Here is a 57509-nt window from a genome sequence, read left to right on the forward strand (position 1 = left end):
CGCAAAAACGGCCTCAACACCCTGACCGCACTCCGCGACGCCATCACCGGAAACCCCTGGCTACCAACCAACCCCACAACCACCTGACTAGTAACGATTCGGGTTCTAACCCGAATCGCCACTCACGACCCACCCAGCCCAGTCGCAACGGCTGTCTGTCGGAACCCTGGACGCCTGGCATCCGGAAAGACGCCGAGGGCGCATCGGACCCTCGCTCTTCTTCAGTCCTGCGAGCCACAGCCGGGCCGAGGCCGGTCACCCGTGCGGGGTGTCGGGGGCGGCGACTAGCCTGGCCTGCTGTGCGAGACGACGAGCTGACCGGGATGGGGCTGGCCGACGAGGGGCTGACCCGCCGCCTCAAGGCGCTGGCCTGCACCGCGCCCTTGCACGACCTCGACGCGCGCAAGGCGAAGCTGGACTGGGCGGACGCGACGATCTACCAGATGGCCGAGATCGCGCTGCACACGATCGACCAGGTCACCGTGTCGATGGACTTCGACACCGGCGCCGACCACGAACAGGTGATCGTGCGGCTGCTGCCGTTCGTCGCGCTCCAGGCACCCGGCCGGACCCCGGACGAACACGCGAAGGTCGCCCGCTGGGTGCTCGACAACCTGATCAACGTCGGCACCACCGATCGCGGATTTCGCCGCGTCTACGGCTCCATCGGCCCGGGTGGCGGCTATCAGCGGCGCCAGTTCGACTTCAAACTGCTCGTCGAACTGGCCGCGCCCGACGGCGAGGTCTACCTGCGCGCCACCGACGAGGCGATCAACGTCCTCGTCGGCGCGCTGGACACCGACGTCGAATCCGCGCAGATCGCCGCCGAGGTCAAACTGGAGAACCTGATCAACCGCGGCCGCCTCGCGGACGCGAAGCTGGCCGCCGAACAGGCCCGGTACCGCACCGTCCAGTACGGCGAGACGCTGCGCGCCAAACTCGACGCCACCCGGCGCGACGTCCGCGCGGTCGACTGGGAGCGCGAGGTGCCGGAACTGCTGGACCAGGCGCTGTCCCATATCGAGTCCCGCTTCCGCGCCGAGAACGCCATCCTCAAGAACATCACCGCGTCCCGCGACGAGACCGAGGACCCCGACCGCAAACGCCGCGCCGCCGAACTCGTCGACATCGTCAGCGACTGCATCCGCCGCCACACCCGGCTGCAGTCGCGGCTGGCCGACGCCGGGGCGGTGTTCCGCGCCGAACAGGACCGGCAGCAGTTCTCCGGACCGCCGCAGCGCGCGACGATCGACCTGTTCGGCCAGCTCCTGATGCCGACGCTGGGCCTGCCGATCGCCGACGCCGTCGCACCGGCGGAATCGTTCTTCCACGCCGGTGCCGGTATTTCCCCGCCGGCCGTGCCGTCGCTGTCCTCGCTGGTGTCGCTGTTGCTGCGGCCGGCACCGGACCGTGACCAGCTCGTCGGCGAGATCCCCGAACCCGAGCTGATGCCCGCCGAGGTCACCGACAAGTTCGGTGACGAGCAGTGGCGCCTCGCCGATGACCTGCTCGATCTGCCCGAGGTGCCGCGACGGTTGTCCGGGCTGCTGGAAGAGGCGCGCCGGATCGATCCGGGGCTGCCGGCTCTGGTCGCGTTGCGGGCGGTGCACGCCTACAGTCCCGAGGTCGGCGCGGCGCTCCGGCTGGGGGAGCGCCAGGTGCTGCTGGCCGTCGACGACGGCACGCTGCTCGAAGACCCCGAGTTCGGCGGAGCGGATCTGCTGCTTTCGTCGGCGCGGGTGGACCGTGACGACCAGGAAGAGGAGGAGGTCGCGTGACGACATCAGGGGACGTCGAAGCGGCGGCCCGGCTGGTCTCGTTCGGCATGCGCCCGAAGCAACTGCCGTCGCGGGACGTCGTCTACGGCGACCTCGTGCGGCGCTACGGCGAGGACAGCGCGTTCAAACAGCTCACGCACGCGGTCGCGGCCGGGCTCGGGCTGATGGTGCTCGAAGTCAACCTCCAGGCCGGCGCGGTGCTCGCGGCGACCGACGAGTCCGTCTTCGAGATCAAGATGGACAGCTACGCGCGGCAGAGCAAGATCCGGGAGCGCCGTGAGACCGAGAAGGTCCTGCACGGGCTCATCCACCTGGCCACCGCCGCCCTCGGTTATCCGCGCCCCGACGACCTCGCCAACGACACCTACATCGGCCGCGTCAGCGTCGAGCAGGTGGACGCGATGGTGCGGGAGGCCTGCCGGATCCTCGACGAACGCGCGGCCGAGGCCGAGGCGAACAACGATCCGCTGGCCGACGCGCCCGAGCTCGAACAGGCTTGGCGGGCCTACGCCCGGCGTCCCGCGGCGGCGGCGACCAAGGACGGCAGGCTGGCGTCGGACACCACTCGCGGCATGGTCGCGCGTGCGCTGCGTTTCCTCGCGGATCAGGGTTTCCTGGTCCAGGTCAGCGGGGAGCAGGGTGGGACTTACCGGACCACACCGCGTTATCAGGTGCAGGTCCGCGAACTCGCCGCCGACGCGGCCTTCGACGACCTGCTCGCGCTGAACGTGGTCTCGGTCGCCACCGGCGGCGGGACGCTGCGCGCTGCCGCGTCGGACACGCTCTAACGGCTGGTGAGCGGAGCTGTGGCGATGAGCGGAAACCAGCCGATGCGAACCCGCCCGGGCCGGAGGCCCCGCTATCGCGACGGCAGGGCGCCGGAAAGCGCGGCATGGGTGGCGATGGGAACCAGCGCCCTGGCGACGCGATCGCGGACGCGGGTTCTCGGATAAGGGGAGGGGAAGAGATGTACGAGCTTTCGCGGGTTCGCCTGCACTCGGTCGGTCCGGCGGGCGCGCGCTACCAGGACGTCGTGCTGGACTTCAGTGGCGTCGGCGCGGCCATCACCGCGCCCAAACAGGACGCGCTGTTCAGCGCCGGGATCCATCTGGCGGGGGAGGGGCCGCCGCGGCGGCCGTCCCCGGCGAGTGTGCTGTTCCTGGAGAACGGCGGCGGCAAGTCCGTCCTGATCAAGCTGATCTTCTCGGTCATGCTGCCCGGCCGCCGTCAGGTCGTCGGCACGACGAACACCAAGGTGCTGGAGAAGTTCGTCGCCGCCAAAGACGTCTCGCATGTGGTGCTGGAGTGGCTGCAGGTGGAGACCGGCCACCGGGTGATCACCGGCAAGGTGTCGGAATGGCGCGGGCACGTGGTGTCGGCGGATTCGGAGAACCTCGTCGATTCCTGGTATTGCTTCCGTCCCACCCCTTCACTCGACTTGGACTCGCTCCCGCTGACGGCGGACGGCAGGCTGCTGACGATGTCGGGGTTCCACGACCAGCTCGACAAGGTGCACGGCGGGGAGCCGGAACTGGAGCTGTTCTGGACCCGGCGTCACCACGAATGGACGTCCCGGCTGGACGGCCTCGGTCTCGACACCGAGCTTTTCCGGTACCAGCGCGCGATGAACGCCGGTGAAGGCGAGGCGGCGGACGCCTTCGCGTTCAGCACCGACGAGGCGTTCGTCGAGTTCCTGCTGCGCGCGGTGCTGTCGGAGGACGAGCCGAAAGACCTCGCAGAGGTCGTCGCGACCTACGCGCACAACCTCGCGCAGCGCGGGGATCTGTTGTCGGAGCGGGATTTCGTCGCGGGCGCGCTCGAGCTGCTCACGCCGCTGGCGGAGGAGGAGGGCGTCGCCGCCGCGTCGCGGAAGCTCGCCGACGTGGCCCGTGCCGAGATGCGGACGCTGGCCGGCCAGGTCGCGGCTCGCGACAAGCTGGAGAACGAGCGGCTGAGCGGCCTCGAACAGCACGTCGACGAGGTGAAGTCCGCCGAGAAGCTGGCCGAGGGAGACCACCGCCGCCTCACCGCCGGGGTCACCGAACTCCGGCGGCTGGTCGGGAAACTGCGGCTGGACGAGGCGCAGGAGAGCAAAAAGCGGATCGACGGCGAACTCGCCGACGCCAAGACCGCCGCCGAGGCCTGGCGTGAATGCGCCACCGTCCTCAACCATCTCAACGCCGCCCGCAAGGCACGCGATTTCCGGGAACTGGTCGGCAATCGCGAGCAGAAGGCGCAGCCCGCGCTGCAAGCACGCAACACCGCCGCCGCCGCGCTCGCCCGTGGTCTGCTGGCGTTGGCCAAGGACGCGACCGATCAGGCGGCGAAGGCCGAAGCCCATGTCGGCGCCCTGCGTGCCGAAGCGGAGAAGGCACAGGCGGAACGCGACGAGTCGGCGAACCTTGCCGCCTCGCGCCGGGCGGAGGCTCGCGGACTGGGCGCGCGGATCGCCGAGATCCGCGAGGAGATCGCGGAAGCAGTCCGATCCGGCGTACTCAGGGCGGGGGCGGACGTCGCCGAAGCGGCACGGGCGGCCCGAGCCGAAGCCGAGACGACCGCCACCGAGCTCGTCCGCCGCGAACAGGAACTCGAACGGGTCGCCGAGGACCTGCGAGCCGCGCAGACGACCGTCAACGACGCGCACCGGCTCGCGGGATCCACCCAAGACCGGCTGGAGCGCGCCGCCGAAGAACTGGACCGGGCCAACCGGCGTACCGACGCGCTCGCCGTCGAACCCCGGCTGGTCGAACTCCTCGGCGCCGACGACGTCGCGCTGGAAACGGATCTGCCGGTCCTGCTGGAACGTCTTCGCGAGGCAGGGGCGACCGCGGAGAAGGAACAGACGGCGTTGCGAATGGAGGAATCCGTCGACGAACGCGCGCTGAACGCGCTCGGTTCCGGCGGTCTCCTGCCCGCCACCGAAGAGGTCCAGGCCGCATTGGACGCGCTGGAAGCCGCGGGGATGAACGCGTGGTCGGGCTGGCGCTATCTGTCCACTTTGGACAAAAAACGGCGGGCGGCCGTGCTGGCTCGCGCACCTCAGCTGGTTTCGGGGATCTTGCTCAACGAACCGGAGCAGGTCCGGCTCGCCGAAAAGGTGCTGGCGGAGCGGCGCTTGCTGCCCACCACGATCATCCCGGTCGCGACCACCGAGGCCACCACGACCGACCGCCTGCCGGGTGAGTCGGGTATCGAATTCCTCGTTCCGCCCAACCCTGCGATGTACGACGAGGAAGCCGCCGACGCCGAGCGTGAGGCCATCGCGCTCCGGCACGCGGAACGACAAGGTCGCCTGAAAGCGCTGGCGGCTTCGCTGGCCGAAGACGCCGCGCTGTCGTGGAAACTCAAGACCTGGCGGGAGGACTACCCGCCCGGCAGCATCGCGACGCTGGCCGAGCAGCTGCAGAACGCGCGCACGGCGCACGAGACCGCGCAGACCGCGTTGGACCAGGCGGAGAAGGAATTCCAGCGCCTCGGGGAGAAGGTGACCGGGCTGCGGGAGCGGATTCCCGAGCTGCGCACGGCTTCGGCCGAGGCGGGGGAGCGCGCTCGGGGGCTGGAAGCGCTCGCGACGCGCGCCGCGAAGATTCCCGAGTGGACGGACGACGTCGAACGCGCGACCGAGACCGCTGAGCGGGCCGAGTCGACGGCGTCCGAAGCCGCGGCGAAGGCGTCCCGGCTCCGCGAGCAGGCCGGTGAGGAACAGCGCACCGCCGACGGGCACCGCCGCACGGCGACGACGGCGAAGTCGGAACTGGCCGAAGTCCCGGGTTCGAGTGATGTCACCGAAAACGACCCCGCGCCCGCGGAACCGGTGGACGCGTTGCGCCGCACCTTCGCGTCGGCGTCCGAGGCCTACTCGAAGGTCGAGGTCGGCAGCGATCTGCGGGCAGAACTCGAGCAGGCGGAAAGCGTCGAGGCGTCCGCACGGGCGGCCGTCGAGGCGCTGGACGACGCGGTCCGCGAGCGGGCCATGACGTTGCTGGAGACGCCGGACGGTTCCGACGCTTCGGCGCGGGCGGCCGCGCAGGCGCGGGCGAACCGGGCCGTCGCGGTGCTGGAGGAGGAACGCACCGAGATCGTCGGGCTCGTCGCCACCCGCAAGGCGGAACTGAGCCAGCTTCCGGAACAGCCGTCCGCGCTCGCCCTCGACGCCAGGCCGAAGGATATCGAGCACGGCCTGGAGCTGATCGACGAAGCGAGCCTCGAAGTGTCCGCCGCCGCGCGGAAATGGGAGGAACTGCAGGAGCGCCGCGCCGCGGCCGAAGCCACCTTGGATTCCGCGAAGACATCCGCGTCCGGATTCGGCCTCCTCGCCGAGTCGATGGCACATCTTTTGTCCAAAGAGGACAAAGCGGTGGCCTTCGAGGGAGACGTCGAATCCGCGCGGACCAAGCACTCCCGGCTCAACACCGCCCTCACCGAGGCACAGGACGCCGCCGACGCCGGCGACCGCCGGGTGCGCGCCGCGGCCGACCAGCTGGCCCAGTACGCCACCGACAAGCGATTCGAGAAGCTCAGCACCCCGGTGCGACAGCAGGTGATCTCAGTGCGCCGCGATCAGCTGCCCGCGCACGCCGCGGAATGGGCCGAGGCGCTGCGACCGCGGTTGCGCACGCTCACCGACGATCTCGCGCAGATCGACCGCCACCGCGGCGGCATCATCACCCGCCTGCAGGGCATGGTCGACGGCGCATTGCGCACTCTCCGGGCGGCACAACGGGTTTCGCGGCTTCCGGACGGTCTCGGCGACTGGTCGGGTCAGGAGTTCCTGCGGATCCGCTTCACCGAACTCGAAGACAACGTGCTCGCCGAGAAACTGGGCGAGGTCGTCGACGAGGCCGCGGTGGGAAAGACCTCCGACGGCCGGGACGTCAAGCGGGACGGGCTTTCGCTCGTACTGCGCGGCGTGCAGGCCGCCGCTCCCAAGGGTTTCCGCGTGGACATGCTGAAACCGGACTCCGTACTGAGGACCGAACGCCAGCGCGTCTCGGAGATCCGGGACGTGTTCTCCGGCGGGCAGCAGCTGACCGCGGCGATCATCCTGTACTGCACGCTCGCCGCGCTGCGGGCCAACAACCGGGGCAAGGCGCGCAACCGGCACTCCGGCGTGCTGTTCCTCGACAACCCGATCGGCCGCGCGTCGGCCGGATATCTGCTGGAGCTGCAGCGGGCGGTGGCCGAGGCGTTGGGCGTCCAGTTGATCTACACGACCGGTCTGTTCGACGCGGGCGCGTTGAGCGAGTTCCCGCTGATCGTGCGGCTGCGCAACGACGCGGACCTGCGGGCCGGGCGCAAGTACCTGTCCGTGGACGCGACCATCCGGAACGCGACCGACGAACTCGGCGATCCCGACGGCGTCGCGCGGCTCTCGGCGACGCGGCTGTTCACGCGACCGGCGGAAGAGCCGGAACCGGAGGAGGAGACCGCCTAGGTGGCACAGGGTGGCACTTTGGGGCACATGAGCGCTATAGTGCGCTCATGAGCGTTCAACACGAGATCTCCCAGCGTGATCTCCGGAACCGTTCCGGCGAGATCATGGACGCGGTCGAGCACGGTGAAACCTTCACCGTGACCCGTAGTGGTTCGCCCATCGCCCAGCTGGTTCCGCTGTGTCGGCGGCACGCCGTTTCCCGTGACCAGTTCGTCTCCGGTTCGGCGAACGCTCCGCTCATCGACCCGGACAGGTTCCGCGCGGATCTCGACGAGGCCTTCGAAGGGGAGGCGGGCGATCCCTATGGCCGCTGAGGTCCACGGCCTGCTCGACACGAACATCCTCATCCTCCGGCGGAGGATCGATCACGCCCAGCTGCCGGATCTGATGTCGATCAGCGCGATCACGCTCGCAGAACTGTCGGCGGGTCCGCATTACGCCGCCGACCCGGCCGAACGGGCCCGGCGCACGGATCTGTTGCAACGGGTGGAGTCCGAGTTCGACCCGCTGCCCTTCGGTACCGAGGCGGCGCGGATCTTCGGCCGGGTGTCGGCGTCCGTGCTCGCGATGGGCAGGACGCCCCGGCGCCGGGTGGCCGACCTGATGATCGCCAGCGTGGCCATCGCGCACCGGATGCCGTTGTACACCACCAATCCGCAGGATTTCGAAGGCCTGAAGGAACTCCTCGACGTCGTTGCGGTCACTCGGCCGGGAAGCTGACCTGACGCGTTCGCATGACGAAGCGGCGGTGAGACGTCGGTCGGAAAGCCGAGCCGGAACGGAGCTGAGCGGCGGACGGCGGGAAAAACGGCGAACCACGACCGAAGACGCCGCGTTGTCCCTAACATCCCCGTCATGCCTTCGGATCCGCCACAAACCGGCTACGGGTTCCCCGACCTCACCCCGTTCACCCGGACAGCCGTCCGCCTGCATCCCCGAGCGGGGACGCCGACCGCATACGACAGCCACATCGGCGGACCATTGCTGTGGCCCGCGGACGAGCCCTGGCCGCACTGCCCCGACACCGCGCCGAACGCGCCGGCGCCGGGCGTGATCCACACGCCGACGGCCGGGCTGGAAGCGGCGCACGACTGCGAGAAGGTGATGCCGCTGGCGGGCGTGGCACAGTTCTTCCGGCGAGACTTCCCGAATTTGCCCTTCCCCGACGGCACCGATTTGTTGCAGGTGCTGTTCTGCCCGGACCCGCACGACGGCCACGGCTACTGGGGGCCGGGCGTCCAGGTGGTCTGGCGGAATTCCGCCGGGGTGGCCGAGTTGCTCGCGAGCCCGCCCGAGCCGTTCCAGACCGAGGATTACGAGTATTTGCCCGCCCGGCCGTGTTCGTTCGCGCCGTGCGAGGTCGTCGACCATCCACACCCGTCGGAGCTGCCCGCCGAACTCAAGGCGACGCTGGAGTTCCTCGACGAGCGCGGGAACTTCGTCGACGACGACGTCGAAGACGCCTGGCCCTCGCTGACCGTCGGCTCCAAGCTTGGCGGCCTGAACTTCTGGGGGACCTCCAGCTCCCAAGACTTCCCGTTGTTCTGCCCGGACTGCGGCGGCGGGCTCGACCTCCTGCTGTCCTTCGAAAGCTCGGAAAGCCGGGACGACGATTGCCCCTGCGACCAGCCGGACGAGGGGCCAGGCTGGGAGCTGGCCGCCTCGTCGGTCAACGTCCTCGTCTGCGCCGCCGACGCGACGCACGCGATCAGGCCGCACGCGGACTGATCGCGGTGTTTTGTCGGACCCCGGTGATAAAACCGATCCCGTGACCCCCAAGATCGACACCGCGCAGCGCCGTGCCCGCCTCGCGACGCGTCATCGCCTCACCGCGCCCGCGTCGTCGGTGCACGCCGCGGCGGACGCGGTCGTGGCCCTGCACGCCACGGATCCGGCGACGGTCCACCTCTCGGCGTGGGCCCGGGTCAAGGGTGACGGCGTCGCGGAGCTGGAAAACGCGCTCTACGAAGAGCGCACGCTGGTGCGGATCCTCGGCATGCGCCGCACGGTCTTCGTGGCCGGGCTCGAGAACGTGGCGCTGGTCCAGGCGGCCTGTTCGGCCGACATCGCCAAGAAGCAGCGCCGCCTGCTCGAACAGCACCTCGGTCAGCAGGGGTATCCGGAGAACGTGCCCGATCCGGAACGTTGGCTGGCCGAGGTCGAGGACGCGACAGAGCGCGCGCTGAAGGCCCGCGGTTCCGCGACGGCACAGCAGCTGTCCGAGGACGAGCCCCGGCTGAGGCAACAACTCCTGATGTCGAAGGGCAAGCCGTACGAGGCGATCGCCAACGTCACCAGCCGGGTCCTCTTCCAGCTCGCGGTCGACGGCCGCATCGTGCGCGGGCGTCCGCGCGGCAGCTGGCTCAGCAGTCAGTACTACTGGGCCACGATGGCGGACTGGCTTCCCCATGGCCTCGCGGTGTGGGACGCCGACGAGGCCAGAGCCGAACTGGCCCGGAAGTGGCTCTACGCCTACGGCCCGGCCCCGGTCGCGGATCTGCGGTGGTGGACGGGCTGGACGGTCGGGCAGACCAAGAAGGCGCTCGCGGCCGTTCAGCCGATCGAGGTCGATCTCGACGGTGTCCCCGGCGTGCTGCTCACCGACGACCTGGAGCCCGTCCCGGAGCCTGAGCCCTGGGTCGCGCTACTCCCTTCTCTCGACCCGACGTCGATGGGATGGCTTGACCGCGAGTGGTATCTCGGCCCGCATCGGGCGCCGCTGTTCGACGGCACCGGCAACATCGGCCCCACGATCTGGGCCGACGGCCGGATCGTCGGCGGCTGGGCGCAGCGTCCCGACGGCGAGGTGGTCCATCACTTCCTGGAGGACGTCGGCGCGGACGTCGAACGAGCCGTCGAGGCGGAGGCGAACCACCTGGCCGAGTGGTTCGGAGAGGTGCGAGTCACGCCACGGATGCGTACGCCGCTGGAGCGACGGCTAGCACAACAAAGCTGAGAGTTTTCCGCAGAGTTCCTGGTGGCGGTGGTCTTAATCGATTCTTGACCTGACCCACCGAGTGGTGGAAGTCTCGTCAGGGCAAAGAGGGCCGCCCGAGCGCGCACGCTAGGGTTGCGCCCGAGTAACGGACGTCTTTCCGGGGCGATCCCGGACGAGTCTCAAGGGAGTGGCAGCAGTGACGGTTCGCGTAGGTGTCAACGGCTTCGGCCGCATCGGCCGCAACTTCTTCCGGGCCGTGCAGGCCGCCGGTCACGACATCGAGGTGGTCGCGTTCAACGACCTCGGCGACGTCGCCACCATGGCCCACCTGCTGAAGTACGACTCCATCCTCGGCCGTTTCCCGGGCGAGGTCAGCGTCAGCGACGAGGGCATCGTCGTCGACGGCAAGACGATCAAGGCCCTCGCCGAGCGCGACCCGGCCAACCTGCCCTGGGGCGACCTCGGCGTGGACGTCGTCGTCGAGTCGACCGGTTTCTTCACCACCGGTGACGCCGCCAAGGCGCACCTCGCCGGTGGCGCCAAGAAGGTCATCATCTCCGCGCCAGCCAAGGGCGAGGACCTGACCGTGGTGCTGGGCGTCAACGACGACAAGTACGACGGTTCGCAGAACATCATCTCGAACGCGTCCTGCACCACCAACTGCCTCGGCCCGCTGGCCAAGGTGCTGAACGACGCCTTCGGTGTCGAGCAGGGCCTGATGACCACGATCCACGCGTACACGCAGGACCAGAACCTGCAGGACGCTCCGCACAAGGACCTGCGTCGCGCCCGCGCCGCCGCGCTGAGCATGGTCCCGACCTCGACCGGTGCCGCCAAGGCCATCGGCCTGGTCCTGCCGGAGCTCAACGGCAAGCTCGACGGTTACGCGGTCCGCGTCCCGGTCCCGACCGGTTCGGCCACCGACCTCACCGTCACGCTGACCAAGAGCGCGACCCTCGAAGAGATCAACGCCGCGTACAAGGCCGCCGCCGAGGGCCCCCTGGCCGGCATCCTGCGCTACAGCGACGACCCGATCGTTTCGGCCGACATCGTCACCGACCCGGCGTCCTGTATCTACGACGCGCCGCTGACCAAGGTCATCGGCAACCAGGTCAAGGTCGTCGGCTGGTACGACAACGAGTGGGGCTACTCCAACCGCCTCGCGGACCTCGTCAAGCTCGTCGGCAACAAGCTCTCCTGAGCCATGGCGCTGAAGAACCTCGAAGACCTGCTGGGCGAGGACGTCTCAGGTCGTTACGTACTCGTACGTTCCGACCTGAACGTCCCGCTCGACGGGCCCAAGATCACCGACGACGGCCGCGTCCGCGCGGCCCTGCCGACCCTCAAGCGGCTCGCCGAGGCGGGCGCGAAGGTGGTCGTCACGGCACACCTCGGCCGTCCCAAGGGCGAGCCGGACCCGAAGTTCTCACTCGCGCCCGTCGCCGCGAAGCTCACCGAGCTGCTCGGCGTCGACGTCCCGCTGGCCGATGACCTGGTCGGCGAGTCCGCCAAGGCCACCGTCGCCGGCCTGAGCGACGGTCAGGTGGCCCTGCTGGAGAACGTGCGCTTCGACGCGCGCGAAACCAGCAAGGTCGAGACGGAGCGCCAGGAACTGGCCGCCGAGCTGGCCGCGCTGGTCCCGGGCGGCGCGTTCGTCTCCGACGGTTTCGGTGTCGTGCACCGCAAGCAGGCTTCGGTCTACGAGATCGCGCGGGCGCTTCCGGCGTATGCGGGTGGTCTGGTGCTCGCCGAGGTCGACGTCCTCAAGAAGCTGACCGAGGACCTCGCGCGGCCGTACGTCGTCGTTCTCGGCGGCGCGAAGGTGTCGGACAAGCTGGGCGTCATCGCCAACCTGCTGACCAAGGTCGACAGGCTGCTCATCGGCGGCGGCATGGCGTACACCTTCCTCAAGGCCCAGGGCCACGAGGTCGGGAACTCGCTGCTGCAGGAGGACCAGCTGGAGCAGGTCCGCGGTTTCCTCGCCGAGGCGGAGAAACGCGGCGTCGAGCTGATCCTGCCGGTGGACGTCCTCGCCGCGACGGGCTTCGCGGCCGACGCGGAGTTCGAGGTCGTCGACGCCAAGGCCATCCCGGCCGACCGCATGGGTCTCGACATCGGGCCGGAGTCGCGTGAGCTGTTCGCGGGCAAGCTGGCCGACGCGGCGACCGTGTTCTGGAACGGACCGATGGGCGTGTTCGAGTTCGAGTCCTTCGCCGGCGGCACCCGTGCCGTGGCCGAGGCGCTCGTCAAGAGCGACGCCTTCACCGTGGTCGGCGGCGGCGACTCCGCCGCGGCCGTGCGGCAGCTGGGCCTGCCCGAGGACGGTTTCTCGCACATCTCGACCGGCGGCGGCGCGTCGCTGGAGTACCTGGAGGGCAAGGAACTGCCCGGAGTCGCTGTGCTGGGAGAGAACGACTAGTGGCGCGCAAACCGCTCATCGCCGGCAACTGGAAGATGAACCAGAACCACCTCGAAGCCATCGCGCTGGTTCAGAAGATCGCCTTCGCCCTGCCGGAGAAGTACTACGCGAAGGTCGACGTCGCGGTCCTGCCGCCGTTCACCGACATCCGCAGCGTCCAGACGCTGACCGACGGCGACAAGCTGTCGCTCACCTACGGCGCCCAGGACCTGTCGCCGCACGACTCCGGTGCCTACACCGGTGACGTGTCGGGCCCGATGCTGGCGAAGCTGGGTTGCAGCTTCGTCACCGTCGGGCACTCGGAACGGCGTGAGTACCACGGCGAGACCGACGAACTGGTCAACAAGAAGGTCAAGGCCGCGCTCAAGCACGGGATCAAGCCGATCTTGTGCGTGGGGGAGAAGCTCGAGGTCCGCGAGGCGGGCGAGCACATCGCCCACACCACGACCCAGCTGGTCGAGGGTCTGAAGGGGCTCAAGGCCGAGCAGGTCAAGGACGTCGTCGTCGCCTACGAGCCGGTCTGGGCCATCGGGACCGGCAAGGTCGCGACCCCGTCGGACGCCGAGGAGGTGTGCGGAGCCATCCGCGCCACCCTCGCCGAGAAGTACGGTGCCGAGGTCGCGTCCTCGGTCCGTGTGCTCTACGGCGGCTCGGCGAAGGCCAACAACATCAGTGACCTCGTCGCCTGCGAGAACATCGATGGTGCCCTCGTTGGTGGTGCGAGCCTGGATGGTGACGAGTTCACCAAACTCTGCGCACTCGCCGCGGGCGGGCCCCTGCCCTGATCGGGGCACCTACCGGGTAACCTGTGTATCCGGTCCGTCACACAGCAGTGGACGAGTCCAGGAGTACGGTGTGTCCTGACGGTCAAGAGCCGCCAGTACGCACCGTTTTCCTGCATTCTCCAAGAGCGCAGAGGATGACATGAAGCTGTTCCTGCAAATCCTGTTGATCGCCTCCAGCTTTTTCCTGATTGTGGCCGTGTTGCTGCACCGGGGCCGGGGTGGCGGTCTGTCGTCGCTGTTCGGTGGCGGTATGCAGTCGAGCCTGTCCGGTTCCAGCGTGGCCGAGAAGAACCTCGACCGGATCACGGTGCTGCTGGGTTCGGTATGGCTGATCAGCATCATCGGCCTCGGGCTCCTGCTCAAGGTCTGATCGATCCAGGTGTTTCGGCGTGCCTATGGGGGGCGCGCCGCCGATCCCTATAGGTGTGAGGATTCATGGTTGGCGGTAACGCGATTCGAGGCACCCGTGTGGGTGCCGGTCCTTCGGGCGAATCGGAACGGGGTGAGTCGGCGCCGAGGCGCCGCATTTCCTACTGGTGTGCCAACGGGCACGAGGCGCAGCCCTCGTTCTCGATGGACGCCGAGATTCCCGACGAGTGGGACTGCCCGCGCTGCGGGCTCCCCGGTGGGCAGGACGAGAAGAACCCGCCTGCCGCGCCGCGGACCGAGCCTTACAAGACCCACCTGGCTTACGTGAAGGAACGGCGTTCCGACGCCGACGGCGAGGCCATTCTCGCCGAGGCGCTGGAGCGGTTGCGCCAGCGCCGGGAGATCTAGCCGCCGCTGCGGACGCTCACCGGTCGAGCGGGTACCGGGCACGCACCCGGAACCCGCCGTCTTCGGTATCGGCGGTCTCGAAACTCCCACCCAGCAGTCGAGCGCGTTCGGCCAGACCGGTCAGCCCGTGCCCTCCCGAGGGCAGGGCCGCACCGGCGGTCCGGGCGCGCTCATTGCGTATTTCGACCTTGAGCGAGCCGTGCTCACCCTGGATCCGGATGGTCGCGGTGGCGCCCGGTGCGTGCTTGTGCACGTTGGTCAGGCATTCCTGCACGGTGCGGTAGGCCGCCGCGGAAACCTGGCTGGGCAGCAGTTCCGGGATTCGCTCGACGGTCAGGTGCACCGGGACGTCCGAGCCCCGGATGAGCCGGTCGAGTTCGTTGATTCCCGGCCGCGGTCCGTCGTCGTCGGAACCCGAGCGCAGCACGCTCACGAGCGAACGCAGTTCCTCGAGTGTTTTGGTGCTCAGTTTCCGGATGACCTGCGCGGTTTCGAGCGAACGCGGGTCGGTCGTCTGCGCCTGCAGCGCGCCGGCCTGCATCGCGATCAGCGTGATCTGGTGCGAAACGACGTCGTGCATCTCCCGCGCCAGCCTGGCGCGTTCCTCCGCGCGGACGGCGTCGGCGTGGAAGCGGCGCTCGCGATCGCGGCTGGCGGCGAGTTCGGAGAGCTTCTGCGAGATCTCGGTCCGCGCTCCGATGAGCAGCCCGATGGCCACCGGCATCCCGGCGACGATGACGCCGTAGATCCCGTCCAGCACGTGTTCGCGCCAGCTGAGCTCGACGAAGTCCGGCAGCGGCCACTGGACGAACCGGCAGGTGAACACGAGCGCGAACCCGGTCCAGGTCTGCCAGTGCATCTGCTTGCGGGTGGCGAGAAAGCCGAGCGCGATCATCGCCGCGAGCTGGGACCAGCCCGCCAGGAAACCGGGGACGGTGGCGATCACCGCGAGGAACGGCAGCTTGCGGCGCAAGGCGAGGCCGAGGCAAGCGGCACCGGAGAGGTAGATGGAGTAAGGCTGGGCCTTCTCGGGGATGACCAGCCACACGTCGAGCGCGGCCAGGAAGATCGCGAGCGTGTCGACGGCCAGCGCGACCAGCGCCGGACGTTTGATCTTGGCGAACGACATGACCCCGGCGGCACGGCGCATCCGGTCGGCGGCGTCCGCTCCGGAGCCGCTCACCGAGATACCTGGCATCGAGAGACCCTCTGTGCTCATCGCTGGCGACCTCACTCGTCTTGTGGACTTGGATGGTGAGACGTGTTCTTCGCCCGATCGGGACGCGCAGGAACGAACAAATGTGCGGATGCTAACGGGTGGATGTACGAAGGCGGTAAGTTTCCCCCAGTCGGGCTAGCGACTGTCCGGTCACTGTCCGTTCTGCGGACAAGTGCATGAACGTTCGGTCGGTCAAGGCGCGGAGCGGACCACCCGGGCTCGGTGGTCCGTTGATCTTTCCGACGCGCGAACAAGCCCTCTCTGATGCGAACGTCGGTAAGAGTTGACTACGTCACGTTTCGTGTTCGCGCGGTGACCCTGCCGCGCGAAGGTCCGTGAAGGCCTCCTTCACTACCTTCAGCGTAGTGAAGGAGGCCTTCACGGACTATGGCCCACGCGGGTGCCTGCTCGTGTCTGGAAGCGCGTGAAGGCCCCCTTCCCTCGGCTCAACCGAGGGAAGGGGGCCTTCACACGCGATAAAGGTCAGGCCGTCGGAGGCTGATAGACCTTCGTGAGCTTCGAAGCGGCATCCCGGTCCAGCAGCCAGAGCGTGCGACGGTCGCCGCGTGCTCCCGCCACCGGGATCTGGACCTCGCCCGCACCGGCCAACGCCAGTGCGACGGCGTCCGCCTTGGCGTCGCCGCCGGTGACCAGCCAGACGTCCCGCGCGCGACGGATCGCGGGCAGGGTCAGCGAGATCCGGGTCGGCGGCGGCTTCGGGCAGTTGCGCACCGCGACGACCGAACGCTCCTTTTCGTACACCGCCGGACTTTCGGGGAAGATCGAGGCGGTGTGCCCCTCCCCGCCGAGGCCGAGCAGCATGATGTCGAACGACGGCACGTCGCCGTGGTCCTCGGGACGGGCGTCGGCCGCCAGGACCTCCGCGTAAGCGGCGGCCGCGGCGTCGACGTCGTCGCCGAACTCGCCGTCCGAGGGGGCCATGGCGTGCACCCGCTTCGGGTCGATCGGGACGTGGTCGAGCAGAGCCTCGCGGGCCTGCTTCTCGTTGCGCTCGTCCGAGTCCGCCGGGACGAAGCGCTCGTCGCCCCAGTAGACGTCGATACGCGACCAGTCGATGGCGTCACGGGCACTGGACTCGCGCAGTTCCTTCAGGATCGCGATCCCGGTGCCGCCGCCGGTGAGCACCACCGAAGCCGAACCCTTGGCCGCCTGGACGTCCACGATCCGGGTGACCAGCCTGGCCGCCGCGGCGGCGGCCAGGAGGTCCGGGTTCCGGTAGACGACGACCTCGGTCTTGCTCATGATTCGCTCTTCTGCGCGGCGACCGCGGCCTTCTTCTTGGGCGCCGCTGGAGCCTTCTTCGCCGGGACGGCTTTGGCGGCCGTGCCGGAGGAGATCTTCGAGAGCCCGTTCAGCGAAGCCTCGTAGACCTCGTCCGGGTCGAGCCGCCGCAGCTCCTCGATCAGGCAGTCCTTGTTGTTCCGCCGCTGCAGGGCGATCCGCCGCGCCGGCTGGCCCGGCTGGGTCAGCGTGCCGACCCGCCCGTCCGGCCGGTGCAGTTCCACCGGGCCGGAACGCCGGTCCAGCGTCACCGAGATGATGCCCGCGGCGCCGGTGCTCTTGACCCGCTTGACCGGCACCTTCAGGTACTCGGCCAGCCAGCCCGCGAGCAGCTCGGTCGACGGCGAGTCGGCCTCACCGGTCACGGTCGCCCCGGTGACCTTCTCGTGCGGTGGAAGATCCAAGGCGGACACGAGCTGCGCGCGCCAGCTGGTCAGCCGGGTCCACGCCAGGTCCGTGTCACCCTCCACATAGGACTTCGCCCGCGTGGTGAGTGCTCTTATCGGCGCCTTTTCCGCCGCGGAGTCGGTGATCCGGCGCTGGGCCAGTTCGCCGAGCGGGTCCTTGGCCGGGGCCTTGGGACCGGTGCCCGGCCACCAGGTGACGATCGGCGCGTCCGGCAGCAGCAGCGGCACGACCGCGCTCTGCCCCTGCGCCGCCAGCGGGCCGTAGAGCCGCAGGACGATGACTTCGCTCGCCCCGGCGTCGCCGCCGACCCGGATCTGGCCGTCGATCCGCGGTGCCGCGGTCCGGGCGCCCTTGGCCACCACGATCACCCGCGAGGGGTGTTCCCGGCTGGCTTCGTTGGCGGCTTCGATCGCCTCTTCGAGCTTGTCGTCGTCGTCGGCCACGATGACGAGCGTCAGCACCCGGCCGAGCGCCACCTGCCCGCCCTGTTCGCGGATCTCGACGAGTTTCTTGTTCAGCTGCGACGTCGTGGTCGACGGCAGGTCGATGATCACGGACGCCTCCAATTCCGGCCAGTACGCTCCATCATTTCGTCCGCGGACGGCGGGCCCCACGAACCCGGCGGGTACTGCTCGGGCGCGCCCTTCTTGGCCCAGGCGTCGAGGATCGGGTCCAGGATCTCCCAGGACAGCTCGACCTCTTCGTTCACCGGGAACAGCGACGGCTCGCCCAGCAGGACGTCCAGGATCAGCCGTTCGTAGGCCTCCGGCGAGGACTCGGTGAACGCGTGCCCGTAGCCGAAGTCCATGGTGACGTCGCGGACCTCCATCGTGGTCCCCGGCACCTTCGACCCGAACCGCAGCGTGATGCCCTCGTCGGGCTGCACCCGGATCACCAGCGCGTTCTGGCCCAGCTCCTCGGTCGAGGTCGAGTCGAACGGCAGATGCGGTGCCCGCTTGAACACCACGGCGATCTCGGTGACCCGGCGGCCCAGCCGCTTGCCCGTCCGCAGGTAGAACGGCACGCCCGCCCAGCGGCGGTTCTGCACCTCGAGGGTCACCGCGGCGTAGGTCTCGGTCGTCGAGTCCTTCGCGAAGCCCCCTTCCTGCAACAGACCCGGCACCTTCATGCCGCCCTGCCAGCCGCCCGCGTACTGCCCGCGCGCGGTCGTCTCTTCGAACGGCCCCAAGGGTTTCGTCGCCGAAAGCACCTTGACCTTTTCAGCCCGCAGCGCCCGCGGCGCGAACGAGACCGGCTCCTCCATCGCGGTGAGCGCGAGGAGCTGCAGCAGGTGGTTCTGGATGACGTCGCGGGCGGCGCCGATGCCGTCGTAGTACCCCGCGCGGCCGCCGAGACCGATGTCCTCGGCCATGGTGATCTGCACGTGGTCCACGTAGTTGGCGTTCCAGATCGGCTCGAACAGCTGGTTCGCGAACCGCAGCGCCAGCAGGTTCTGCACCGTCTCCTTGCCGAGGTAGTGGTCGATGCGGAACACCGACTCCTCGGGGAAGACGTCGTTCACGATCTCGTTGAGCTCCTTGGCGCTCTTGAGGTCGCGGCCGAACGGCTTCTCGATGACGACGCGGCGCCAGGTCTCCTCGCTCGCGTCGGCGAGGCCGGAGCGGGCGAGCTGCTTGGTCACCACCGGGAACGCGCCCGGCGGGATCGACAGGTAGAACGCGGTGTTGCCACCGGTGCCGCGTTCGGCGTCGAGGTCCTTGACCGTCTGCGCGAGCTTGTCGAAGGCCTCGTCGTCGTCGAAGGTGCCCTGGACGAAACGGATGCCTTCGGCGAGCCGGTTCCACACCGACTCCTTGAACGGCGTCCGCGCGTGCTCCTTGACCGAATCGTGCACGAGCTCGCCGAAGTCCTGGTGCTCCCAGTCCCGGCGGGCGAAGCCCACGAGAGAGAACCCGGCGGGCAGCAGCCCGCGGTGGGCGAGGTCGTAGATCGCCGGCATCAGCTTCTTGCGGGCGAGGTCGCCGGTGACGCCGAAGATCACCAGGCTGGACGGCCCGGCGATGCGCGGCAGCCGCTTGTCGCGCGGATCGCGCAGCGGGTTTTTCCAGGCACGGGTCACTCGCCTGCCTCCTGTACCGCGCGGACCAGTTCGGCCAGGCCGGCGGCCCGGTCGGTGAGGTGCAGGCGCAGCACCGGACGACCGTGCTCGGCGAGCACCTGGCCGTCACCGAGCGCCTGGGCGTGCTGCAGCACCCCGAGGGTGTACGGCCGGTCCGGTACGTCGAGATCCGCCTCGACGGCGCCGGTGAGCTGCAGGAAGACACCGTTCTGGTGCCCGCCCTTGTGGTACTGCCCGGTGGAGTGCAGGAACCGCGGCCCCCAGCCGAACGTGGTCTGCCGTCCGGTCCGCTTGGCGATCTCACCGCGCAGGAGGGACGTCGACGCGTCGTCGAGCCGGTCGAGGTAGGCCTGCACCGCGATGTACCCGGTTTCCGGTGCGGAATCGAAGAAAGCCCGCAGGATGTCCGCGAGCTTCCCGTCGGTGGCCACGCCCGCCGAACCGAACACCTGGACCGCGCCGTCCACAGTGGACGGCTCTTCGCCGCCCTCGAGCGCGTCCGGGTTGTCGAGCAGGGAGCGTGCGGCTTTCTTGGCGGCCTCGACATCGGGCTGGTCGAACGGGTTGATCCCGAGCAGCCTGCCGACGAGCGCGGTGGCGAACTCCCACAGCAGCATCTGGGCGCCGAGCGGGCCGGTGACGGAGATCTTCGCCGCGCCTTCGGCCTGGCCGACCGCCACCGGGGTGGCGTCGGACTTCGCGTCGGCGAAACCGGGGGAGTCGGGGCCCTCGACGGCGACCGGCAGGAGACCGGTGCCCTGCTTGCCGGTGGATTCGGCGATCAACTGCTCCGCCCAGTCGGCGAAGCCCTTGATACCCGAACCGGTGTCCGCGATGACGACCTTTTCCGCGCCGTCCTCGTGCGCGGCCGCCCACGCCGCGGCAAGCTTCACCGCGGGGTTGTCGGTCGAGTCGGTCGCCAGGGTTTCGGCGACCGAAGCGGCCTGGTCGAGCAGGCGGGCGATGTCCGCGCCGGCGAGCCCGGCGGGAACGAGACCGAACGCGGTCAGCGCGGAGTAGCGGCCGCCGACGTTCGGGTCCGCGAGGAAGACCTTGCGGTAACCCTCCTTTTCGGACAGGTCCGCGAACGGGGAGCCGGGGTCGGTGACGACCACGATCCGCCGGGCCGCGTCGATACCCGCGTCGGTGAAGGCCTTCGCGAAGATGCGCCGGTGGCTGTCGGTTTCGACGGTGCCGCCGGACTTGGAGGAGACCACGATGACCGTGCGCTCCAGATCACCGGCGAGCGCGTCGGCGACCTGGCCGGGGTCGGTGGTGTCGAGAACGGTCAGCGCGACCCCTTCGGTCGCGGCGATCACCTCGGGTGCCAGCGACGAACCGCCCATGCCGGCGAGGACGACGCGGTCGACGCCCTCCGAGCGCAGGTCGGTCCGCAGTGCCTCGATCTCGCCGATCAACGGCCGCGAGGACTTGTGCAGCGTCGTCCACGAGAGACGGATCGACGCTTCGGACTCGGCTTCGGGACCCCACAGTGTGGCGTCCTGGGACGCCAATTTCGATGCGACCTGGTCGGCGACAAGCCGCTCCGCGAACGGAGCGGCTTTGCCGGCCAGGGCGGCGTCGGCGATTTCGACGCCGGTCGTTTCCCCTGCCATGGTCCAGATCAATCCTTTGCCTTTTCGAGCTGTCCGTTGACGGTCTCGAGAAGCTCGGTCCACGACTTCTCGAACTTCTCGACGCCCTCGTTTTCGAGGGTCAGGAAGACGTCGGTGATGTCGATGCCGACAGCGCTCAGCTTGTCGAAGACGGCCTGCGCTTCGGTGCCCTTGCCGGTCACCGTGTCACTGGTGATCTCGGCGTGGTCTGCGGCCGCGTCGAGGGTCTTCTCCGGCATCGTGTTGACCGTGTCCTTGACGACGAGCTGGTCCACGTAGCGGGTGTCGGAGTACTGCGGGTCCTTCACCCCGGTGGAGGCCCACAGCGGACGCTGCGCGTTCGCACCGGCCTCGGCGAGCGCCTTCCAGCGGTCCGAAGCGAACAGCTCCTCGAACGCCGCGTACGCGAGCCGCGCGTTGGCGATCGCGGCCTCACCGCGCAGCGCCTTGGCCTCGTCGGTGCCGATGGCGTCGAGCCGCTTGTCGATCTCGGTGTCCACCCGGGACACGAAGAACGACGCGACCGAGTGGATGCCCTTGAGGTCGTGGCCGTTGGCCTTGGCCTGCTCCAGCCCGGCGAAGTAGGCCTCGATGACCGCCCGGTACCGCTCCACCGAGAAGATCAGCGTGACGTTGACGCTGATGCCCTCGGCGAGCGTCTTGGTGATCGCCGGGAGACCCTCTTCGGTGGCCGGGATCTTGATCAGCACGTTCGGCCGGTCCACGGTCTTCCACAGGTCCTGCGCCTCGGCCGCCGTCTTGTCGGAGTCCTTGGCCAGCCGCGGGTCCACCTCGATGGACACCCGGCCGTCGACCCCGTTCGTGGCGGTGTAGACGTCGCGGAACAGGTCCGCGGCGTTGCGCACGTCGGTGGTGGTCAGCTCCCGGATGGTGGCCTCGACGTCGGCACCGCGGGCGGCGAGTTCCTTGGTCTGCTCGTCGTAGGCCTCGCCCTTCGACATCGCGTTGGCGAAGATCGTCGGGTTGGTGGTGACGCCGACGACGTGCTTGTCGCGGATCAGGCCGGCGAGGTTGCCGGTGTTCAGTCGCTCACGGGACAGGTCGTCGAGCCAGATCGAGACGCCTGCCTCGGACAGCTGCGCGAGCTTGTCGTTGCTCATGCTTTCCCCTTATCGGTATCAGTTCTTGGTGTTGGCGATCGAGCGACGGGCGGCGTCGACGACGGCTTCCGCGGTGAAACCGAACTCGCGGAAGAGCGTGGCGGCGTCGGCCGAAGCACCGAAGTGCTCGATCGAAACGTTCTCCCCGGCGTCACCGGTGAAGCGGTGCCACGACTGGGCGATACCGGCTTCCACGGAGACGCGTGCCTTGACCGACGGCGGGAGGACGGAGTCCTTGTAGGACTGGTCCTGCGCGTCGAACCACTCGACACACGGCATCGAGACGACGCTCGCCGGGATGCCGTCGGCTTCGAGGGTCTTGCGGGCCTCGACGGCCAGCTGGACCTCCGAGCCGGTCGCGATCAGCACGACCTCGGGGCTGCCGTTGGACGCCTCGGCGAGGACGTAACCGCCTCGCTTGACGCCCTCGGCGCTGGTGCCCTCCAGCACCGGCACGTTCTGCCGGGTCAGCGCGAGGCCCGACGGGTGGTGGACGTCCTCCAGGACGGCCTTCCACGCGTACGCGGTCTCGTTGGCGTCCGCCGGGCGGACGACGTTGAGGCCGGGGATGGCGCGCAGGGCGGAGAGCTGCTCGATCGGCTGGTGGGTGGGGCCGTCCTCGCCCAGGCCGATCGAGTCGTGCGTCCACACGTAGGTGACCGGCGCCTTCATCAGCGCGGCCAGCCGCACGGGCGGGCGCATGTAGTCGGAGAAGATCAGGAACGTCGCGCCGTAGGGGCGGGTGCCGCCGTGCAGCGCGATGCCGTTGAGGATCGAGCCCATCGCGTGCTCACGGATGCCGAAGTGCAGCGTCCGGCCGTACGGGCTGGTCTTCCACATCTCGGTGGAAGCCTTCTCCGGGCCGAACGAGTCGGCCCCCTTCATGGTGGTGTTGTTGCTCTCCGCCAGGTCCGCAGAACCGCCCCACAGCTCGGGAAGCGGCTCGGCGAGCGCGTTGAGCACCTCACCGGAGGCCTTGCGGGTCGCGATGCCCTTGGCGTCCGGCTCCCACTTCGGCAGGTTGTCCGCGAAGCCCTCGGGCAGCGTGCGGGTCGACATCCGGTCCGCGAGCTTCTTGCGCTCCGGGTTGGCGGCACCCCACGCTTCGAACTTCTCCTGCCATTCGGCGCGCGCGGTCTTGCCGCGGTCGACGGCCTGGCGGGTGTGCGCGATGACGTCGTCGTCGACCTGGAAGGTCCGCTCCGGGTCGAAGCCGAGGATCTCCTTGACCGCGGCGACCTCTTCGGCGCCCAGCGCGGCGCCGTGGGCCTTGCCGGTGCCCATCTTCTTCGGCGCCGGGTACCCGATGACGGTCTTCAACGCGATGAACGACGGGCGCCCGGTCTCGGCCTTGGCGGCCTTGATGGCCTCTTCGATCGCGACGACGTTCTCGCCACCCTCGACGACCTGGGTGTGCCACCCGTAGGCCTCGTAGCGCTTCACGACGTCCTCGGACAGCGCGATCTTGGTGTCGTCCTCGATCGAGATCTCGTTGTCGTCCCAGAAGACGATCAGGTTGCCCAGCTCCTGGCGACCGGCGATCGACGAGGCCTCGGCGGTGACGCCTTCCTCGATGTCACCATCGGAGGCGACGACGTAGACGTAGTGGTCGAAGATGCTCTCGCCCTGCGGAGCGTCCGGGTCCAGCAAGCCGCGCTCGCGGCGGGCCGCCATCGCCATGCCGACCGCGTTGGCCAGTCCCTGGCCGAGCGGGCCGGTGGTGGTCTCGACGCCCTTGGTGTGGCGGTACTCCGGGTGCCCCGGGGTCCTCGAGTCCCACTTGCGAAGCTGCTTCAGGTCTTCCAGTTCCAGGCCGAATCCGGCGAGGTACAGCTGGATGTAGAGGGTGAGGCTCGAGTGACCGGCGGAGAGGACGAAGCGGTCACGAGCGGGCCACTCGGGGTCCGCCGGGTCGTGGCGCAGCGTCCGCTGGAACAGCGTGTAGGCGAGCGGCGCCAGGCTCATCGCGGTGCCGGGGTGACCGCTGCCGCAGTTCTCGACCGCGTCCGCGGCGAGCACCCGGACGGTGTCGACGGCCCGCGTGTCGAGGTCGGTCCAGTCGGCGGGCACGTTGCGCTCCAGGAGTGGGTTCTTCTCGCTGGTAGAGGCGGTTTCGGACACTGAACTCGAACTCCCCGTCATCAGGTTGTGGCTTCTCTTCCCTCGTGGGTAGCCCACGCGTACCGCTACTAATCTCAATCGATCCGGAAGGGACGATATTCCTGCTCCGGACCGTTCGCAGAAGCACGCCGCGAGCTACCCCGGCCAGCCTAATGGTTCGGCCGGTGAAGGACCCGCGATCACCCTCTGGAAACAGCACGTCTAACATCGAGGAAGGGTTCAGAACGCTGGGATCCGGGGCCGCCACATCACCCGGAAGCCTGGCGGGACCCGGCCCGAAAACTGACGCAGGGAGTGAAATGTCGTTGGTGAACGCTGCGCACGGACGCAGTGACAGCACCAGCGCCGTACATCCGACCGGTGAACGACCGCACGGTGGCCGGCGAACAATCCGCCAGGTCGTCGGCGCGTACGCCGCCCTCGCGAAGCCCAGGGTGATCGAGCTCCTCCTCGTCACCACGATTCCCGCGATGTTCCTGGCAGGCCGGGAGATCCCGTCGCCGTGGCTGGTGCTCGCGACGCTCGTGGGCGGCACCATGGCCGCCGGCAGCGCCAACGCCTTGAACTGCGTCATCGACGCGGACATCGACAAGGTGATGAACCGCACGAAGCGCCGTCCGCTGGTGAAGGAATCGGTGCCCCGCCGCGGCGCGCTGATCTTCGGCCTCGTACTCGGTGTGCTGTCCGCCGTGGTGCTCTATTTCACGGTGAACCTGCTCTCGGCGATCCTCGCGATCGCGACGATCCTGTTCTACATCTTCGTCTACACGCTGGTGCTGAAGCGGCGTACGTCACAGAACGTGGTCTGGGGCGGCGCGGCAGGCTGCATGCCGGTCGTCATCGGCTGGGCCGCGGTCACCGGCACCGTCGAGTGGCCCGCGTTCGTGATGTTCGGCGTCATCTTCTTCTGGACCCCGCCGCACACCTGGGCGCTGGGCATGAAGTACCGCGACGACTACGAGCGCGCCGGCGTGCCGATGCTGCCGGTGGTCGCCACCCCGCAGCACGTCGCGCGGCAGATCGTCATCTACTCGTGGGTGATGGTCGCCTGGACGCTGTTGCTGGTCCCGGTGACGAGCTGGATCTACACGACATTCGCGATCCTGGCGGGCGGCTGGTTCCTCTTCTACGCGCACAGCCTGAACGCGGCGGTGCGGCGCGGCGAGGAGACCAAGCCGATGTCGCTGTTCCACCGGTCGAACACGTACCTGATGATCGTGTTCGTCGCACTGGCCGTCGACTCGGCCATCGGGCTGCCCACCATCGGCCTGCCCTTCTGATCCTGTAGCGCGTGAAGGCCCCAGAACGCATTTATAGAGGGCCCAGGCAAACGTGGCGTGTTCGGGCGGGATGGTGGCTTGGGTGACGTGGCGCCGTACTCGCGTGCTTGGAGCCGGATCTCGCGTGCTTGGAGGCGTAACACCCGAGTGCGGGGTCCAGGCACGCGAGTTCCGTCTCTGAGCACGCGCGTTACGCCTTCGCCCTGCCCCTCACCCGGGCGAACAGGCCCGCCCGCAACCACGACACGTTCGTCTTTCTTCTCGATATAGAGGACTAAATGCGGGCGGGGGCCGCGCCTGGCGGGAATGAGATGATGGCGGGCGCCGTTGTAATCCGTTCGGCCCCTGTCCCACCTCTCGAAAGCAGGCTGCTTTTGTCCGTGTCCCCGGACCGGGATCTCGATGCGACGGACACCGACGTCGCACTCGAACAGGAGTACGTCACCACCCTGTACCGCAAGCTCGACGCCGAACGCGTCGACGCCCAGCGCAGGCTGGACCAGACGCTGCGCCAGACCGGCGGCACTCCGCAGGCACGCACCGAACGCGACGTCGCCACGACGCTGTACACCGACAGGCTGTCCCAGCTGAGCTCCGTCGAGCAGGGCCTGTGCTTCGGCCGCCTCGACTTCCTCCCCGAGCACGCCGAGGAGACCACCTATATCGGGCGGCTCGGGCTCTTCGACGAGGACGACGAGTACCGCCCGCTGCTCGTCGACTGGCGCGCGCCGGTCGCGCGGCCCTTCTACCTCGCCACCGCCGCCTCACCCGAAGGTGTCCGGCGGCGACGGCACATCCGGTCGCTGAGCCGGAAGGTCGTCGGCGTCGACGACGAGATCCTCGATCTCTCCGCCGCCGACCAGGGCCAGGACCTCGGCCTCGCGGGCGAGGCGGCACTGCTGGCCGCGCTCGAACGCCGTCGTACCGGTGAGATGAGCGACATCGTCGCCACCATCCAGGCCGAGCAGGACCGCATCATCCGCGCGTCGCCGAACGGCGTCCTGGTGGTCCAGGGCGGCCCGGGCACCGGCAAGACCGCGGTCGCGCTGCACCGCGCGGCGTATCTGCTCTACACGCACCGGCAGCAGCTCACCACGCGCGGCGTGCTCGTGGTCGGGCCCAACAGCACCTTCCTCCGCTACATCGGGCAGGTCCTGCCGTCGCTGGGCGAGACCGGGGTGCTGCTGGCCACGATCGGACAGTTGTACCCGGGCTTGGACGCCGTCGGCCCGGTCACCCGTGAGGCCGCCGAGATCAAGGGCCGCGCGGTGATGGCCGACGTGCTCGCCAACGCCGTCCGTGACCGTCAGCGCGTGCCGGAACCGGTGCTGGAGATCGAGTTCGAGCGCGAGATCCTCATGCTCGACCGCAAGACCTGCACCGAGGCGCGGACGCGGGCCCGCCGCTCGCGCCGTCCGCACAACCTCGCCCGGCGGATCTTCGTCTCCGACCTTCTCGACGCGCTGACCCGGCAGGCCGCCCGCAAACTGGGGGAAGACCTGCTCGACGCGCGTGACGTCCAGGACATCCGCGCCGAGGTCGCCGCCGACAAGAACGTGGCCGCCGCCCTTGATGGACTGTGGCCCACGCTCACCCCCGAAGTCGTGCTCGACGAACTCTTCGCCGACCCTGATCGGTTGCGCAGCGCGGCCGGGAAAGCCTTGTCGGAAACCGAGCGTGAACAGCTCTACAGTCCGACGGACGCGCAGTGGAGCCCGGCCGACGTCCCGCTGCTCGACGAACTCGCCGAGTTGCTGGGCGAGGACGACACCGACGCCAGGGCCGAGCGCGTCCGCCGCGAGCGGGAAGACCGCGCGTACGCGGAAGGCGTGCTCGACATCCTCGAACAGGACGAGGAGATCATCGACGAGGAACTGCTGCGGGTGAGCGACGTCCTCGACGCCGAGCTGTTCGCCGAGCGCCAGCAGGGCCGTAGCGAGATGACCGCGGCGCAGCGGGCCGCGCAGGACCGGACCTGGACCTTCGGGCACGTGATCGTCGACGAGGCCCAGGAACTGACCGCGATGGACTGGCGGCTGCTGATGCGCCGGTCGCCGAACCGGTCGATGACACTCGTCGGTGACGTCGCCCAGACCGGGGCGGCCGGCGGAGCGCGGTCGTGGGGCGAGGTGCTTTCGCCCTACGTCGCCGACCGGTGGCGGCTCGAAGAGCTGACCGTGAACTACCGGACCCCGGCGGAGATCATGGCCGTCGCGGCCCGGGTCCTCGCCGACGTGGACCCGTCGCTGGAAGCACCGGTTTCGGTGCGGGAGACGGGTTTCGAACCCTGGTCGCGCTCGGTGGCACCGGCGGATCTCACCGCTGAACTGCCGGGGCTCGTCGATGCCGAACTGTCCGCTGTGGACGGTGGAACGGTCGCCGTACTGTGCCCCGCTACCTTGGTCGACTCTCTTGCGGAGGCGCTCGGCGAGGCGGGTGAGCGGGTGTCGGTCATGCCGGTCGAGCGGGCCAAGGGACTCGAGTTCGACTCGGTGGTCCTGGTCGCGCCGGACGAGGTGGTCGCCGAATCCCCGCGCGGGCTCAACGATCTTTATGTGGCTCTGACCAGGGCGACCCGTCGGATGGGCGTAGTGCAGACCGGTGACCTTGTTCCGGCGCTGGAGGGTCTTGGCTAAGGTCGGCCGCATGCGCACATTCGGCAAGATCGTGGTCATCGGCGCGGGCGTCCTCGCCCTGGCGGCCTGTGGCGAGAAACAGAACACCGCAGGTTCCGCCCAGTCCTCCGGCGCGGCCCCCGCGTCGGCGTCGGCGTCGTCTTCGGCTCCCGCCCCTAAGGGCAGGGAGTGCACGGCGGAGGACGTCAAGACCACCGGGAAGTTCGGGGAGGCACCGACCATCACCATCCCGGACGACTGCGACCCGCCGAAGAAGCTCATCACGAAGGACCTCGAGCCCGGCACCGGTGAGGGCGCCAAGGCCGGCGCGAACCTGAAGATGAACTATTCGCTGGTCACCTGGTCCAACAAGAAGAAGCTGGACAGCTCCTTCGACCGAGGCGAGCCGTTCGACCTGACCCTCGGCGCGGGCATGGTCATCAAGGGCTGGGACCAGGGCCTGGAAGGGATCAAGCAGGGGGCGCGGCGGCTGCTGATCATCCCGCCGGACCTAGGCTACGGCCAGGGCGGCCGCGGTATCGCGCCGAATGAGACCCTCGTCTTCGTCACCGATGCCGTGAGCGTCCCCACCAACCAAGGCTGATGGGGACCTCGGACGGGTGAGTCCGCCGTGGCCGCGTCCGCCCGGTCTCGTGAGTGGTAATGACGGTTAGAACCGTCATTACCACTCACGAGGACTCGGCGTACTCCCAGGTGAGCAGGGTGCGCTCCAGTCCCTTCTCGATCTTGGTCTCCGGGGGAACGTCAGTGGGGACGTAGCCGACGCGGCGAGCGACGGCCTCGCTGGCCGCGTTCTGCGCGTCGATCTTCAGCCGAAGCGGCCCGAGACCGAGTTCCAGCGCGTACGCGGTGAGCACCCGCAGGGACCGCGCCGCGAGATCCTGCCCTCGGTGGGCCGGTCCGACCGCGTAGCCGAGCTCGGCGTGTCTTTCTTCGTGCAGGAACAGCACCACCTCGCCGAGCGGCTCGCCGCCGTCGGTCGTGATGGCGAGTCGCCGCCCCGAGCCCTCCGCCCGGCGGGTGATGGCCTTCTCGTAGTGGCCCTTCGCCGCTACCTCGTCGAACGGCGAAGGTAGCGGCGTGAAGCGCGCGACGGCGGGATTGTCGAACAGCCCGGGCAGGAACGCGATGTCATCTTCGGTCCAGTCCCGCAGGACGAGCCCTTCGCCTTCGAGCCGGACCTCCTCCGGCCAGCGCACCGTCACGGGATCAGCAGGAGCTTGCCGGTGGTGCGCCTCCCCTGGAGGTCTTCGTGCGCTTGGCGGGCGTCGGCCAGGGGGTACCGGCCGCCGACCCGGATGTTCAGCGAGCCGTCTCCGACGGCGGCGAAGAGTTCGCTCACCCGCCACTCCAGTTCCTCGCGGGTGAGCACGTAGTGCGCGGAGGTCGGGCGGGTGAGGTACACCGAGCCGCTGCGGTTCAGTACTTGCGGGTCGATCGGCGGCACCGGGCCGCTGGCCGCGCCGTAGAGGGCGAGCAGGCCGCGGATCTTCAGGCTCGCCAGGCTGCCGTCCACAGTGGACTTGCCGACGCCGTCGTAGACCACCGCGACGCCCTTGCCGTCGGTGAGTTCGCGGACCGCCTTGGCGAAATCGACCTGGTCGTAGCGGATGACGTCGTCCGCGCCCGCCTGCTTGGCGAGTTCGGCCTTCTCGTCGGTGGAGACGGTGCCGATCACCCTCGCGCCGCGTGCCTTGGCCAGCTGGACCAGCAGCAGGCCCATCCCACCCGCGGCGGCGTGGATCAGGACGTCGTCACCGGCCTTGACCTCGTAGGTCGAGGCGATCAGCGCGTGCGCGGTGACACCCTGGAGCATCGTCGCGGCGGCGGTCTCCTCGGTCACGCCGTCCGGGATCTTCACCGCGATCGAGGCGGGGAGCAGGCGGCGCTGGGCGTAGCTGCCGAGCGAACCCTGCCAGGCGACGCGGTCGCCGACGGCGAAACCGGTCACGTCCGGCCCGATCGCGGCCACCGTGCCGGCGCCCTCCATGCCCAGGATGAACGGCGTGTCGACGGGGTAGATGCCTTCGCGGTGGTAGGTGTCGATGTAGTTGACGCCCGCCGCGGCGACGTCCACGAGCAGTTCACCGGCTCCGGGTTCGCCTACCTCGACTTGCTCCAGCTCAAGGACTTCGGGGCCACCGGTTCGCCGGATCCGCACTGCCGTGGGCATACATCCTCCTCGTTCAAGGTCTTTCCGACCGGCACAACTATGGCCGACGCCACGGTTATTCCGCGCCACGGGCCTTTCGCGGTTAAGCTCTGGCCGTGGCTGAGACCGAAGAGAAGACCGAGACCGCCGCCCCCACGTCGCGCCAGATCGCGGCCGCCCGCGACTTCGTGAAGCGGCACGGGAAGCCGTCGCGCGCGGTGGTGGAGAACATCGGCCGGATCGGCGCCCGGGTCGTGCTCGTGGGCGCCGACGGCGCGCTCGGCGACGTCGTCGTCGCCTCCACGGCGGCAGGCGACGCGCTGGTCGAGGCCGTCGAAGACCTCGAACCCGCCGAGTGGGACAGCGAGACCGTGAAGGCCACCAAGATCGGCGCCGAGCACCGCCGCCGGATGGCGGGGAAGTGAGCGGTTCCGCGATCCTCGTCGCCTGTTCCGCGCTGCCGGAAGGCGACGGCGACGAACACGCCGTTCCCGAGGCGCTGGCCGACCTCGGCTTCAAGGCCCACTGGGCCGCCTGGGACGACACGACCGTCGACTTCGGCGCCGCGGACATCGTCGTGCTGCGCGCCACCTGGGACTACGCCGAGCGCCGCGCCGAATTCCTGTCCTGGGCCGAATCCGTGCCCGCCCTGGCCAACGCGGCCGAAGTCGTGCGCTGGAACACCGACAAGTCCTATCTGGCCGAACTCGGCGACGCCGGGGTCGCGGTCGTGCCGACGACGCTGATCGCGCCGGGAGACGACGCCCCGCGCTGGCCCAAGGGCGACTTCGTAGTGAAGCCCGCGATCGGTGCCGGCTCCCAGGGGGTCGGAAGGTTCGCGTCCGGCGAGGACGCCGCGTCGTATCTGCGGCGTCTCCACGCCGAAGGACACACCGCGCTGATGCAGCCGTATCAGTCCAGTGTGGACACCGAAGGCGAACTCGCGCTGGTGTTCTTCGGCGGCGTGTACTCGCATGCGTTCTCGAAGGCCGCCATGCTGGGCAGGGAACTCGACGAATCCGGTTTGTACGTCACGGAAAAGCTCGCCCCCGCGCAGCCGTCCGCGTCGTTCCGCGCGCTGGCCGAAGACGCGCTGGACGCGACAGCGGCGTTGCTGGGGATCCTGCGCGCGGAGCTGCTCTACGCCCGCGTCGACATCGTCACCGGACCGGACGGGAGGCCGCTGCTGCTGGAACTGGAGCTCGTCGAGCCTTCGCTCGGCTTCCGGCAGACCGACGCCTCCGCCGCGTGGCGTTTCGCTTCCGCCGTCCGTCAGCAACTCGCCTGACACGCGTTGCTATGAAAGGACCTTTCCTTGCAAAATTTGCAAGGAAAGGTCCTTTCATAGCGTCCGTGTGCCCAGGACGGCCGTCGCGACCAGAGGACGAATGCGCGAGCGTCAGGCGGGCTTCACGCGCTTCGCGGCGAGGCGCTCAGGCTTCGGCCACCGCACATCCCACGCCCAGCCGAGCTTCTCGAACAGCCAGATCACCCGCGCAGACACGTCGACCTGCCCGCGCAGGACACCGTGCCGCGCGCAGGTCGGGTCGGCGTGGTGGGAGTTGTGCCACGACTCGCCCATGGACAGGATCGCCAGCGGCCAGAAGTTCGCCGCCTTGTCGCGGCTGGCGAAGGGGCGCTCGCCGACCATGTGACAGATCGAGTTCACCGACCAGGTGACGTGGTGCAGGAACGCGATCCGGACCAGCCCGGCCCAGAAGAATCCGGTCACCGCACCCCACCAGGACCAGCTGATGAGCCCGCCGAGTACCGCGGGCAGCGCCAGGCTGAGGGTGATCCACAGCCAGAAGTAGCGGTTCACCACGCGAAGGTCCTTGTCCGCCACCAGGTCCGGCGCGAAACGCTCGTAGTTGGTGACCTCGCGGCCGAACATCCAGCCCATGTGCGCGTGCCAGAATCCGCGCAGCAGCGCCGTGGGCGACGTCCCGAACAGCCAGGGGGAGTGCGGGTCGCCTTCGCGGTCGGCGAAGGCGTGGTGACGGCGGTGGCTGGCCACCCAGAAGATGACCGATCCCTGCACCGCGAAGCTTCCGGCGATGGCGAGGGCGATCCGCAGCGGACGTCCTGCCTTGAACGCGCCGTGGGTGAAGTAGCGGTGGTATCCCACGGTCACCCCGAGCGTCCCGATGGTGTAGAACACGACCGCCAGTGCGAGATCGACCCAGGTCATGCCCCAGCCCCACACGATCGGCACGGCGGCGAGCAGTGCGACGAACGGGACCAGCAGGAAGGTCTTGAGGATCAGCATCTCCCCGGAGCCACGCCGGTGGGAGATCAGAGGTTTGGACGGACTGGCCGGTGCGTCCGGCTCGGTGCTGGCGGTCATACGACACCTCGTGCCTCGACTCGGTGGTGACCCCCGTGCGGGGCACCGAACGCAGCGTAAGGGCAGAGTCTGGCGAGCACCCCGCCCGGGGGTTACGTCCGGTTTGCCGGTGGGTCAGTTCGAAGTGGCGAGTTCCCGGTCAGCGGCCTGTGAAACCGGTACTGGGCCGCGATCGCGTGATACGCACCACAGCGCGGCGGTCGAGATGATCACCAGGGCGGAGCCGAGGACGTGAAGGGAGACCAATGCCTCCGGCACTCCTAGGGCGTACTGCACCGAGCCGAGGACGCCTTGGGCGAGCGCTATCACCCACACGACGGTGTAGCGCCGCCATACCTGCTTCGGTGTGTCCCCGCGCATGAGCTGGAGGCCGAAGACGGCCAGCACGATCAGGTAGACCACGAGCAGGCCACCGTGGACCTGGGTGAGCGTCTCGATCGGGGCCTGGAGCCGGTGGGTGCCGGGATCCCCGCCGTGCGGGCCCGCGCCGGTCACGGTGGTGCCTGCCACGAGAATGGCCCACATCGCCACGGCGAGCACGATCAGCGTTTTGCGGCCCGCGTCCGGGATCAGCCAGCGAGCGGGCTCGTCACCCTCGTTGAACGCGCGAAGCAGCAGGACCGCGAGCCAGACCAGGGGAGTGGAGGCCAGGAAGTGCAGGGCGACGGTCCACCATTCGAGCTTCGCGAGCACGGTGATGCCGCCGACGACGGCCTGCAGCACCACACCCGCGGGCATCGTCCAGGCCAGCTTCACCAGACGGCGGCGGCTCGGGTGCTCGATCTGCACGCGCCACGCGGTGATCACGCACAGCGCGGCGACGAGGATGACGACGCCGGTCAGCATCCGGTTGCCGAACTCGATCCACTGGTTGAGCGCGTCGAATTCGGGATGCGCCACGGGGACGATGCTGCCTTCGACGCATTGCGGCCAAGTCGGGCAGCCGAGGCCCGAACCCGTGACCCGGACGACCGAACCGGTGACCCCGATTCCGGCCTGCGCGATCACCGCCGCCATCGCGACCGCTCGTTGAACCGCGGACGAGGGATACGGCAGACGCGCTACAAGGCTCTGGAACGGCACCGCCCGATGCTAGAACGCCCTTCCTGAGAGCGTTCCACCGGCCGTACCCGCTGTGTCGGCGCTCTCAGGTCAGGCGTGTGGTCTTGCTCGCCAGCGCGCCCGCGACGACGCCCCAGCCGACGAGGACCGCGAACGCGCCCCAGTCGAACGACCCGTTCAGCAGGACCGACCGCAGGCCTTCGGCGAGCGCGCCCGAGGGCAGCAGTTCGACGAACGTCGCCAGGCCCGACGGCATCGTCGACGGCGCCAGCAGGATGCCGCCCGCGAGCAGCAGCACGAACCAGACGATGTTGGCCAGCGCCAGTACGGCTTCCGCGCGCAACGCCCCGCCGAGCAGCAGCCCCAGCGCGCCGAACGCGAAGGTGCCGATGATCAGGAACGGGAGCGCGCCGAGGATTCCGCCGAGTGACGGCGACCAGCCCAGCAGCGCGGCCACGGCACCGAGGACCACGGCCTGCAACGCGACCACGACCAGCGCGGCGGCCACCCGGCCGGCGATCAGCAGCCAGCGGGGCAGCGCGGTGGCGGAAAGCCGTTTGAGGACGCCGTATCGGCGGTCGAAGCCGAGCGCGATGGCCTGTCCGGTGAACGCCGACGACATTACCGCCAGCGCGAGGATCCTCGGCGTGATCCAGTCCACTTTGGACGAATCGCCGAGCTGTGCCGACGGCAGGACGTCCAGCAGCGACAAGCCGATCAGCAGCGCGAGCGGGATGAGCAGGGTCAGCAGGATCTGCTCGCCGTGGCGCAGGGTCAGGCTCGCCTCGACCTTCGCGTGCGTGCGCAGCATCCTGCCGAGCGAACCGCGGCCGGGGGCAGGGGTGAACGTGCCCGGGGCGAACCGGGGGGTGGGCGTCGGGGTCATGCGCGCAGTTCCCGTCCGGTCAGCTCCAGGAAGACCTCTTCCAGCGTGCGCCTGCCGACCTGCAGTTCCTCGGGCATGACGCCCTGTTGCGCGCACCAGGCCGTCACCGTCGAGACCACCTGCGGACTTATCGCGCCCTCGACGAGGTAAGTCCCCGGTGCGGACTCGTGCACCAGGTGGCCCTCCGGCAGCGCCGCGGTCAGCAGGGCGGTGTCGAGCCGCGTGCGGGCCTTGAAGCGCAGTTGCGCGGCCTCGCCGGCGTCGACGGTCAGCGAACGCGGCGAACCTTCGACGACGACCTTGCCGTGGTCCACGATCACCACGGTGTCGGCCAGTGTTTCGGCCTCTTCCATCAGATGCGTGGTCAGCAGCACGCTGACCCCGTCGGCGCGCAGCGCTTCGAGCAGATCCCAGACCAGGCGACGGGCCTGCGGGTCCATCCCCGCCGTCGGTTCGTCGAGGAAGAGCAGTTCCGGGCGCCCGACGAGCGCGCAGGCGAGGGAGAGCCGCTGCTGCTGCCCGCCGGAAAGGCGTTTGAACGGCGTCTTCCGCGCTCCTGCGAGGCCGAGGACGTCCAGCAGCCAGGCCGGATCGAGTGGATTCGCGGCGCACGCGGCGACCAGTCCGAGCATCTCGTCGGCGCGGACGCCGGGATAGGCGCCGCCGCCTTGGGGCATCACCCCGATCCGCGGCCGCAGCGCGCGGCCGTCCCGCGCCGGGTCCATGCCCAGCACGCGGACTTCGCCGTCGTCAGCCCGGAGGAAGCCTTCGCAGATTTCGACGGTGGTGGTCTTGCCGGCCCCGTTCGGGCCGAGCAGCGCGAGCAGTGTGCCACGTTCCATCCGCAGGTCGAGTCCATCGACCGCGGTGGTGGATCCGTAGCGTTTCACCAGCCCGGTGATCTCGACGGCGGGGGCGTTCACGACAGGTCACGATACGGCGTCACGCGGGGACCGAATGCTCCGGGGACGGTCTGGACAGCAGCAGGGGCGAGAGGCGGTGGACCACGAACAGCCCCAAAAGCGTGACGACCCCGGCCGCGAACCACGCGAACGGCAGGACGTAGCCGCGGCCGTCGAAGGTGCTGCCCGTGGTGGGGAGCAGGAACGGCAGGACGGCGGTGACGATCGTCGCGGCGATGCGGAAACGCGACGTGCCCGCCGCGGCGGCGAGCGGGATGATCGCCCACAACAGGTACCAGGGCTGCAACGCCACGTGCAGCACCATCACCGCGCCCAGCGAGACGCCGAGGCCGATGATCGGCCGGTAGCGCCATTTGAAGCTGTCCCAGAGGAACTTGACCGTCACCGCGCCCGCGACGAGGTAGCCGAGCGTGCCGAGGATCGGCACCATCGCGTTGGTGTGGTTGCCGAGGCCGAGCGCGATGCCGAGGACACCACCGAGCGCCGCGAGTTCCGACGTCGGGGAGATCCACGAGCGCACCAGTCCCGGCGTCCCGAGCGCGCCGACCCAGCCGAAACCGAGGCCGGTGCCGTAACAGACCGCCACCAGCACCACGCCGAACAGCAAGGCCATCGGGATCGCGGCCGTGAGCAGGTCCTTGATCCGGCCGTGCCAGCGTCTGGCCACCATCACGGTGAGGAACGGCAACGCAAGGATCGCGTTCAGTTTCACCGCGACGCCGAGGGTGATGATCACCACGCCGAGCGCGATGAACAGCAATTCGCCCTTCGCCAGCGGCGGGACGGCGTCGTGCTTGTAGCGCACCGGCATCCGCTGGATGCCGATCTCCAGCCCGGCCACCATGAGCCCGATCGCCAGCGCGTCGTTGTGGGCGCCCGCGACGAAGTGGAAGATCAGCAGCGGATTCGCGGCGCCGAGCCACAGCGCGGTGGCCGGCTGCACGCCGAACCGCCGGGCCAGCTTGGGCAGCGCCCAGATGATCAGGACGACGCCGATCAGCGCGAGACCGCGCTGCAGCAGCACCCCGGTGACGATGTTCCCGCTGCTCAGCGGGGCGAGCCAGCCGCCGAGCCGGAGCAGCAGCGGACCATAGGGCGCGGGGGTCTCGCGCCACATGTTGGAGACACCGGAGGTCAGCGGATCGGAGACGCCGAGCGCTTCGGCCGGGCCGAGCGAGTACGGGTCCATGCCGCGGGCCACGATCTCGCTCTGCGCGAGATAGCTGTAGACGTCGCGGGAGAACAGCGGCGGGATGACCAGCAGCGGCGCGCACCAGAGCGCGATGGTGCGGGCGAGCTGCCCCTGGGTGGCGAGGCGGCGGCGCGCGGGCTGGGCGAACCGCCCGAGCATCAGCCAGCTCAGCACGATGATCGCCATCCCGGCGAGGCCCATCGCGAGTGAGACGGTGGGAATGCGGGTGAACAGCCGCAGTACGGGGATCTCCTGGACCGGGTTGATCACCGGCGCGGCTCCGGCGCCGAGCGAGCCGAGGGCGAGGAACAGGGAACCGACCGCGCCGAACCGGCGGACCACGTTCAGTCCGCGCAGTTCCTTGTCGTCGAGCGGCTCGGGCTCGTGCGGGCGCCCCGGGGACAGCGTCGCCACCGATCCCGCCGCCGAAGCTTCCTCGGGCCGTGCCTCGTCCGTGTCCCGCCCCGCCGGGTGCTCGCCCACTGCCACGCACGAAGGGTAGCGATGCCGGGAACAGAGTGAGCGGGTACGTGGTTACCGAGGGACAAGAAGGCGGCGACGTGACGCGCGCCACTCCGTGAGGCACCCCTCTTTGCCGTCTCTCCGGAAATACGTCACACTTGTGTTGTGAAAAAGACGGGGACGCGGGACGAGGCCGGGGGCGACATGCTCCGCGCCGAGGTCCAGCCTGTCCCCGCGCAGGTCGGCCCCGAGGGTCGGACCAGGCATGAAGTGGCCCGTCTGCTGCTGGAGCAGGGTCCGATGACCGCCGTCGTGGTCGCCGAGCAGCTGGGGATCAGCGCCGCCGCCGTCCGGCGTCATCTCGACGCGCTGCTGGCCGACGGCGAGGCCGAGACCCGCGACGCGCCCCGCCGCGGTCCGCGCGGCCGAGGCCGTCCCGCCAAGAACTTCCTGCTCACCGAAACGGGCCGCGCCCGGTTCGGCCACGCCTACGACGACCTCGCGTCCTCGGCGATCCGGTTCCTCGCCGAGCACGCGGGCGAAGACGCCGTGAAGGCCTTCGCCGAGGCCCGTGTCGCCTCTCTCGTCGGCCCGCATCGCGAGGCGATCACCAAGCACGCGGACCCCACCGTCCGCGCCGAGGCCCTCGCTGCGGCGTTGACCAGGGAGGGTTACGCTGCGTCGACCCGTCAGGTCGGGGCGGGCGAACAGCTCTGCCAGCACCATTGCCCGGTCGCCCACGTCGCCGCCGAGTTCCCCCAGTTGTGTGAAGCCGAGACCGAGGCGTTCGCACAGCTGCTGGGTACACACGTGCAGCGGCTCGCGACCATCGCACGCGGTGACAACGCGTGCACCACACACGTACCCGTCGCTTCGACGGGTCGACCGGCCACATCCCGGCCGGGAAGCACGGCGCCCTCTCCAGGGCGCACAGCACGGATCCCGAATGGAGGGAAACCCGCATGACTGCCGCTGCCGAGCAGCGCACTCCCACCACCGCGCCCATGAGCCAGGAAGAGACCATCGAGTCCCTTGGCAAGTACGCGTTCGGCTGGGCGGACTCCGACGAGGCGGGCTCTAGCGCCCGTCGCGGACTGAACGAGGACGTCGTCACCGACATCTCCTCGAAGAAGTCCGAGCCGGAGTGGATGCGCGAAGCGCGACTGAAGGCGCTCAAGCTCTTTAACTTGAAGCCGATGCCCAACTGGGGTGCGGACCTCTCCGGGATCGACTTCGACAACATCAAGTACTTCGTGCGGTCCAGTGAGAAGCAGGCCACTTCCTGGGAAGACCTGCCCGAGGACATCAAGAACACGTACGACCGGCTGGGCATCCCCGAGGCGGAGAAGCAGCGCCTCGTCGCCGGTGTCGCCGCGCAGTACGAGTCCGAGGTCGTCTACCACTCGATCCGTGAGGATCTGGAGGCGCAGGGCGTCCTGTTCCTGGACACCGACACCGCGCTCAAGGAGCACCCGGAGATCTTCAAGGAGTACTTCGGCTCCGTGATCCCGGCCGGGGACAACAAGTTCTCCGCGCTGAACACCGCGGTGTGGTCCGGTGGCTCGTTCATCTACGTGCCCAAGGGCGTCAAGGTGGACATTCCGCTGCAGGCCTACTTCCGGATCAACACCGAGAACATGGGCCAGTTCGAGCGGACCCTGATCATCGTCGACGAAGACGCCTACGTGCACTACGTCGAGGGTTGCACCGCGCCGATCTACCAGTCCGACTCGCTGCACTCGGCGGTCGTGGAGATCATCGTGAAGAAGGGCGCCCGCTGCCGGTACACGACCATCCAGAACTGGTCGAACAACGTCTACAACCTGGTCACCAAGCGCGCCAAGTGCGAAGAGGGCGCGACCATGGAGTGGATCGACGGCAACATCGGTTCCAAGGTCACGATGAAGTACCCGTCCGTCTTCCTGATGGGCGAGCACGCCAAGGGCGAGGTCCTCTCGGTCGCGTTCGCGGGCGAAGGCCAGCACCAGGACGCCGGCGCGAAGATGGAGCACCTGGCGCCGCACACGTCCTCGACCATCGTGTCGAAGTCGGTGGCGCGCGGCGGTGGCCGCACCTCCTACCGCGGCCTGGTCAAGGTCGCGAAGCGGGCGCACCACTCGCGGTCCAGCGTGGTCTGTGACGCGCTGCTGGTCGACACGATCTCGCGGTCGGACACGTATCCGTACGTGGACATCCGCAACGACGAGGTCTCCATGGGCCACGAGGCGACCGTCTCGAAGGTCAGCGAAGACCAGATGTTCTACCTCATGTCGCGCGGTCTCGACGAGGCCGAGGCCATGGCGATGATCGTGCGCGGGTTCGTCGAGCCCATCGCGCGTGAGCTGCCGATGGAGTACGCGCTCGAGCTGAACCGCCTGATCGAGCTTCAGATGGAAGGGTCCGTCGGCTAGTCATGTCGGTTACCGAGAACAACGTTTCCGAAGCGATGCGCGAAGGGGTGGTCGTTCCGGCCACCTCTCGCGCGGAGCGCTTCACCTCCTACGACGTCGAGGCCTTCGAGGTCCCCGGCGGTCGTGAGGAGAACTGGCGTTTCACTCCGATGAAGCGGCTGCGCGGCCTGCACGACGGGTCCGCCGCCGCTTCGGGCACGGTCAGCCTGGACTTCGACGGCGCGCCCGAACTCGAGATCGAGCAGGCGGGCCGCGACGACGAACGCCTCGGCGCCGCCGGTGTCCCGAGCGACCGCATCGCCGCGCAGGCGTACTCCTCGTTCACCGAGGCCACCGTCATCACGGTGCCCAAGGAGACCAAGGCGTCGAAGCCGTCGACCCTGAAGATCACCGGCCCCGGTGAGGGCAAGGTCGCCTACGGGCACCTGCAGGTCCGCGCCGAGCGGTTCTCCGAGGCCGTCATCGTCCTCGACCACGTCGGCTCCGGCACCTACGCGGACAACGTCGAGTTCGTCATCGGCGAGTCGGCGAACGTGACCGTGGTCAGCGTGCAGGACTGGGCCGACGACGCGGTGCACGTGTCCGAGCAGCACCTCAAGCTCGGCCGCGACGCCACGCTCAAGCACATCACCATCACCCTGGGCGGTGACCTCGTCCGCGTTTCGCCGACGGCGACCTTCGCCGACAAGGGCGGCGACGTCGAGATGCTCGGCCTGTACTTCGCGGACGAAGGACAGCACCAGGAACACCGCCTCTTCGTCGACCACGCGGTGCCGAACTGCAAGTCGCGGGTGATGTACAAGGGTGCGCTGCAGGGCGACGGCGCGCACACCGTGTGGGTCGGCGACGTGCTGATCCGGGCGGCCGCCGAGGCCACCGACACCTACGAGCTCAACCGCAACCTGGTGCTCACGCCGGGCGCGCGGGCGGACTCGATCCCGAACCTGGAGATCGAGACCGGCGAGATCGAAGGGGCCGGGCACGCGAGCGCCACGGGAAGGTTCGACGACGAGCAGTTGTTCTACCTCCAGTCGCGCGGAATCGGCGAAGACGCCGCGCGGCGACTGGTCGTACGCGGGTTCTTCCACGAGATCCTCGTCAAGATCGGCGTCCCCGAGGTGCGCGAGCGCCTCGAGGCCGCGATCGAAGCCGAACTCGAAGCCGTGGGCGTCTAAGCCCTCGTCCGTCCACATCAGACTTTAGGAAAGAAATGCCTACGCTGGAAATCAAGGATCTGCACGCCTCGGTCACGACCGAGGAGGGCCCCAAGGAGATCCTCAAGGGCGTCAACCTGACCATCAAGTCGGGCGAGACCCACGCGATCATGGGCCCCAACGGTTCGGGCAAGTCCACGCTGTCCTACGCCATCGCCGGTCACCCCAAGTACGAAGTCACCTCCGGGCAGGTCCTGCTCGACGGTGAGGACGTGCTCGAGATGAGCGTCGACGAGCGTGCCCGCGCGGGCCTGTTTCTCGCCATGCAGTACCCGGTCGAGGTACCGGGCGTGTCCATGTCCAACTTCCTCCGCACCGCGGCCACCGCGGTCCGTGGCGAGGCCCCCAAGCTGCGCCACTGGGTCAAGGAGGTCAAGGAGGAGATGGGCAAACTGGAGATCTCGTCCGAGTTCGCCGAGCGTTCGGTGAACGAGGGCTTCTCCGGCGGCGAGAAGAAGCGCCACGAGATCCTGCAGCTGGCGCTGCTCAAGCCGAAGATCGCCATCCTCGACGAGACCGACTCCGGTCTCGACGTCGACGCGCTGCGCGTCGTGTCCGAAGGCGTCAACGAGTTCAAGGCCAACAACGACGCCGGCGTCATGCTGATCACGCACTACACGCGGATCCTGCGGCACATCACGCCCGACTTCGTGCACGTCTTCGCGGGCGGCAAGATCGTCGCGTCCGGCGGCCGTGAGCTCGCGGACGAGCTGGAGGAGAACGGGTACGTCAAGTACGCCGGCTCCACCGAGACCGCCGCAGTCTGATCCAGGAACTTCACCACTACACCGAGAGGAGTTGGCCCGATGACCACCACCACGGCTAACTCTGTTCCGCTGGACGTAGCGGCCATCAGGGCCGACTTCCCGATCCTGACCCGCACGGTGCGGGACGGGAAACCCTTGGTGTATCTGGATTCCGGTGCGACGTCCCAGAAACCGGTGCAGGTGCTCGAAGCCGAGCGCCGGTTCCTGGAGACCTCGAACGCCGCGGTCCACCGTGGCGCGCACCAGCTCGCCGAGGAAGCGACCGACGCCTACGAATCCGCCCGCGTGCGGATCGCGGAGTTCGTCGGCGCCTCCCCGCACGAGCTGGTGTTCACCAAGAACGCCACCGAGGGCATCAACCTCGTCGCCTACGCGATGAGCAACGCCGCCACGGCCGGTCCCGGGGCCGAACGGTTCAAGATCGGCCCCGGCGACGAGATCGTCATCACCGAGATGGAGCACCACGCGAACCTGGTGCCGTGGCAGCAGCTCTGCCAGCGCACCGGCGCGACGCTGAAGTGGTTCTCCGTCACTCCCGACGGCCGCCTCGACCTGTCCAATGTGGACGAACTGATCACCGAGCGGACCAAGGTGCTGGCGTTCACGCACCAGTCCAACGTGCTCGGCACGATCAACCCGGTCAAGTTCCTGACGGAGAAGGCGCACAAGGTCGGCGCGCTGGTCGTGCTGGACGCCTGCCAGTCGGTACCGCACTTTTCCGTGGACTTCCACGACCTGGACGTCGACTTCGCCGTTTTCGCCGGGCACAAGATGGTCGGCCCGTACGGCATCGGTGTCCTTTATGGACGCCGCGAGCTGCTCGAAGCGATGCCGCCGTTCCTGACCGGTGGCTCGATGATCGAGCTGGTCCGCATGGAGCAGACCACGTTCGCCGCGCCGCCGCAGCGGTTCGAGGCGGGCACCCCGATGACGTCGCAGGCCGTCGGCCTCGGCGCGGCCGCCGACTACCTGTCGGCGATCGGCATGGACCGGGTCGCCGCGCACGAACACCTCCTCACCGAGGCGGCGCTGGCCGGACTCGGCGAGATCCCCGGTGTGCGGATCATCGGCCCCACCGACATGGCCGACCGTGGCGGGCTGGTGTCGTTCGTCATCGACGGCGTGCACCCGCACGATTCGGGCCAGGTGCTGGACAGCCTCGGCATCGCCGTCCGCGTCGGGCACCACTGCGCGTGGCCGCTGCACCGGGCCTGCTCGGTCCCGGCGACCGTGCGCGCTTCGTTCTACGTCTACAACACGATGACTGAAGTGGACGCTTTGGTGGACGGGGTGCGCGAGGCGCAGAAGTTCTTCGGGGTGGCCTGATGAACCTCGAAAGCATGTACCAGGAGATCATCCTGGACCACTACAAGAACCCGCACGGCCGTGGTCTGCGCGAGCCGTTCGACGCCGAATCGTTCCAGGTCAACCCGACCTGTGGCGACGAGGTGACACTGCGGGTGAAGGTCGACGACGGGAAGGTCGCCGACGTCTCCTACGAGGGACAGGGTTGCTCCATCAGCCAGGCCTCCACGTCGGTCTTGACGGATCTCGTCGTCGGGCACACCGTGGAGGAGGCGTTCACCACCATGGACGCCTTCGTCGAGCTGATGCAGGGCAAAGGTCAGATCGAGCCGGACGAAGAAGTGCTGGAGGACGGCATCGCCTTCGCCGGCGTGGCCAAGTACCCGGCCCGCGTGAAATGCGCCCTGCTCGGATGGATGGCGTTCAAGGACGCCGTCACCCGCACGACCAACGGAGTTGAGACGGCATGACCGAACAGCAGACCGAAACCCGCGAGGGGCGCACAGCCGCCGACCTCGACGCCGAGACCGCCGCCGCCCCGGACACCGCCGACTTGGCGAAGGTGGAGGACCTCGAAGAGGCGATGCGTGACGTCGTCGACCCGGAGCTGGGCATCAACGTCGTCGACCTCGGCCTGGTCTACGACATCCGGGTCGAGCCGGACAACACCGCCACCATCGACATGACCCTGACGTCCGCGGCCTGCCCGCTGACCGACGTCATCGAGGACCAGACCGGCGCCGCCCTCGTCGGCGGCGGAACGGGCCTGGTCAAGGACTTCCGGATCAACTGGGTCTGGATGCCGCCGTGGGGCCCGGAGAAGATCACCGAGGACGGCCGCGAACAGCTGCGAGCCCTCGGCTTCACCGTCTGACCTCTTCGCGTATTCCGCGCTATGAAAGGTCCTTTCCTTGCGAAATTCGCAAGGAAAGGACCTTTCATAGCATTGGGGGCGGTAAGCGTATAACTCCCTATACTGCGTCTCGACGTGTGTGTTTTGGGTCGTTCCGACGAAGGCGTTTGAGGTGTCGACGGCGGCTGGACCGACTAGCGACACCTTCCTCAGTACATGATGGCCCCCTTCCTTGCGCTAGGCGCAAGGAAGGGGGCCATCATGTACTTCACCGCGAGTACCTGAGGAATCGCCGCCTCGCTTCCCGTGATTAAGCTGCCCGGATGATCGTCCGGTCCATCGCGCTGTTCGCGCTCGCCGCCCTGCTGGAGATCGGCGGAGCCTGGCTGATCTGGCAAGGCGTGCGGGAGCACCGCGGTTACCTCTGGATCGGCGCGGGTGTCGTCGCGCTGGGCCTCTACGGCTTCGTCGCGACGCTGCAGCCCGATGCGAACTTCGGCCGCATTCTCGCCGCGTACGGGGGAGTGTTCGTCGCGGGATCGCTGGCGTGGGGCATGGTCGCCGACGGCTATCGTCCGGATCGCTACGACGTCATCGGCGCGCTGATCTGTTTGGCGGGGGTCGGCGTGATCATGTACGCGCCCCGATGTTGAGCGTTCGTCGTGGTCGGTTTCATCGGGGCGATCGTGAGCGTTGCCCGCTCCGCCGGAAAACGACGAAAAGCAGCCGCAGTCCCACCAGTGCGCTGACCACCAGCAGGTTGTAGCCGAACATCTGATGCAGCGTGACGCCGGGCAGCATTTCCGGGCCGGTCGCGCTGCCCAGTAGCAGGACGGCCATCAGCCCGGTGGCCGCGCCGACGAAGGCCAGCAGGAGTTCGTGCACCAGACCGGTGACCACGTCGCGGTCGCGTTCGTCGGAGAACAGCCTGACGTTGACCGAAAGCCTGCCCTGTTCGAGTGCGTTGCCGATCCGGTCCACGCGGCGGGGGAGGCGGCGCAGTACCGGCAGCAGCGCCATCAGTTCGTTGGTGACGTTGCTGCGCAACGACTCCGGCCGCAATCCGGCGCCGACCTGCTCGGCGGCGTAGGCGCGGGATTCGACGACGATGTTGAATCCCGGTGCCAGCGCGGCCAGCGTTCCCTCCAGAGTGGCCAAGGCGCGGAACACCGCGGCGATCGGCGGGGGCACGCTGAGCCGGAAGTCGGCGATCACCCGGAACAGGTCGGTGAACATGTCCAGATCCGGGGCTTGTCCGTGATTGAAGTGCTTGGCCACCAAGGCACCCAGCGCCCGCTCCAGCCGCTGCTCCTCGATCTCGTCCGGCCGGTCGACGATCTCCAGCAGGCCGTCGCGCAGCGCGGCCGGGTCGCCGCGGTCGAGCGCGAGGATCAGGTTCTGCAGCCCGCCGCGCAGTCCCGAGTCGAGCCGTCCGACGGAGCCGAAGTCGAGCAGGCCCAGCCTGCCGTCGGCGAGCAGCAGGACGTTGCCGGGATGCGGGTCGGCGTGGAAGACGCCGCTGCCCATCACCTGGCCGAGCACGCACCGCAGCATCGAGCGCGCGAGTGCCGCCCGCTTCGCCACCGGGACCTGGTCTCGGGCGGCGGCGAGCGGTTTGCCGTCGAGGTGCCGCATCACCAGGACGCGATCGGTGGACAGTGCTTTGTGGACGGTCGGCAAAGCGACTTCGGTGCCGGAGTAGGCCGAGGCGACCGCTTCGATGTTCCTGGCCTCGGTGCGGAAGTCGAGTTCCTCGACCAGCGCGTCGGCGAAGCCTTCGGCGAGGTCGACGACGCCGAGGGAGCGGGCCCAGCCCGCGCGCTGGTCCAGCGCGGCCGCCACGCGGCGGACGATGTCGAGGTCACGGTCGACGAGCGCCTGCACCCCGGGCCGTTGCACCTTGACCACGACCTCCTGCCCGTCGCGCAGGCGCGCCCGGTAGACCTGCGCGATCGACGCGGCGGCGATCGGCTCCGGATCGAACTCGGCGAAGATCTCGTCCGGGTCGCCGCCCAGTTCCTCCTTCAGTACCGTCGCGACCTCGTCGGCGTCGGCGAAGGCCACCTGGTCCTGGAGTTTGCTCAGTTCGTCGATGAACACCGGCGGCAGTAGATCCGACCGCGTCGAGAGCAGCTGGCCGAGCTTCACGAAGGTCACCCCGCCCTCCTCCAGCGCGCGCCGCAGCGAACGCGCCAGTTTGGCGTGCCGGACCTGGGCGAGGCCGGGTTCGCGGCGGCCAGTGAGGTAGCGGCCGAGGCCGTGTTTGATCGCGATCCGGGTGATCTGAGAGTAGCGCCGCGTTCTGGCCGCGCGTCGGCGCAGCGAGCGGATCCGGCCGATCAAGCCGGGGCCGGAACCCGACGGCAGGACGAACTCCGCGACGAACAGGAACATCAGCGTCGCCAGGAAAGCACCGCCCGCCACCGGGATGATGAGCCCGGCGAAGGCGCCGCCGCTCGCGTACATCGGCCGGGGGAACGCGCTGAGGATGCCGCCCGCGACGAGCCAGCCGAAGCCCGCCGCGCACAACGCGCGGAGCAGGCCGATCCGCACCCCCAGCACGCGGCGGGCGGCGACCACGAGCGGCCACAGCATGAGCGCGTAGACGGGCAGGGTGAGCAGGCCGAGCAGCAGGTTCATGCCGATGAGGACATCACGAGCGGCCCGCGTGGGATTCCCGCTCCGGCGGGACGGAACTCACCCTTGAGAGGGAACGGACCCCGAAGTTGTAGGTCGTGGTCGCCTCCCGGGGCGCGAAGAGGATCCCGAGAAGGGCCATCGCGGCCGCCGCGAGGAAGCCGACGCGGAGATCGGTGAGGTCACCGAGGAACCCGATGAGCGGTGCCCCGGCGGCCTGGCCGAGCGCCAGCATCAGAAAGGCCGCGCCGACGCCGAAAGCGGGCGACGCCGGATAAGCCCTGGTGCCCCAGAGGATCAGCACGCCGGTCAGTCCGATGTAGACGACGCCGAAGAGCGCCGCCGCGATGATGAGCGCCGGAAGCGACCGCGTGGCGAGGGCGAAGAGCGCGGTGGCGACGGCGAACAGGAGCATCCCCGCCGACCAGGCCCGCCGAAGCCCCGACCGCGAGGTCAGCTCGGCGGTGAACGCGCCTGCCAGGCCGACAGCGCCGAGAACGATCCACACCACCGTCGACTCGGTCTCGCCGAGCCTGCCGACGTTCACGGCGATGTCCCGGCCGAACGTCCAGATCGCCGCGCTGGCCAGACCGAGCGTCGCGGCGGCGGGCAGCAGCCGTCCGGTGGCAGGTGGGAACAGCGGGTCCGGGAGCCCGCGTTCGCTCTTCTCCCTGACCGGCGGCACGACACGGGCGATCCACAGGGTCACCAGCGCCGAGGCCGCGGCGAAGGCCCACCAAGCCAGCCGCCAGTCACCGACGGCGAGCAGCGAAACCGGGCCGGAGATCAGCACGCCGAGCCCGGTTCCGGCGTTCACCACCGTCTGGGCGCGGTCGCGACGGGTCACGCGGACGACGCGTGAGACCGCGTCGGCGAGCGAAGGGGAGGCAAGGCCGGTGCTGGCCCCGGCGAGGACGACGCCGAGGGCGAGGGCGACGGCGTTCGGCGCGGCCGCGATCAGCGCGGTCCCTGCGGTCGCGGCCGCCCCTGCGGCGAGTGCTCCCGCCCGTGCGCCCCGGCGGGCCGTGAGGGCGGTCGAGGCGATCACGGCGAGGCAGTACGCGACGTAGCTTCCCGCCGCGATGGCGCCGAGGGTGCTGCCGTCGAGCCCGAATTCCGTCCGGAGGGCAGGCGCGAAGAGGCCGTACGCGTACCTCGCGAGTCCGTAGGAGACCGCGATCAGCGAAAGCCCCGCCGCAGTCAGCGTCAGCTCGCGTTTGTACGAAGAAACCATTAGTCCTCCTCCATGGGTATACCGAGCGGTATACCCATGGAGTGTTCCGGTAATGAGCGCTCAGGTCAACCGATCGGTATAGTCGAGGCATGCTGACCCCTGCCGGAGAGCGCGTCCTGAGTGCCGCGAGCACGCTCTTCTATCAGGAGGGCCTGAACGCGGTGGGCGTCGCGGCCGTGGCCGAGGCCGCCGGTGTCACGAAGAAGACGCTGTACGCCTGCTTCGGCTCGAAGACGGAGCTGACGGTCGCGTACCTGCGGCGTCGTCACGACGTCTGGTGGGCATATCTCGAAGAGCGGCTGGCCGAAGCCGATCCGCCTCGGGCGCTGACGGTCTTCGACGCCTACGTCGGCCATCCGAAGCTCGGGAGCGACCGCGGCTGCGCGTTCCTCAACGCGGCCGCCGAACTCCCCGCCGGACATCCCGGACTGGACGTGATCCGGCGGCACAAGGCGGCGGTGCGGGCGAAGTTCGCCGAACTCCTGCGCGAGGACGCGCCGTGGGCCGTCGATCCGGAGCGGCTCGCGGAGCAGCTGTTCCTGTTGCTGGAGGGCGCCGTGGCGCATACCGGCATCGACGGGGACGCGCACCGGGTCACTCTGGCGAGGGAGATCGCGGAAATACTGCTGAGGGATCCGCGCCGGCCCGGCGCAAGCTAGAAAGAGCGCATGCGACTTTTCGGCCCGCTCACGGATCGGGCGACCTACCGCAGATGGGTGTATTTCATCCTCGGCGGCGCCCTCAGCGTGCCGTACCTGCTTTTCGGCGCCATCGTGGTGCCCTCGTTGCTTCCGCTGGTCGTCACGATGGAGCGGGGGGTCGTCATCGCGGTGATCACCGTCGTCCTGGTGATCACCGCGTCGTCGTTCCTTCCCGCCGTCCGGGTGCTGGAGGGCGCGGCCGTGCGGGAACTGCTGGACGATCCGGTGCCGGGAGCGACGTTCGGGCCCGCGAGGAGCTGGCCCGTCCGGCTGCGGTCGACGGCGATGTACCTGCTGCACGTGGGCACCGGTTGCGTCGTCAGCCTGGCGAGCCTGTTCGTGCCGGTCGGCTTCGGGTTCACGATCGCGGCCCCGTTCACCGGCCGGATCGCACTGTCCACAGAGGATCCGATCGTGGTGCCGGAAGGCTGGGCGAGCGCGTGGATCCCGCTGGCGTTCCTGCTCGGCGTCGTGGCGCTGGCCTACGTCGTGTGGGGAGCGGGCGCGGTACTGACCCGCTGCGCCGAGAGCCTCCTGGGTGTCTCGGCCGCCGAACGGATCGCTCAGCTGGAGAAGCGCACCGAGCAGCTCGCCGAACGCAACCGGCTGGCGCGGGAACTGCACGACTCGGTCGGGCACGCGCTCAGCGTCGTGACCATCCAGGCCGGGGCCGCGCGCCGGACCCTGCGCTCCGATCCGGACTTCACCGAGCAGGCGCTCACCGCGATCGAGGACTCCGCCCGCGCCGCGCTGGACGATCTCGACCACGTCCTCGGGCTGCTGCGCGAGGAGACGTCGGCGCGGACGCCGCAGTCCGGGCTGGGGGAGCTGTCCTCGCTGGTGGAGGCGACCCGGCTGGCGGGGGCGGAGGTCTCGGCCGAGATCCGGGGCGAACTGTCGGCCGTGCCGCCGGTCGTCTCCCGCGAGGCCTATCGGATCCTGCAGGAATGCCTGACGAACGCGTTGCGGCACGCCGGTAAGGTTCCGGTGACCGTGCTCGTTGACGCCGGACCGGAACTGTTGCGGCTGCGGGTGGCCAACCCGCTCGGCGCCGCGGCGCCGTCACGGGACGGGGGCGGCCGGGGGCTGCGGGGAATGGCGGAACGCGTTGACGTGCTCGGCGGCACCATCACCGCGGGCCGCGCGGACGGACAGTGGAAGGTCGAGGTGGCGGTGCCATGGGGGAACCGGCGATGAGCATCCGGGTACTGCTGGTCGACGACGAACAGCTGATCCGGGCCGGGCTGCGGGCGATCGTCGCCTCCGAGCCGGATCTGGAGGTCGTCGGAGAGGCGGCCGACGGCGCCGAGGTGCCGGGGCTGGTCTCGCGGTTGCGGCCCGACGTCGTGCTGATGGACGTCCGGATGCCCGCGGTCGACGGTATCCGCGCGACAACACACCTTATGTCCACTCTGGACAATCCGCCGAAGGTGATCGTGGTGACCACCTTCGAAAACGACGACTACGTCTACGACGCCTTGCTGGCGGGTGCGAGCGGGTTCCTGCTGAAGCGGGCCCGGCCGGAGGAGATCGTCGCGGCGATCCGGACCGTGGCGGCGGGGGAGTCCCTGCTGTTCCCGGCCGCGATCCGGCGGCTGGCCGCGCAGCGGGCGAACAGAGGCCCACAGGACGGCCTCGCCGGCGCCGGGCTCACCGAGCGCGAACGCGAGGTGCTGCGGCTGATGGCGGGCGGACTGTCCAATGTGGAGATCGCGGGCGAGCTTTATCTCGGCGTGCAGACGGTGAAAACGCATGTCGGGAACGTCCTCGCGAAACTCGGTGCGAGGGACCGGACGCAGGCGGTCATCAAGGCCTACGACACCGGATTCGTCACACCGGCCGGCTGAACGCGATAGGGTTCCGAAGTGGATACCAACGTCAATCGTCGTCGCCTGCTGGGGCTGGGCACGGTCGCCGCCGCGGGCGCCGTGCTCGGGACGGTGCAGGTCGCGCACGCCGCCGAAGAGTCCGAATCGGACACCGCCGCCGCCGACGCTTCGGCCGCCGCTCACCGGATCGCCCAGGTCTACGCCCGGGAAACCGCGAAGGCGGGCGGGACCTGGTCGTCCTCCATCAGCGTCGCGGATTCCGCCGGGAACCCGGTGTCCGCCGTCTCCGAGCGAGCCGACGAGGTCGTCGAGGCCTACAGCGTCAACAAGATCGCGGTCGCCACCGCGGTACTCGACAAGATCGACCGCGGCCTGCTCACCCTGGACCAGCGCGTCGACGTCACGGCCGACATCGTCATCAAGGACACCGACGGCATCTTCGGTCTCGACGGCGCGTATCCGAGTTCGGTGACCCTCGGGCACGCGATGGCCGCGCTGCTCACGCTGTCGGACAACACCGCCGTCCGCCTGTGCGGGCTGGCGTGCCCGTCCGCGGAAGTCAACGAGATCCTGCGCGGCAAGGGATTCGTGCACACTCAGGTGGTGCCGGTGGCCAACCCCAACCGGTTCTTCCTCGGCAAGACCACTCCGGCCGAGACGCATACGCTGTTGCGGAAACTGGTCGCCGGGACGCTGCTTTCGGCGAAGTCCACCGAGTATTTGCTGACCATCTTGCGTTCGCTGAGTGCTTTCACCGACGGTGTGCGGCTCGACCTGACGTCGGCCGAGCGGCTGCGGGTCGCCACGAAGGCGGGCTGGTTCAAGGACGGCCGCAACGAGGCCGGGGTGATGTTCAGCGCGGACGGCAAGCCGATCCTGACCTATGCCCTGTTCGCCTCCGGTGAGTTCGCGGGCGACCCCGAGGTCAACAAGGACGACTACGCCGCGACACATCCGGCGCTGAAGGCGCGGACGCGGCTCGGGAAGACGATGTTCCGTTCGGTCGAGAAGCTGACGGCCACCACTGCCCGCACCTACGCGACCGCTCCGTACCGCGCTTCCAACGGCGGCTGAGGCTCAGTCGAGGAGGGTGAGGATCAGCGCGGCCATCGCGGCGGGGCCCCCGCTTTCCGGAGTCAGCACCAGATCCGGGCTCTCCGGCCGTTCGTAAGGCGCGTCCACCCCGGTGAAGCCGCTGATCTCGCCCGCCCTCGCCTTCGCGTACATCCCCTTGGGGTCGCGGTCTTCGCAGACCTCGAGCGGGGTGTCGACGAAGACTTCGAGAAACGGCAACCCGGCCGCCTCGTGCGCGGCGCGGGCGAGTTCACGATCGGCCTGGTACGGGCTGATCAGCGACACCACCGACACCACTCCGGCGTCGGCGAACAACTTCGCGACCTCCGCGACGCGCCGGACGTTCTCGGCGCGGTCTGCCGGGCTGAAGCCGAGGTTGCCGTTCAGCCCGTGCCGTAGATTGTCGCCGTCCAGCAGATACGCGGGCCTGCCGGACGCGACCAGCCGTCGCTCCAGTTCCACGGCAACACTCGACTTCCCGGACGCGGAAAGCCCGGTGAGCCAGACGGTGAGCCCGCGCGTCGCACGTTCCGCCCTGGTGACGGCGGCGGTATGCCAGACGACGTTCGACGCCGTCACGCTCGGACCGGTGATCATGCCCGCCGCGACCGTCGCGCCGGAATGCTCGTCCACGAGGAGGAAACCGCCGGTGGACCGGTTGCGGCGATAGGAATCGAACTGCAACGGCTGCCGTGAGCGCAGCCTGATTCGGCCGATCTCGTTGAGGGACAAGGACTTCGCGGTCTCGTCGCGGTGCAGTGTGGTGACGTCGATGCGATAGTCCAGGTCGCTGATCTCGGCCTTGGTCTCGCGGGTGGTGTGCCGCACGACGTAGCTCGCGCCAGGGGAGAGGACGCTTCGTTCGGAGAACCAGCAGACCATCGCGTCGACGTCGCGGCCGGTGTGAGGGCGGTTTCCGGGACGGCAGATCAGGTCGCCGCGGCCGAGGTCGAGGTCGTCGGCGAGTTCGATCGTGACGGCCTGCGAGGCGAAGGCTTCGGTGATCGTGGTGCCGCCCGGGCCCCAGATCGCGCGGACCGTCGTGGTGAACCCGGAGGGCAGCACGGTGACCTCGTCGCCGGGTTTGAACACCCCGCCCGCGATGGTGCCGGCGTAACCGCGGAAATCGCGGCTGTGCTCGCGGATCACGTACTGCACCGGGAAACGCGCGTCGACGAGGTTGCGATCCGAGGCCACATGCACCTGTTCGAGGTGGTGCAGCAGGGAAGTTCCTGCGTACCAAGGCATACTGGTGCCACGATGCACGACGTTGTCGCCGTGCAGGGCCGACATCGGGACGAAGGTGAGGTCGTGCACCTGCAGCTTCATCGCGAAGCGCCGGAAGTCCTCGCGGATTTCCTCGAAGCGTTCCTGCGACCACTCGACGAGGTCCATCTTGTTGACGCACAAGACAAGGTGCGGGATCCCGAGCAGGCTCGCGAGGAAGGCGTGCCGACGCGACTGTTCGAGCACACCTTTGCGGGCGTCGATCAGGATCAGCGCGAGGTCCGCGGTGGACGCTCCGGTGACCATGTTCCGGGTGTACTGCACGTGTCCCGGTGTGTCGGCGATGATGAACTTTCGCCGGGGGGTGGCGAAATACCGGTGGGCGACGTCGATCGTGATGCCCTGCTCGCGTTCGGCGCGCAGGCCGTCGGTCAGCAGCGCGAGGTTCGGATACGCCTCACCGCGGTCGCGGCTGGTGCGTTCGATGGCTTCGAGCTGGTCGGTGAACACCGTCTTCGAATCGAAGAGCAGTCGTCCGATCAGGGTGGACTTCCCGTCGTCGACACTGCCCGCGGTGGCGATCCGGACAAGCTGCGAAGCGCCCATCAGAAGTAGCCTTCCTTCTTCCGGTCTTCCATGCCCGCTTCGGAGATCCGGTCGTCGGCGCGGGTGGCGCCGCGTTCGGTGAGCCTGCTGACGGCGACCTCGGCGACCACCTCGCCCGGGGACTTCGCCGTCGACTCGACGCAGCCGGTGCAGGTCGCGTCGCCGACAGTGCGGAACCGAACCGTTGCCTCGTAAGGGGTTTCGCCTTGCGCGAGGGTGAGGAACCGGGTGTGCGCGAGCAGCATCCCGTCCCGCTGGACCACCGGCCGCCGATGCGAGTAGTAGATCGACGGCAGGTCGACCCCCTCGGCCTCGATGTACTGCCAGATGTCGAGTTCGGTCCAGTTCGACAGCGGGAAGACGCGGATGTGCTCGCCCTTGCGATGCCTGCCGTTGTAGAGATCCCAGAGTTCCGGCCGTTGATTGCGCGGATCCCACTGGCCGAACTCGTCGCGGAAGCTGAACACGCGTTCTTTCGCGCGCGCCTTCTCTTCGTCGCGCCGCGCGCCGCCGAAGACGGCGTCGAACGCGTGCTCGCGGATCGCCCGCAGCAGGGCGGCGGTCTGGAGCCGATTTCGGCCCGCCTGGGGATCTTCGACGACGCGGCCCGCGTCGATGTCGTCCTGGACGCTGGTGACCACGAGGCGGAGGCCGTACGTGTCGACGGTGCGGTCCCGAAACTCGATGACCTCGTCGAAGTTGTGCCCGGTGTCGACGTGCATCACCGGGAACGGCGGCGGCGACGGCCAGAACGCCTTGGCCGCCACGTGGAGCATCACCATCGAGTCCTTGCCGCCGGAGAACAGCAGCACCGGCCGTTCGAACGTCGCCGCGACCTCGCGGAAGATGTGCACGGCTTCGGCTTCGAGTGCTTCGAGATGGGTGAGCTCGTATGCCGGGGACGTCATCGTGACCTCCGTGGTTGGAGATCAGAAAAGTAGAACAAGTTCTTGTGCTTGGTCAAGGGGAAGAGGACGCTGTCGGCATGGACTTGGTCGCACTCGAAGAGATCCGACGCCTCAAAGCCCGCTACCTCCGGTGCCTCGACCTGAAACTGTGGGACGAGATGGCCGAAACCCTGACCATCGACGCGCACGCGCGCTACGGCACGCCGTCGTATGGCAAGCCGTTGGAGTTCGAGGGTCGCGACGCGATCGTCGGGTTCATGCGCGACGCCGTCGGGTCCGGCGTCACGACGGTGCATTTCGCCGGGCAGCCGGAGATCGACGTCGACGGCGACACCGCGCGGGGTACCTGGCTGATGCGGGACAAGGTGATCGTCCCTGAACACCGGGTGGTGATCGAAGGCGCGGCGTTCTACGAGGACACCTACCGGCGCGTGAACGGCGCCTGGCTGGTCGCCTCGACCCAGTACGACCGGCTGTACGAGACGATGACGTCGATGGACGACCTGCCGAGCTTCAAGCTCACCGCGAACCGGTGGTCCTGACCCCGCGTTTAGTCCTCTGAATGCGGTCCTTGCGCGCGCAACTACCGCATCCAGAGGACTAAGTGCGGGGGTGACGGCCGCCGGATTCGGCGGTGACGGCGTCGGCGGTGGCGACCAGCGCCGCGCCCCGCCGCGCGATCTCGGCGCCGGTGATCGACTCGCCGACCGACAGGGTGAGCACCAGTTCCTGCCGTCCGGCGGCGTCGAACGTCGGCGCGGCGAGCAGGCTCACCGCGTGTTTGCGGCGCGGTTCCAGGTCGGCGCCGAGGTAGACGCGCTCGCCGAGGCTCGAGACGAGTTCCCCGACCAGGCCACGCACTTCCGGCGGCAGTTCCTCCGCGCCGACGCCTGCCATCAGCGAGTAGAGCCGTCGCCCCGCCGAGGTCAGGCTCTCCACCAGGTAACCGTGTTCGCGGCATTCGGCGACGACGCGGCGCAGGTGCGCTTCGTCCAGCCGCACCGGCACGGCCGGGGGCTTGGCGAGCCACGCGTCGAACGCCGCGTCGGAATCCCACAGCACGTACATCAGCCCGACCGGTGGCGCGAACGGATAGGTCTCGCCGAGTTTGACCCGCCCCGGTCCGGCGCTCTGCAGCATCAGGATCCGGTCGCCGACCACGGCCGACGCGGTGCAGGTGGCGCCGTAGCGCTTGCTGAGATCCTCCAGATGCCGTCGCGCGACCTCGCTCGCGCCGAAGCCTTCGCCCGCGACGCGGCCCGCGGCGATCATCGCCGGCCCGAGCCGGTACGTGACCGGCTGTGGGTCCCGGACGAGGTAGCCACCCGCGGTCAGCTCGGTCACGATGCCCAGGCAGGTCGGCTTGGCCAGCTCCAGTTCGCGCGCGAGTTCCGAAAGCCCGAAGCGCTGTCCGGGGCGTGCGGCGAAGAAATCGAGCAGCCGCACGACCCGTTCGGTCGGCGGAGAGCGCCGAGTCACGGTCATTGACCCATCCTTAGAACGCGTTCTAGTCTGATCCAGCGCAGAACGTACCAAGTCGGTACGTATTTGTACCAGTATGAGGAGTCGCCGGTGCTCACTCAACCGTTCGCCGACGCGATCGTCGAAGCCGAGAAGGTCATCGCCGAGGCGCCGCACATCCGGACCGAACAGGATCTCGTCGAGGGGTACGACTACCTCGCCGGAAGCATCCGCGCGTCCCTGCAGATGGCGTGGGCCTACGAACGCGACTACCCGTACTTCACCCAGTCCACCGGCCCGTACACGAAGATGGGCCTGGACAACCCCGACACGCTGTACTTCAACGCGAACATCCGCGAGGACCGCGAGTACGTCGTCACCGGGACGCGGGGGAGCACGACCGACGTCAGTTTCCAGGTCCTCAACGGCGACTACTCGCCCGTCGAGGTGCCGGACAGTCTCGCCGCCTTCGACGACCGTGAGATCGAGATCGCCGAGGACGGCGCGTTCGAACTCCGCTTCGGGCCGGCCAAACCCGACCCCGGCCCCAACTACTTCGTCCTCGGCCCCGGCTCGTCCATGCTCGTGGTGCGCGAGGTCTACAGCGACTGGGCCACCGAACGCCGCGGCACGATCCAGATCCAGTGCGCCGACACCGCGGGTGGCGCCCCCGCGCCACTCACGCGCGACGTGCTGGCCAAGCGCTACGGCGTCACCGGCAAGATCCTGCTGAGCAGGCTGCGGACCTTCCTCGCCTTCCCGAAGTGGTTCTACCTGAACCTGCCGGTGAACACGATGACCGAACCGCGCCCCACGCCGGGCGGCCTGACCACGCAGTACTCGTCGGCCGGGCACTACGAACTCGGCGACGAGGAGGTCATGATCGTCACGGTGCCGCGATCGGACGCGCCGTACCAGGGCATCCAGCTCGGCAGCATCTGGTACCTCTCGCTGGACTACATCAACCACCAGACCAGCCTCACCGCCGACCAGGCGCGGGTCGACCCGGACGGCAAGATCCGGTTCGTGCTCAGTGAACGCGATCCGGGCTTGGCCAACTGGCTCGAACGCACCGGGCACGACCGCGGGTACGTCCAGATCCGCTGGCAACGGCTCTCCCGCGCGCTCGACGCCGCCGACGGTCCCGAGGTCGAGGTGGTGAAGTTCGGCGAACTCGCCGACCGGCTGCCGTTCCACGGAGAGGCGCGCGTGACCCCGCAAGAGTGGGCGGAGCGGATCGCGGCCCGCCAGGCCGCCGTCGCGGCGAGGATGCTGGGATGACCGATCTGTTGCGGGACAAGGTGGTCGTGGTCTCCGGTGTCGGACCGGGGCTCGGCCGGTCCATCGCCGTGCGCTGTGCCTCGGCGGGTGCCGACGTCGTTCTCGCCGCCCGCACCGAATCCCGGCTCGCCGAGGTCGCGAAGGAGGTCGACGCGCTCGGCCGCCGCGCGGTCACCGTGCCCACCGACATCACCGACGACGCATCGGCCGCGAATCTCACCGAGGCCGCGCTGACGGCATTCGGGCGCGTGGACACGTTGGTGAACAACGCTTTCGCCATTCCGCCGATCATGGACCTCGCCGACGTCGACCTCGCCGACGTGCGAGCGGGCTTCGAGACCAACGTGCTCGCCGCGCTCCGGCTCACGCGCCTGTTCACCCCGGCGCTCGAAGAGAGCGACGGTTCGGTGGTGATGATCAATTCGGCCGTGCTGCGGCATTCGCGGCGGACCTTCGGCGCGTACAAGATGGCGAAGTCGAGCCTGCTCGCCCTCGCGCAAAGTCTCGCTTCGGAACTCGGCCCGCGCGGGATCCGGGTCAATTCCGTGGCGCCCGGCTACATCTGGGCGGACTCGCTGAAGTGGTATTTCGCTTACCTGGCCAAAGAACGCGGCGTGCCGCCAGAGCAGGTATACGCCGAGACGGCGGAGACGATCGATCTGCGCCGCCTGCCGGAACCGGACGAGATCGCCGACACCGTCGTGTTCTTCGCCTCGTCACTGGCAAGGTGCGTCACCGGTCAGTGCCTCGACGTCAACGCGGGCGAATATCACCACTGAAGGGGAGAACATGCTTCCAGGACGGGAAAACGTCGGCACCGTCGAGGATCTGCACGCGTCGGCGGCGAAACTCACCGGGCTGGACGACTTCGGTGGCGACGACCATCTCGAAGGACTGCGGGTCCTGCTGGATTCGTACGCCGGGGAGGCGGGGCTGACGCCGTACGGCAACAAAGTCCACCGCGCTTTCCTGCGCGGCGCTCTGGTGGCGAGGTCGTTGAGCGAGGCGTCGTGGAAGCAGAATCCCGCCCACGCCGAGGTTTCCCTCGAGCGGCCGATCTTCG

Annotated in this window: 52 protein-coding genes (1 of these 52 running past the window's edge); 33 read left to right on the forward strand and 19 right to left on the reverse strand. The window is 68.9% G+C overall.

All coding sequences use genetic code 11. The annotated features are described in order from the left end of the window. The first annotated feature begins 323 nt into the window (after positions 1-323). From ACZ54P_RS34290 to ACZ54P_RS34345, 12 genes are all read left to right on the forward strand, one after another. The gene (locus ACZ54P_RS34290) at positions 324-1778 is read left to right on the forward strand and encodes a hypothetical protein (protein WP_465465843.1); all 1455 of its coding nucleotides are present in this window, start codon (positions 324-326) and stop codon (positions 1776-1778) included. 47 nt (positions 1779-1825) lie between these two features. Continuing rightward, entirely contained in the window at positions 1826-2566 is a 741-nt protein-coding gene (locus tag ACZ54P_RS34295) for a hypothetical protein (RefSeq protein ID WP_465465844.1), read from the forward strand. A gap of 179 nt (positions 2567-2745) precedes the next feature. After that, positions 2746-7212 carry a hypothetical protein gene (locus ACZ54P_RS34300; protein ID WP_465465761.1) on the forward strand — a complete coding sequence of 1489 codons (4467 nt, stop codon included), beginning with the start codon at positions 2746-2748 and terminating at the stop codon, positions 7210-7212. Positions 7213-7259: 47 nt separating this feature from the next. Beyond that, a complete protein-coding gene (locus tag ACZ54P_RS34305; RefSeq protein WP_465465762.1) occupies positions 7260-7526 on the forward strand; it encodes a type II toxin-antitoxin system Phd/YefM family antitoxin in 267 nt (88 codons plus the stop codon). Continuing rightward, the gene (locus ACZ54P_RS34310) at positions 7516-7932 is read left to right on the forward strand and encodes a PIN domain-containing protein (protein WP_465465763.1); all 417 of its coding nucleotides are present in this window, start codon (positions 7516-7518) and stop codon (positions 7930-7932) included. Before ACZ54P_RS34305 ends, ACZ54P_RS34310 begins: the two co-directional genes overlap by 11 nt. 135 nt (positions 7933-8067) lie before the next feature. After that, entirely contained in the window at positions 8068-8940 is an 873-nt protein-coding gene (locus ACZ54P_RS34315) for a hypothetical protein (protein WP_465465764.1), read from the forward strand. Between the two features lie 40 nt (positions 8941-8980). Further along, a complete protein-coding gene (locus tag ACZ54P_RS34320; RefSeq protein ID WP_465465765.1) occupies positions 8981-10168 on the forward strand; it encodes a winged helix DNA-binding domain-containing protein in 1188 nt (395 codons plus the stop codon). 178 nt (positions 10169-10346) lie between these two features. Then, the gene (gene gap, locus ACZ54P_RS34325; RefSeq protein ID WP_034311751.1) at positions 10347-11351 is read left to right on the forward strand and encodes a type I glyceraldehyde-3-phosphate dehydrogenase; all 1005 of its coding nucleotides are present in this window, start codon (positions 10347-10349) and stop codon (positions 11349-11351) included. A gap of 9 nt (positions 11352-11360) precedes the next feature. Beyond that, on the forward strand, positions 11361-12569 hold the full coding sequence (locus tag ACZ54P_RS34330) for a phosphoglycerate kinase (RefSeq protein ID WP_465465845.1): 1209 nt from the start codon (positions 11361-11363) through the stop codon (positions 12567-12569). Then, positions 12569-13354 carry a triose-phosphate isomerase gene (tpiA, locus tag ACZ54P_RS34335; protein ID WP_465465766.1) on the forward strand — a complete coding sequence of 262 codons (786 nt, stop codon included), beginning with the start codon at positions 12569-12571 and terminating at the stop codon, positions 13352-13354. Before ACZ54P_RS34330 ends, tpiA begins: the two co-directional genes overlap by 1 nt. Positions 13355-13493: 139 nt before the next feature. Next, positions 13494-13724, forward strand: a complete 231-nt coding sequence (secG, locus tag ACZ54P_RS34340; RefSeq protein WP_465465767.1) for a preprotein translocase subunit SecG — start codon at positions 13494-13496, stop codon at positions 13722-13724. Between the two features lie 65 nt (positions 13725-13789). After that, positions 13790-14131: an RNA polymerase-binding protein RbpA gene (locus ACZ54P_RS34345; protein WP_034311760.1), complete on the forward strand. Its 342-nt coding sequence runs from the start codon at positions 13790-13792 to the stop codon at positions 14129-14131. A gap of 16 nt (positions 14132-14147) precedes the next feature. Here the strand turns inward: ACZ54P_RS34345 and ACZ54P_RS34350 are convergent, their stop codons facing one another. From ACZ54P_RS34350 to tkt, 7 genes are all read right to left on the reverse strand, one after another. Next, complete coding sequence (locus tag ACZ54P_RS34350) at positions 14148-15350, reverse strand: sensor histidine kinase (protein WP_465465768.1); 1203 nt, start codon at positions 15348-15350, stop codon at positions 14148-14150. 483 nt (positions 15351-15833) lie between these two features. Next, entirely contained in the window at positions 15834-16613 is a 780-nt protein-coding gene (gene pgl, locus ACZ54P_RS34355; RefSeq protein ID WP_465465769.1) for a 6-phosphogluconolactonase, read from the reverse strand. Beyond that, positions 16610-17614, reverse strand: coding sequence for a glucose-6-phosphate dehydrogenase assembly protein OpcA (gene opcA, locus ACZ54P_RS34360; RefSeq protein ID WP_465465770.1), 1005 nt, complete (start codon positions 17612-17614; stop codon positions 16610-16612). Before opcA ends, pgl begins: the two co-directional genes overlap by 4 nt. Then, a complete protein-coding gene (gene zwf, locus ACZ54P_RS34365) occupies positions 17611-19140 on the reverse strand; it encodes a glucose-6-phosphate dehydrogenase (protein ID WP_465465771.1) in 1530 nt (509 codons plus the stop codon). The genes opcA and zwf overlap by 4 nt, the downstream gene beginning before the upstream one ends. Next, complete coding sequence (locus ACZ54P_RS34370) at positions 19137-20756, reverse strand: glucose-6-phosphate isomerase (protein ID WP_465465772.1); 1620 nt, start codon at positions 20754-20756, stop codon at positions 19137-19139. Before ACZ54P_RS34370 ends, zwf begins: the two co-directional genes overlap by 4 nt. Positions 20757-20764: 8 nt before the next feature. Then, positions 20765-21877, reverse strand: coding sequence for a transaldolase (tal, locus tag ACZ54P_RS34375; RefSeq protein WP_465465773.1), 1113 nt, complete (start codon positions 21875-21877; stop codon positions 20765-20767). An 18-nt stretch (positions 21878-21895) separates the two neighbouring features. After that, entirely contained in the window at positions 21896-23998 is a 2103-nt protein-coding gene (gene tkt / locus ACZ54P_RS34380; protein WP_465465774.1) for a transketolase, read from the reverse strand. A gap of 299 nt (positions 23999-24297) precedes the next feature. Between tkt and ACZ54P_RS34385 the strand changes: the two genes are divergently transcribed. The 3 genes from ACZ54P_RS34385 (at position 24298) to ACZ54P_RS34395 (ending at position 28497) form a co-directional block, all read left to right on the forward strand. After that, a complete protein-coding gene (locus tag ACZ54P_RS34385) occupies positions 24298-25278 on the forward strand; it encodes a heme o synthase (RefSeq protein ID WP_410605734.1) in 981 nt (326 codons plus the stop codon). Positions 25279-25652: 374 nt separating this feature from the next. Then, positions 25653-27914 (forward strand): HelD family protein, encoded by a 2262-nt coding sequence (locus ACZ54P_RS34390; RefSeq protein WP_465465775.1) that lies wholly within the window; start codon positions 25653-25655, stop codon positions 27912-27914. A 10-nt stretch (positions 27915-27924) separates the two neighbouring features. Beyond that, complete coding sequence (locus ACZ54P_RS34395; RefSeq protein WP_465465776.1) at positions 27925-28497, forward strand: FKBP-type peptidyl-prolyl cis-trans isomerase; 573 nt, start codon at positions 27925-27927, stop codon at positions 28495-28497. An 85-nt stretch (positions 28498-28582) separates the two neighbouring features. Here the strand turns inward: ACZ54P_RS34395 and ACZ54P_RS34400 are convergent, their stop codons facing one another. Both ACZ54P_RS34400 and ACZ54P_RS34405 read right to left on the reverse strand, forming a co-directional pair. Further along, a complete protein-coding gene (locus tag ACZ54P_RS34400) occupies positions 28583-29119 on the reverse strand; it encodes a GNAT family N-acetyltransferase (protein ID WP_465465777.1) in 537 nt (178 codons plus the stop codon). Beyond that, on the reverse strand, positions 29116-30087 hold the full coding sequence (locus tag ACZ54P_RS34405; RefSeq protein ID WP_465465778.1) for a quinone oxidoreductase family protein: 972 nt from the start codon (positions 30085-30087) through the stop codon (positions 29116-29118). Before ACZ54P_RS34405 ends, ACZ54P_RS34400 begins: the two co-directional genes overlap by 4 nt. A gap of 95 nt (positions 30088-30182) precedes the next feature. On the opposite strand from ACZ54P_RS34405, the gene ACZ54P_RS34410 reads away from it, so the two are divergent. Both ACZ54P_RS34410 and ACZ54P_RS34415 read left to right on the forward strand, forming a co-directional pair. Beyond that, positions 30183-30491 (forward strand): hypothetical protein, encoded by a 309-nt coding sequence (locus tag ACZ54P_RS34410; RefSeq protein ID WP_465465779.1) that lies wholly within the window; start codon positions 30183-30185, stop codon positions 30489-30491. After that, positions 30488-31354 carry an ATP-grasp domain-containing protein gene (locus ACZ54P_RS34415; RefSeq protein WP_465465780.1) on the forward strand — a complete coding sequence of 289 codons (867 nt, stop codon included), beginning with the start codon at positions 30488-30490 and terminating at the stop codon, positions 31352-31354. The genes ACZ54P_RS34410 and ACZ54P_RS34415 overlap by 4 nt, the downstream gene beginning before the upstream one ends. Before the next feature lie 111 nt (positions 31355-31465). Here ACZ54P_RS34415 and ACZ54P_RS34420 read toward each other — a convergent pair whose 3' ends face one another. The 5 genes from ACZ54P_RS34420 to mptB form a co-directional block, all read right to left on the reverse strand. Beyond that, positions 31466-32413, reverse strand: coding sequence for an acyl-CoA desaturase (locus ACZ54P_RS34420; protein ID WP_465465781.1), 948 nt, complete (start codon positions 32411-32413; stop codon positions 31466-31468). A gap of 114 nt (positions 32414-32527) precedes the next feature. Further along, positions 32528-33496 (reverse strand): COX15/CtaA family protein, encoded by a 969-nt coding sequence (locus ACZ54P_RS34425; RefSeq protein WP_465465782.1) that lies wholly within the window; start codon positions 33494-33496, stop codon positions 32528-32530. A gap of 64 nt (positions 33497-33560) precedes the next feature. Further along, a complete protein-coding gene (locus ACZ54P_RS34430; RefSeq protein WP_465465783.1) occupies positions 33561-34361 on the reverse strand; it encodes an ABC transporter permease in 801 nt (266 codons plus the stop codon). Next, entirely contained in the window at positions 34358-35284 is a 927-nt protein-coding gene (locus tag ACZ54P_RS34435) for an ABC transporter ATP-binding protein (RefSeq protein WP_465465784.1), read from the reverse strand. Before ACZ54P_RS34435 ends, ACZ54P_RS34430 begins: the two co-directional genes overlap by 4 nt. 19 nt (positions 35285-35303) lie before the next feature. Next, positions 35304-36890 carry a polyprenol phosphomannose-dependent alpha 1,6 mannosyltransferase MptB gene (mptB, locus tag ACZ54P_RS34440; RefSeq protein WP_465465846.1) on the reverse strand — a complete coding sequence of 529 codons (1587 nt, stop codon included), beginning with the start codon at positions 36888-36890 and terminating at the stop codon, positions 35304-35306. A 213-nt stretch (positions 36891-37103) separates the two neighbouring features. Between mptB and ACZ54P_RS34445 the strand changes: the two genes are divergently transcribed. From ACZ54P_RS34445 to ACZ54P_RS34480, 8 genes are all read left to right on the forward strand, one after another. After that, entirely contained in the window at positions 37104-37904 is an 801-nt protein-coding gene (locus ACZ54P_RS34445; RefSeq protein WP_465465785.1) for a helix-turn-helix transcriptional regulator, read from the forward strand. Between the two features lie 38 nt (positions 37905-37942). After that, the gene (sufB, locus tag ACZ54P_RS34450) at positions 37943-39349 is read left to right on the forward strand and encodes a Fe-S cluster assembly protein SufB (RefSeq protein WP_465465847.1); all 1407 of its coding nucleotides are present in this window, start codon (positions 37943-37945) and stop codon (positions 39347-39349) included. Between the two features lie 2 nt (positions 39350-39351). Beyond that, positions 39352-40524, forward strand: a complete 1173-nt coding sequence (gene sufD / locus ACZ54P_RS34455; RefSeq protein ID WP_465465786.1) for a Fe-S cluster assembly protein SufD — start codon at positions 39352-39354, stop codon at positions 40522-40524. 35 nt (positions 40525-40559) lie between these two features. Further along, entirely contained in the window at positions 40560-41330 is a 771-nt protein-coding gene (sufC, locus tag ACZ54P_RS34460; protein ID WP_125793823.1) for a Fe-S cluster assembly ATPase SufC, read from the forward strand. A gap of 39 nt (positions 41331-41369) precedes the next feature. Beyond that, positions 41370-42656, forward strand: a complete 1287-nt coding sequence (locus tag ACZ54P_RS34465; protein WP_465465787.1) for a cysteine desulfurase — start codon at positions 41370-41372, stop codon at positions 42654-42656. Further along, complete coding sequence (gene sufU / locus ACZ54P_RS34470; RefSeq protein WP_125783745.1) at positions 42656-43105, forward strand: Fe-S cluster assembly sulfur transfer protein SufU; 450 nt, start codon at positions 42656-42658, stop codon at positions 43103-43105. Before ACZ54P_RS34465 ends, sufU begins: the two co-directional genes overlap by 1 nt. Beyond that, a complete protein-coding gene (locus ACZ54P_RS34475; RefSeq protein WP_465465788.1) occupies positions 43102-43509 on the forward strand; it encodes a metal-sulfur cluster assembly factor in 408 nt (135 codons plus the stop codon). The genes sufU and ACZ54P_RS34475 overlap by 4 nt, the downstream gene beginning before the upstream one ends. Before the next feature lie 302 nt (positions 43510-43811). After that, positions 43812-44141: a YnfA family protein gene (locus ACZ54P_RS34480; protein WP_465465789.1), complete on the forward strand. Its 330-nt coding sequence runs from the start codon at positions 43812-43814 to the stop codon at positions 44139-44141. A gap of 19 nt (positions 44142-44160) precedes the next feature. Here the strand turns inward: ACZ54P_RS34480 and ACZ54P_RS34485 are convergent, their stop codons facing one another. Further along, the gene (locus ACZ54P_RS34485; RefSeq protein ID WP_465465790.1) at positions 44161-46128 is read right to left on the reverse strand and encodes an ABC1 kinase family protein; all 1968 of its coding nucleotides are present in this window, start codon (positions 46126-46128) and stop codon (positions 44161-44163) included. A gap of 13 nt (positions 46129-46141) precedes the next feature. Next, positions 46142-47359 (reverse strand): MFS transporter, encoded by a 1218-nt coding sequence (locus ACZ54P_RS34490; protein ID WP_465465791.1) that lies wholly within the window; start codon positions 47357-47359, stop codon positions 46142-46144. Between the two features lie 89 nt (positions 47360-47448). Here ACZ54P_RS34490 and ACZ54P_RS34495 point away from each other — a divergent pair, with 89 nt between their 5' ends. The 4 genes from ACZ54P_RS34495 to ACZ54P_RS34510 are packed head-to-tail and all read left to right on the forward strand — an operon-like array spanning position 47449 to position 50963. Continuing rightward, positions 47449-48018: a TetR/AcrR family transcriptional regulator gene (locus ACZ54P_RS34495; protein ID WP_465465792.1), complete on the forward strand. Its 570-nt coding sequence runs from the start codon at positions 47449-47451 to the stop codon at positions 48016-48018. Between the two features lie 9 nt (positions 48019-48027). Then, entirely contained in the window at positions 48028-49257 is a 1230-nt protein-coding gene (locus ACZ54P_RS34500; RefSeq protein ID WP_465465793.1) for a sensor histidine kinase, read from the forward strand. Then, the gene (locus ACZ54P_RS34505; protein ID WP_465465794.1) at positions 49254-49907 is read left to right on the forward strand and encodes a response regulator; all 654 of its coding nucleotides are present in this window, start codon (positions 49254-49256) and stop codon (positions 49905-49907) included. The genes ACZ54P_RS34500 and ACZ54P_RS34505 overlap by 4 nt, the downstream gene beginning before the upstream one ends. 18 nt (positions 49908-49925) lie before the next feature. Continuing rightward, positions 49926-50963, forward strand: a complete 1038-nt coding sequence (locus tag ACZ54P_RS34510; protein WP_465465795.1) for a serine hydrolase — start codon at positions 49926-49928, stop codon at positions 50961-50963. Between the two features lie 3 nt (positions 50964-50966). Here the strand turns inward: ACZ54P_RS34510 and cysC are convergent, their stop codons facing one another. Together cysC and cysD are read right to left on the reverse strand one after the other, a co-directional pair. Continuing rightward, positions 50967-52796: an adenylyl-sulfate kinase gene (gene cysC, locus ACZ54P_RS34515; protein ID WP_465465796.1), complete on the reverse strand. Its 1830-nt coding sequence runs from the start codon at positions 52794-52796 to the stop codon at positions 50967-50969. Beyond that, on the reverse strand, positions 52796-53704 hold the full coding sequence (gene cysD / locus ACZ54P_RS34520) for a sulfate adenylyltransferase subunit CysD (RefSeq protein ID WP_465465797.1): 909 nt from the start codon (positions 53702-53704) through the stop codon (positions 52796-52798). Before cysD ends, cysC begins: the two co-directional genes overlap by 1 nt. 77 nt (positions 53705-53781) lie before the next feature. Between cysD and ACZ54P_RS34525 the strand changes: the two genes are divergently transcribed. After that, entirely contained in the window at positions 53782-54246 is a 465-nt protein-coding gene (locus ACZ54P_RS34525) for a nuclear transport factor 2 family protein (RefSeq protein ID WP_465465798.1), read from the forward strand. Positions 54247-54304: 58 nt separating this feature from the next. On the opposite strand, the gene ACZ54P_RS34530 is transcribed toward ACZ54P_RS34525, so the two are convergent. Beyond that, the gene (locus ACZ54P_RS34530; RefSeq protein WP_465465799.1) at positions 54305-55189 is read right to left on the reverse strand and encodes a helix-turn-helix domain-containing protein; all 885 of its coding nucleotides are present in this window, start codon (positions 55187-55189) and stop codon (positions 54305-54307) included. 87 nt (positions 55190-55276) lie between these two features. On the opposite strand from ACZ54P_RS34530, the gene ACZ54P_RS34535 reads away from it, so the two are divergent. The 3 genes in view from ACZ54P_RS34535 to ACZ54P_RS34545 are tightly spaced (at most 10 nt apart) and all read left to right on the forward strand, a layout consistent with a single transcriptional unit that may run on beyond the window. Then, positions 55277-56446 carry a hypothetical protein gene (locus ACZ54P_RS34535; protein ID WP_465465800.1) on the forward strand — a complete coding sequence of 390 codons (1170 nt, stop codon included), beginning with the start codon at positions 55277-55279 and terminating at the stop codon, positions 56444-56446. Continuing rightward, entirely contained in the window at positions 56443-57225 is a 783-nt protein-coding gene (locus tag ACZ54P_RS34540; protein WP_465465801.1) for an SDR family oxidoreductase, read from the forward strand. The genes ACZ54P_RS34535 and ACZ54P_RS34540 overlap by 4 nt, the downstream gene beginning before the upstream one ends. A 10-nt stretch (positions 57226-57235) precedes the next feature. Next, on the forward strand, positions 57236-57509 hold the beginning of the coding sequence (locus tag ACZ54P_RS34545; RefSeq protein WP_465465802.1) for a sulfotransferase family protein. The gene runs 887 nt beyond the window's last position; the window shows 274 of its 1161 coding nt (coding positions 1-274); it begins with the start codon at positions 57236-57238; the stop codon falls past the right edge of the window.

Source organism: Amycolatopsis sp. NPDC034160 (assembly GCF_055575355.1).

Excerpts from the sequence above, each read along its gene's own strand:
- ACZ54P_RS34290 (WP_465465843.1), top strand. The coding sequence starts at position 324 with ATGGGGCTGGCCGACGAGGGGCTGACCCGCCGCCTCAAGGCGCTGGCC.
- ACZ54P_RS34295 (WP_465465844.1), top strand. The coding sequence starts at position 1,826 with ATGCGCCCGAAGCAACTGCCGTCGCGGGACGTCGTCTACGGCGACCTC.
- ACZ54P_RS34300 (WP_465465761.1), top strand. The coding sequence starts at position 2,746 with ATGTACGAGCTTTCGCGGGTTCGCCTGCACTCGGTCGGTCCGGCGGGC.
- ACZ54P_RS34305 (WP_465465762.1), top strand. The coding sequence starts at position 7,260 with ATGAGCGTTCAACACGAGATCTCCCAGCGTGATCTCCGGAACCGTTCC.
- ACZ54P_RS34310 (WP_465465763.1), top strand. The coding sequence starts at position 7,516 with ATGGCCGCTGAGGTCCACGGCCTGCTCGACACGAACATCCTCATCCTC.
- ACZ54P_RS34315 (WP_465465764.1), top strand. The coding sequence starts at position 8,068 with ATGCCTTCGGATCCGCCACAAACCGGCTACGGGTTCCCCGACCTCACC.
- secG (WP_465465767.1), top strand. The coding sequence starts at position 13,494 with ATGAAGCTGTTCCTGCAAATCCTGTTGATCGCCTCCAGCTTTTTCCTG.
- ACZ54P_RS34345 (WP_034311760.1), top strand. The coding sequence starts at position 13,790 with ATGGTTGGCGGTAACGCGATTCGAGGCACCCGTGTGGGTGCCGGTCCT.
- ACZ54P_RS34350 (WP_465465768.1), bottom strand. The coding sequence starts at position 15,350 with ATGAGCACAGAGGGTCTCTCGATGCCAGGTATCTCGGTGAGCGGCTCC.
- pgl (WP_465465769.1), bottom strand. The coding sequence starts at position 16,613 with ATGAGCAAGACCGAGGTCGTCGTCTACCGGAACCCGGACCTCCTGGCC.
- ACZ54P_RS34370 (WP_465465772.1), bottom strand. The coding sequence starts at position 20,756 with ATGGCAGGGGAAACGACCGGCGTCGAAATCGCCGACGCCGCCCTGGCC.
- tal (WP_465465773.1), bottom strand. The coding sequence starts at position 21,877 with ATGAGCAACGACAAGCTCGCGCAGCTGTCCGAGGCAGGCGTCTCGATC.
- ACZ54P_RS34385 (WP_410605734.1), top strand. The coding sequence starts at position 24,298 with ATGTCGTTGGTGAACGCTGCGCACGGACGCAGTGACAGCACCAGCGCC.
- ACZ54P_RS34395 (WP_465465776.1), top strand. The coding sequence starts at position 27,925 with ATGCGCACATTCGGCAAGATCGTGGTCATCGGCGCGGGCGTCCTCGCC.
- ACZ54P_RS34405 (WP_465465778.1), bottom strand. The coding sequence starts at position 30,087 with ATGCCCACGGCAGTGCGGATCCGGCGAACCGGTGGCCCCGAAGTCCTT.
- ACZ54P_RS34420 (WP_465465781.1), bottom strand. The coding sequence starts at position 32,413 with ATGACCGCCAGCACCGAGCCGGACGCACCGGCCAGTCCGTCCAAACCT.
- ACZ54P_RS34430 (WP_465465783.1), bottom strand. The coding sequence starts at position 34,361 with ATGACCCCGACGCCCACCCCCCGGTTCGCCCCGGGCACGTTCACCCCT.
- sufB (WP_465465847.1), top strand. The coding sequence starts at position 37,943 with ATGAGCCAGGAAGAGACCATCGAGTCCCTTGGCAAGTACGCGTTCGGC.
- sufD (WP_465465786.1), top strand. The coding sequence starts at position 39,352 with ATGTCGGTTACCGAGAACAACGTTTCCGAAGCGATGCGCGAAGGGGTG.
- sufC (WP_125793823.1), top strand. The coding sequence starts at position 40,560 with ATGCCTACGCTGGAAATCAAGGATCTGCACGCCTCGGTCACGACCGAG.
- ACZ54P_RS34465 (WP_465465787.1), top strand. The coding sequence starts at position 41,370 with ATGACCACCACCACGGCTAACTCTGTTCCGCTGGACGTAGCGGCCATC.
- sufU (WP_125783745.1), top strand. The coding sequence starts at position 42,656 with ATGAACCTCGAAAGCATGTACCAGGAGATCATCCTGGACCACTACAAG.
- ACZ54P_RS34475 (WP_465465788.1), top strand. The coding sequence starts at position 43,102 with ATGACCGAACAGCAGACCGAAACCCGCGAGGGGCGCACAGCCGCCGAC.
- ACZ54P_RS34480 (WP_465465789.1), top strand. The coding sequence starts at position 43,812 with ATGATCGTCCGGTCCATCGCGCTGTTCGCGCTCGCCGCCCTGCTGGAG.
- ACZ54P_RS34485 (WP_465465790.1), bottom strand. The coding sequence starts at position 46,128 with ATGAACCTGCTGCTCGGCCTGCTCACCCTGCCCGTCTACGCGCTCATG.
- ACZ54P_RS34490 (WP_465465791.1), bottom strand. The coding sequence starts at position 47,359 with ATGGTTTCTTCGTACAAACGCGAGCTGACGCTGACTGCGGCGGGGCTT.
- ACZ54P_RS34495 (WP_465465792.1), top strand. The coding sequence starts at position 47,449 with ATGCTGACCCCTGCCGGAGAGCGCGTCCTGAGTGCCGCGAGCACGCTC.
- ACZ54P_RS34500 (WP_465465793.1), top strand. The coding sequence starts at position 48,028 with ATGCGACTTTTCGGCCCGCTCACGGATCGGGCGACCTACCGCAGATGG.
- ACZ54P_RS34505 (WP_465465794.1), top strand. The coding sequence starts at position 49,254 with ATGAGCATCCGGGTACTGCTGGTCGACGACGAACAGCTGATCCGGGCC.
- cysC (WP_465465796.1), bottom strand. The coding sequence starts at position 52,796 with ATGGGCGCTTCGCAGCTTGTCCGGATCGCCACCGCGGGCAGTGTCGAC.
- cysD (WP_465465797.1), bottom strand. The coding sequence starts at position 53,704 with ATGACGTCCCCGGCATACGAGCTCACCCATCTCGAAGCACTCGAAGCC.
- ACZ54P_RS34525 (WP_465465798.1), top strand. The coding sequence starts at position 53,782 with ATGGACTTGGTCGCACTCGAAGAGATCCGACGCCTCAAAGCCCGCTAC.
- ACZ54P_RS34530 (WP_465465799.1), bottom strand. The coding sequence starts at position 55,189 with ATGACCGTGACTCGGCGCTCTCCGCCGACCGAACGGGTCGTGCGGCTG.
- ACZ54P_RS34540 (WP_465465801.1), top strand. The coding sequence starts at position 56,443 with ATGACCGATCTGTTGCGGGACAAGGTGGTCGTGGTCTCCGGTGTCGGA.